The organism is Microbacterium sp. NPDC091662 (assembly GCF_044756705.1).
Classification (GTDB): Bacteria; Actinomycetota; Actinomycetes; order Actinomycetales; family Microbacteriaceae; genus Microbacterium.
Genome location: NZ_JBIVTM010000001.1, coordinates 2,164,938 through 2,222,167, shown reverse-complemented (window position 1 = coordinate 2,222,167; position 57,230 = coordinate 2,164,938). Strand labels below are relative to the sequence as shown.

Annotated in this window: 51 protein-coding genes (2 of these 51 cut by a window edge); 39 read left to right on the top strand and 12 right to left on the bottom strand. The window is 69.0% G+C overall.

From position 1 onward, the window contains the following. The 13 genes from ACIQLD_RS10840 to ACIQLD_RS10780 form a co-directional block, all read left to right on the top strand. Positions 1 to 1,445, top strand: partial view of a glycoside hydrolase family 13 protein gene (locus ACIQLD_RS10840; protein ID WP_402608010.1) — the 3' portion only. 244 nt of this gene lie to the left of the window's left edge; the window shows 1,445 of its 1,689 coding nt (coding positions 245–1,689); its start codon lies off the left edge, out of view; the stop codon is at positions 1,443 to 1,445. Positions 1,446 to 1,690: 245 nt separating this feature from the next. Continuing rightward, positions 1,691 to 2,725 (top strand): metal ABC transporter solute-binding protein, Zn/Mn family, encoded by a 1,035-nt coding sequence (locus ACIQLD_RS10835; RefSeq protein ID WP_402608009.1) that lies wholly within the window; start codon positions 1,691 to 1,693, stop codon positions 2,723 to 2,725. After that, positions 2,722 to 3,555 (top strand): metal ABC transporter ATP-binding protein, encoded by an 834-nt coding sequence (locus ACIQLD_RS10830; RefSeq protein ID WP_402608008.1) that lies wholly within the window; start codon positions 2,722 to 2,724, stop codon positions 3,553 to 3,555. Before ACIQLD_RS10835 ends, ACIQLD_RS10830 begins: the two co-directional genes overlap by 4 nt. 14 nt (positions 3,556 to 3,569) lie before the next feature. Continuing rightward, positions 3,570 to 4,430, top strand: a complete 861-nt coding sequence (locus tag ACIQLD_RS10825) for a metal ABC transporter permease (protein WP_402608531.1) — start codon at positions 3,570 to 3,572, stop codon at positions 4,428 to 4,430. A 46-nt stretch (positions 4,431 to 4,476) separates the two neighbouring features. Further along, positions 4,477 to 4,893, top strand: coding sequence for a Fur family transcriptional regulator (locus ACIQLD_RS10820; RefSeq protein ID WP_402608007.1), 417 nt, complete (start codon positions 4,477 to 4,479; stop codon positions 4,891 to 4,893). Then, complete coding sequence (locus ACIQLD_RS10815) at positions 4,890 to 5,930, top strand: permease (protein WP_402608006.1); 1,041 nt, start codon at positions 4,890 to 4,892, stop codon at positions 5,928 to 5,930. Before ACIQLD_RS10820 ends, ACIQLD_RS10815 begins: the two co-directional genes overlap by 4 nt. Before the next feature lie 4 nt (positions 5,931 to 5,934). Then, entirely contained in the window at positions 5,935 to 6,804 is an 870-nt protein-coding gene (locus tag ACIQLD_RS10810) for a TIGR03943 family putative permease subunit (protein ID WP_402608005.1), read from the top strand. Next, positions 6,794 to 8,716: a hypothetical protein gene (locus ACIQLD_RS10805; protein WP_402608004.1), complete on the top strand. Its 1,923-nt coding sequence runs from the start codon at positions 6,794 to 6,796 to the stop codon at positions 8,714 to 8,716. The genes ACIQLD_RS10810 and ACIQLD_RS10805 overlap by 11 nt, the downstream gene beginning before the upstream one ends. 1 nt (position 8,717) lies before the next feature. After that, positions 8,718 to 9,500, top strand: a complete 783-nt coding sequence (locus ACIQLD_RS10800) for a DNA-3-methyladenine glycosylase (protein ID WP_402608003.1) — start codon at positions 8,718 to 8,720, stop codon at positions 9,498 to 9,500. A gap of 139 nt (positions 9,501 to 9,639) precedes the next feature. Further along, a complete protein-coding gene (gene rpmB, locus ACIQLD_RS10795; protein WP_017203559.1) occupies positions 9,640 to 9,876 on the top strand; it encodes a 50S ribosomal protein L28 in 237 nt (78 codons plus the stop codon). Next, positions 9,876 to 10,046, top strand: coding sequence for a 50S ribosomal protein L33 (rpmG, locus tag ACIQLD_RS10790; RefSeq protein WP_017203558.1), 171 nt, complete (start codon positions 9,876 to 9,878; stop codon positions 10,044 to 10,046). The genes rpmB and rpmG overlap by 1 nt, the downstream gene beginning before the upstream one ends. Before the next feature lie 3 nt (positions 10,047 to 10,049). Then, positions 10,050 to 10,355 carry a 30S ribosomal protein S14 gene (gene rpsN, locus ACIQLD_RS10785; RefSeq protein WP_017829734.1) on the top strand — a complete coding sequence of 102 codons (306 nt, stop codon included), beginning with the start codon at positions 10,050 to 10,052 and terminating at the stop codon, positions 10,353 to 10,355. Positions 10,356 to 10,599: 244 nt separating this feature from the next. Further along, positions 10,600 to 11,424, top strand: coding sequence for an endonuclease domain-containing protein (locus ACIQLD_RS10780; RefSeq protein ID WP_402608002.1), 825 nt, complete (start codon positions 10,600 to 10,602; stop codon positions 11,422 to 11,424). Positions 11,425 to 11,562: 138 nt separating this feature from the next. On the opposite strand, the gene ACIQLD_RS10775 is transcribed toward ACIQLD_RS10780, so the two are convergent. Further along, complete coding sequence (locus ACIQLD_RS10775) at positions 11,563 to 12,390, bottom strand: alpha/beta hydrolase (protein ID WP_402608001.1); 828 nt, start codon at positions 12,388 to 12,390, stop codon at positions 11,563 to 11,565. A gap of 152 nt (positions 12,391 to 12,542) precedes the next feature. Between ACIQLD_RS10775 and ACIQLD_RS10770 the strand changes: the two genes are divergently transcribed. The 3 genes from ACIQLD_RS10770 (at position 12,543) to ACIQLD_RS10760 (ending at position 15,698) form a co-directional block, all read left to right on the top strand. Further along, the gene (locus tag ACIQLD_RS10770) at positions 12,543 to 13,124 is read left to right on the top strand and encodes a TetR/AcrR family transcriptional regulator (protein ID WP_402608000.1); all 582 of its coding nucleotides are present in this window, start codon (positions 12,543 to 12,545) and stop codon (positions 13,122 to 13,124) included. 182 nt (positions 13,125 to 13,306) lie between these two features. Continuing rightward, complete coding sequence (locus ACIQLD_RS10765) at positions 13,307 to 13,594, top strand: HU family DNA-binding protein (protein ID WP_017203554.1); 288 nt, start codon at positions 13,307 to 13,309, stop codon at positions 13,592 to 13,594. A gap of 166 nt (positions 13,595 to 13,760) precedes the next feature. Continuing rightward, positions 13,761 to 15,698: a cytochrome c oxidase assembly protein gene (locus ACIQLD_RS10760; RefSeq protein WP_402608529.1), complete on the top strand. Its 1,938-nt coding sequence runs from the start codon at positions 13,761 to 13,763 to the stop codon at positions 15,696 to 15,698. 12 nt (positions 15,699 to 15,710) lie between these two features. Here the strand turns inward: ACIQLD_RS10760 and ACIQLD_RS10755 are convergent, their stop codons facing one another. Then, a complete protein-coding gene (locus ACIQLD_RS10755; RefSeq protein ID WP_402607999.1) occupies positions 15,711 to 16,781 on the bottom strand; it encodes a hypothetical protein in 1,071 nt (356 codons plus the stop codon). Between the two features lie 113 nt (positions 16,782 to 16,894). On the opposite strand from ACIQLD_RS10755, the gene ACIQLD_RS10750 reads away from it, so the two are divergent. After that, positions 16,895 to 18,289: an ATP-dependent RecD-like DNA helicase gene (locus ACIQLD_RS10750; protein ID WP_402608527.1), complete on the top strand. Its 1,395-nt coding sequence runs from the start codon at positions 16,895 to 16,897 to the stop codon at positions 18,287 to 18,289. A 21-nt stretch (positions 18,290 to 18,310) separates the two neighbouring features. Here ACIQLD_RS10750 and ACIQLD_RS10745 read toward each other — a convergent pair whose 3' ends face one another. Further along, complete coding sequence (locus ACIQLD_RS10745) at positions 18,311 to 18,958, bottom strand: heme oxygenase (biliverdin-producing) (RefSeq protein WP_402607998.1); 648 nt, start codon at positions 18,956 to 18,958, stop codon at positions 18,311 to 18,313. A gap of 46 nt (positions 18,959 to 19,004) precedes the next feature. Then, entirely contained in the window at positions 19,005 to 19,325 is a 321-nt protein-coding gene (locus tag ACIQLD_RS10740) for a DUF2470 domain-containing protein (protein WP_402607997.1), read from the bottom strand. A gap of 90 nt (positions 19,326 to 19,415) precedes the next feature. On the opposite strand from ACIQLD_RS10740, the gene ACIQLD_RS10735 reads away from it, so the two are divergent. Then, on the top strand, positions 19,416 to 20,714 hold the full coding sequence (locus ACIQLD_RS10735; protein ID WP_402607996.1) for a serine hydrolase domain-containing protein: 1,299 nt from the start codon (positions 19,416 to 19,418) through the stop codon (positions 20,712 to 20,714). 36 nt (positions 20,715 to 20,750) lie between these two features. Next, entirely contained in the window at positions 20,751 to 21,767 is a 1,017-nt protein-coding gene (locus ACIQLD_RS10730) for a magnesium and cobalt transport protein CorA (RefSeq protein ID WP_402607995.1), read from the top strand. Positions 21,768 to 21,781: 14 nt separating this feature from the next. Here ACIQLD_RS10730 and ACIQLD_RS10725 read toward each other — a convergent pair whose 3' ends face one another. Together ACIQLD_RS10725 and ACIQLD_RS10720 are read right to left on the bottom strand one after the other, a co-directional pair. Beyond that, on the bottom strand, positions 21,782 to 22,009 hold the full coding sequence (locus ACIQLD_RS10725) for a multidrug transporter (RefSeq protein ID WP_402607994.1): 228 nt from the start codon (positions 22,007 to 22,009) through the stop codon (positions 21,782 to 21,784). Beyond that, positions 21,996 to 23,381 (bottom strand): APC family permease, encoded by a 1,386-nt coding sequence (locus ACIQLD_RS10720; protein ID WP_402607993.1) that lies wholly within the window; start codon positions 23,379 to 23,381, stop codon positions 21,996 to 21,998. Before ACIQLD_RS10720 ends, ACIQLD_RS10725 begins: the two co-directional genes overlap by 14 nt. Positions 23,382 to 23,504: 123 nt before the next feature. Here ACIQLD_RS10720 and ACIQLD_RS10715 point away from each other — a divergent pair, with 123 nt between their 5' ends. Next, positions 23,505 to 25,118, top strand: a complete 1,614-nt coding sequence (locus tag ACIQLD_RS10715; RefSeq protein ID WP_402607992.1) for an acyl-CoA dehydrogenase family protein — start codon at positions 23,505 to 23,507, stop codon at positions 25,116 to 25,118. A gap of 151 nt (positions 25,119 to 25,269) precedes the next feature. Then, positions 25,270 to 25,920, top strand: coding sequence for an MIP/aquaporin family protein (locus tag ACIQLD_RS10710; protein ID WP_402607991.1), 651 nt, complete (start codon positions 25,270 to 25,272; stop codon positions 25,918 to 25,920). A gap of 169 nt (positions 25,921 to 26,089) precedes the next feature. Here the strand turns inward: ACIQLD_RS10710 and ACIQLD_RS10705 are convergent, their stop codons facing one another. Next, on the bottom strand, positions 26,090 to 27,301 hold the full coding sequence (locus ACIQLD_RS10705) for an MFS transporter (protein WP_402607990.1): 1,212 nt from the start codon (positions 27,299 to 27,301) through the stop codon (positions 26,090 to 26,092). A 115-nt stretch (positions 27,302 to 27,416) separates the two neighbouring features. Between ACIQLD_RS10705 and ACIQLD_RS10700 the strand changes: the two genes are divergently transcribed. The 11 genes from ACIQLD_RS10700 (at position 27,417) to ACIQLD_RS10650 (ending at position 38,384) form a co-directional block, all read left to right on the top strand. Then, complete coding sequence (locus tag ACIQLD_RS10700; protein ID WP_105525993.1) at positions 27,417 to 27,878, top strand: MarR family winged helix-turn-helix transcriptional regulator; 462 nt, start codon at positions 27,417 to 27,419, stop codon at positions 27,876 to 27,878. A 9-nt stretch (positions 27,879 to 27,887) separates the two neighbouring features. Further along, entirely contained in the window at positions 27,888 to 28,709 is an 822-nt protein-coding gene (locus ACIQLD_RS10695; RefSeq protein WP_402607989.1) for a sugar nucleotide-binding protein, read from the top strand. 9 nt (positions 28,710 to 28,718) lie between these two features. Continuing rightward, positions 28,719 to 29,354, top strand: a complete 636-nt coding sequence (locus ACIQLD_RS10690) for a DUF1684 domain-containing protein (protein WP_402607988.1) — start codon at positions 28,719 to 28,721, stop codon at positions 29,352 to 29,354. 152 nt (positions 29,355 to 29,506) lie between these two features. Continuing rightward, positions 29,507 to 30,022, top strand: coding sequence for an Asp23/Gls24 family envelope stress response protein (locus ACIQLD_RS10685; RefSeq protein ID WP_402607987.1), 516 nt, complete (start codon positions 29,507 to 29,509; stop codon positions 30,020 to 30,022). After that, positions 30,019 to 30,207, top strand: a complete 189-nt coding sequence (locus ACIQLD_RS10680; RefSeq protein ID WP_402607986.1) for a DUF2273 domain-containing protein — start codon at positions 30,019 to 30,021, stop codon at positions 30,205 to 30,207. Before ACIQLD_RS10685 ends, ACIQLD_RS10680 begins: the two co-directional genes overlap by 4 nt. Further along, the gene (locus ACIQLD_RS10675; RefSeq protein ID WP_402607985.1) at positions 30,207 to 30,599 is read left to right on the top strand and encodes a hypothetical protein; all 393 of its coding nucleotides are present in this window, start codon (positions 30,207 to 30,209) and stop codon (positions 30,597 to 30,599) included. Before ACIQLD_RS10680 ends, ACIQLD_RS10675 begins: the two co-directional genes overlap by 1 nt. Further along, positions 30,596 to 31,180 (top strand): DUF6286 domain-containing protein, encoded by a 585-nt coding sequence (locus tag ACIQLD_RS10670; protein ID WP_402607984.1) that lies wholly within the window; start codon positions 30,596 to 30,598, stop codon positions 31,178 to 31,180. Before ACIQLD_RS10675 ends, ACIQLD_RS10670 begins: the two co-directional genes overlap by 4 nt. After that, the gene (locus ACIQLD_RS10665) at positions 31,177 to 31,791 is read left to right on the top strand and encodes a hypothetical protein (RefSeq protein WP_402607983.1); all 615 of its coding nucleotides are present in this window, start codon (positions 31,177 to 31,179) and stop codon (positions 31,789 to 31,791) included. The genes ACIQLD_RS10670 and ACIQLD_RS10665 overlap by 4 nt, the downstream gene beginning before the upstream one ends. A 31-nt stretch (positions 31,792 to 31,822) precedes the next feature. Further along, positions 31,823 to 32,026: a hypothetical protein gene (locus ACIQLD_RS10660; RefSeq protein WP_402607982.1), complete on the top strand. Its 204-nt coding sequence runs from the start codon at positions 31,823 to 31,825 to the stop codon at positions 32,024 to 32,026. Between the two features lie 165 nt (positions 32,027 to 32,191). After that, positions 32,192 to 33,217, top strand: a complete 1,026-nt coding sequence (locus ACIQLD_RS10655) for a LacI family DNA-binding transcriptional regulator (RefSeq protein ID WP_402607981.1) — start codon at positions 32,192 to 32,194, stop codon at positions 33,215 to 33,217. Between the two features lie 136 nt (positions 33,218 to 33,353). Next, the gene (locus ACIQLD_RS10650; RefSeq protein ID WP_402607980.1) at positions 33,354 to 38,384 is read left to right on the top strand and encodes a discoidin domain-containing protein; all 5,031 of its coding nucleotides are present in this window, start codon (positions 33,354 to 33,356) and stop codon (positions 38,382 to 38,384) included. Between the two features lie 66 nt (positions 38,385 to 38,450). Here ACIQLD_RS10650 and ACIQLD_RS10645 read toward each other — a convergent pair whose 3' ends face one another. After that, the gene (locus ACIQLD_RS10645; RefSeq protein WP_402607979.1) at positions 38,451 to 38,852 is read right to left on the bottom strand and encodes a GNAT family N-acetyltransferase; all 402 of its coding nucleotides are present in this window, start codon (positions 38,850 to 38,852) and stop codon (positions 38,451 to 38,453) included. A gap of 169 nt (positions 38,853 to 39,021) precedes the next feature. Here ACIQLD_RS10645 and ACIQLD_RS10640 point away from each other — a divergent pair, with 169 nt between their 5' ends. Beyond that, the gene (locus ACIQLD_RS10640) at positions 39,022 to 46,200 is read left to right on the top strand and encodes a family 78 glycoside hydrolase catalytic domain (protein ID WP_402607978.1); all 7,179 of its coding nucleotides are present in this window, start codon (positions 39,022 to 39,024) and stop codon (positions 46,198 to 46,200) included. Positions 46,201 to 46,266: 66 nt separating this feature from the next. Here ACIQLD_RS10640 and ACIQLD_RS10635 read toward each other — a convergent pair whose 3' ends face one another. Then, positions 46,267 to 47,271, bottom strand: a complete 1,005-nt coding sequence (locus ACIQLD_RS10635) for a LacI family DNA-binding transcriptional regulator (RefSeq protein WP_402607977.1) — start codon at positions 47,269 to 47,271, stop codon at positions 46,267 to 46,269. Positions 47,272 to 47,431: 160 nt separating this feature from the next. Between ACIQLD_RS10635 and ACIQLD_RS10630 the strand changes: the two genes are divergently transcribed. From ACIQLD_RS10630 to rhaI, 6 genes are read left to right on the top strand one after another with little or no spacing between them, the layout of a single operon-like run. Continuing rightward, positions 47,432 to 48,958: a sugar ABC transporter ATP-binding protein gene (locus tag ACIQLD_RS10630; protein WP_402607976.1), complete on the top strand. Its 1,527-nt coding sequence runs from the start codon at positions 47,432 to 47,434 to the stop codon at positions 48,956 to 48,958. A gap of 23 nt (positions 48,959 to 48,981) precedes the next feature. Then, positions 48,982 to 49,974 (top strand): ABC transporter permease, encoded by a 993-nt coding sequence (locus tag ACIQLD_RS10625; RefSeq protein WP_402608525.1) that lies wholly within the window; start codon positions 48,982 to 48,984, stop codon positions 49,972 to 49,974. Beyond that, positions 49,971 to 51,023 carry an ABC transporter permease gene (locus ACIQLD_RS10620; protein WP_402607975.1) on the top strand — a complete coding sequence of 351 codons (1,053 nt, stop codon included), beginning with the start codon at positions 49,971 to 49,973 and terminating at the stop codon, positions 51,021 to 51,023. Before ACIQLD_RS10625 ends, ACIQLD_RS10620 begins: the two co-directional genes overlap by 4 nt. A gap of 46 nt (positions 51,024 to 51,069) precedes the next feature. Beyond that, the gene (rhaS, locus tag ACIQLD_RS10615) at positions 51,070 to 52,101 is read left to right on the top strand and encodes a rhamnose ABC transporter substrate-binding protein (protein ID WP_402607974.1); all 1,032 of its coding nucleotides are present in this window, start codon (positions 51,070 to 51,072) and stop codon (positions 52,099 to 52,101) included. A gap of 59 nt (positions 52,102 to 52,160) precedes the next feature. Continuing rightward, entirely contained in the window at positions 52,161 to 52,523 is a 363-nt protein-coding gene (locus ACIQLD_RS10610; protein WP_402607973.1) for an L-rhamnose mutarotase, read from the top strand. Next, positions 52,520 to 53,686, top strand: a complete 1,167-nt coding sequence (gene rhaI / locus ACIQLD_RS10605; RefSeq protein WP_402607972.1) for an L-rhamnose isomerase — start codon at positions 52,520 to 52,522, stop codon at positions 53,684 to 53,686. Before ACIQLD_RS10610 ends, rhaI begins: the two co-directional genes overlap by 4 nt. A 36-nt stretch (positions 53,687 to 53,722) precedes the next feature. Here the strand turns inward: rhaI and xylB are convergent, their stop codons facing one another. The 3 genes from xylB to ACIQLD_RS10590 all read right to left on the bottom strand — a co-directional run. Beyond that, the gene (gene xylB / locus ACIQLD_RS10600) at positions 53,723 to 55,123 is read right to left on the bottom strand and encodes a xylulokinase (protein ID WP_402607971.1); all 1,401 of its coding nucleotides are present in this window, start codon (positions 55,121 to 55,123) and stop codon (positions 53,723 to 53,725) included. 73 nt (positions 55,124 to 55,196) lie between these two features. Then, on the bottom strand, positions 55,197 to 56,213 hold the full coding sequence (locus tag ACIQLD_RS10595; RefSeq protein ID WP_402608523.1) for a substrate-binding domain-containing protein: 1,017 nt from the start codon (positions 56,211 to 56,213) through the stop codon (positions 55,197 to 55,199). 113 nt (positions 56,214 to 56,326) lie between these two features. Beyond that, positions 56,327 to 57,230, bottom strand: partial view of an ABC transporter permease gene (locus ACIQLD_RS10590; RefSeq protein WP_402607970.1) — the 3' portion only. It continues 104 nt past the right edge of the window; 904 of the gene's 1,008 nt are visible here — the last part of the coding sequence; its start codon lies beyond the right edge, outside the window — the gene reads right to left on this strand; the stop codon is at positions 56,327 to 56,329.

The following is a 57,230-nucleotide window of genomic DNA, read 5'->3' as shown; positions in this document are numbered from 1 at the left end:
ACGTCGACCCGCGGCTCGGCACACTCGCCGACTTCGACGACATGGTCGAGGCGCTGCACGCCCGCAGTATCCGGGTGATCGTCGACATCGTCCCGAATCACTCCTCCGACCGGCACGAGTGGTTCCAAGAGGCGCTCACCGCCGGACGCGGCTCGTCCGCCCGCGAGCGCTACATCTTCCGCGAGGGCACCGGCCCCGACGGCTCCGAGCCGCCGACCGACTGGGATTCGGTGTTCGGCGGCAGCGCCTGGGAGCGAGTGGAAGACGGGCAGTGGTATCTGCACAACTTCGCGGTGGAGCAGCCCGACCTGAACTGGGACCACCCCGAGGTGCGCGCCGACTTCCTGAAGACGCTGCGCTTCTGGTCGGACCGCGGGGTCGACGGATTCCGCATCGACGTCGCACACATGCTCACGAAGGACCTCACCGAACCGCTGCCCTCACGCGCCGAGCTCGACGCGATGGACCGCACCTCGGGCACACACCCGATGGTCGACCGTGACGACGTGCACGAGATCTATGCCGAGTGGCGTGCGGTGTTCGACGAGTACGACCCGCCGCGCACCGCCGTCGCCGAGGCCTGGGTGGAGACACCGGAACGTCGTGCGAAATACGCCTCGGCCGACGGGCTCGGGCAGGCGTTCAACTTCGATCTGCTCGTGGCCGACTTCGACGCCGCGCAGTTCCGGAGCATCATCGCCGACAACCTGCAGCAGGCGCAGGCGACGGGATCATCCACCACCTGGGTGCTGTCGAACCACGACGTCACCCGGCACGCCACCCGCTACGGACTCCCGGCACTGAACGGCCGTCCGGTCAAGCAGGGCACCGAATGGGTCAAGGCAGGCGGACCGGCGGAGGGACTCGACCGCGAGGGAGGACTCCGCCGGGCGCACGCGGCGACCCTGCTGCTGCTCGGCCTTCCCGGCAGCACCTACCTCTACCAGGGGGAGGAGCTCGGTCTCCACGAGGTCGCGCAGATCACCCCCGACCAGCGCCAGGACCCGGGCTTCTTCCGTGGTGCCGAGTTCGACGGCCTCGGTCGGGATGGGTGCCGCGTGCCGTTGCCGTGGACCGCTGCGGGATCCTCGTACGGATTCGGAGCCGCGGGCGCGCACCTTCCGCAGCCGGAGTGGTTCGCGGAGTACGCGGTCGACGTCGAGGCGGCAGATCCGTCGTCTACGCTCTCGCTGTACCGGGAGACCCTGCGCCTGCGTCACCTGCTGCAGACCGGCGAGAACCTGCAGTGGATCGAGACCGGCCGCGACGATGTGTTGCGCTTCGCCCGCCCGAACGGTTGGCAGGTGGTGTCGAACTTCGGCACCGCGCCCTTCGACCTCGGTGCGGACGCCGCCGAGGTGGTGCTCGCGAGTGCTCCGCTCGATGCTTCGGCGCTTCCGGGCGAGGCCACGGCCTGGATCGCACCGTCCGGTCTGCTCGGCTGAGCCTGCGCAACTCCCTAACTCCCTAACTCCCTAACTCCCTAACTCCCTAACTCCCTAACTCCCTAACTCCCTAACTGCCTAACTGCGAAAACGGAGACGATCCGCGTCACGCGCGGAGTGTTGATCACAGACACCCCGCGCGAACGTCGGATCATCTCCGTTTCGGCAGGGCAGGGCAGGGCAGGGCAGGGGGCAGGGCAGAGCAGGATTTGATAATGGTTCTCATTAGCGTTTAGAGTGAGGGCATGAAGAAGCCCGTCGTCGCCCTCGCCCTCGCATCCGTCGCCGCTCTCACGCTGGCCGGATGCTCCACCCCCTCGGCGGGTGAGGGCGACGACGGCACCATCACGGTCGTCGCGAGCACCAACGTCTACGGCGACATCGCGGCGACGATCGGCGGAGACCGCGTCGACGTGCAGTCGATCATCACCTCCGCCTCGCAGGACCCGCACTCCTACGAAGCCAGCGCCCGCGACCGGCTGACCGTGCAGAAGGCCGACCTCGTGATCGAGAACGGCGGCGGCTACGACGCCTTCATCGACACGCTGCTGCAGGACGCGAAGGACCCGCACGTCGTCACGGCCGTCGAGTACTCGCACGACTTCCCCGGCAACGACGGCCACGACGACGAGGCCGGTCATGACCACGCGGATGAGTCGGCGAGCGCGGCCCCTGAGGAGAGCGATGCGCCCGAGGACGAGGCGCACGGTCACGCCGAAGACGAGGCCGGGCACGAGGGCCACGACCACATCGAGGGGTTCAACGAGCACGTCTGGTTCGATCCGCACACCATGATCCACGTCGTCGAGGCCATCGCCGACGAGCTGACCGAGCTCGACCCCGACGGTGCGAAGGAGTTCGCCGCCAACGCGGCCGACCTGACCGCCGACCTCGAGGGCTTCGAGACCGACCTCGAGACCCTCAAGTCGGATGCTCCCGGCGTCAACGTCTTCATCACCGAGCCGCTGCCCGGGTACCTCGCCGCAGCCGCCGGATTCACCGATGTCACCCCTGAAGGGTTCGCCGAGTCGGTCGAAGAGGGCACCGACGTCGCCCCGGCCGTGCTGCTGCAGGCGCTCGACGTGATCGGCAGTGGTCAGGTCACCGCGCTGCTGACCAACGCGCAGACCGGCGGGTCCGAGACCCAGCGCGTCGAGACCGCGGCGAAGGACGCCGGCATCCCCGTCGTCGCCTTCACGGAGCTGCTCGAGGACGGATCGTCGTACTCTGAGTGGATGAGTGACGCGATCCAGAGCCTCGCCGCCGCCGTCAAGTCGTGAGCGGCGCCGCGCAGCGCGAGACTCCGGTCCTCGAGATCTCCGACGCGTCCCTGCACCGCGGCGATCGCGAACTCTGGTCGGGCCTCGACCTCACGGTCGAGCCGGGGGAGTTCATCGCGGTGCTCGGCCCTTCCGGGTCGGGCAAGACCACCCTGCTGCGGAGCATCCTGGGCCTGCAACCCCTGTCTTCGGGCACGATCCGCGTCGCGGGTGAGCCCGTGCACCGTGGCAACTCCCGCATCGGGTACATTCCGCAGCAGCGCTCGCTCGCCCCCGACACGAGCATGCGGGCTCGCGATCTGGTCGCCCTCGGGGTGCAGGGGAGCCGCTTCGGCTTCCCGATCCCACACCGCGGAGACCGGGCCAAGGTCGACCGGCTGCTCGAGGCCGTCGGCGCCTCGCACTTCGCCGACCGCCGGGTCGGGTTGCTCTCGGGCGGAGAGCAGCAGCGGCTGCGGGTCGGCCAGGCTCTCGCCGATGAGCCCGCCCTGCTGCTGTGCGACGAGCCGCTGTCGAACCTCGACCTCGCCAACCAGGTCGCCGTGACCGACATCATCGACCGTCAGCGCCGTGAGCGCGAGGCCGCGGTGCTGTTCGTCACGCACGACATCAACCCGATCCTCGGCCGGGTCGACCGCATCCTCTACATCGCCGGCGGGCGGTTCCTGCTCGGAACCCCCGACGAGGTGCTGCAGACGCGCGTGCTCACCGACCTCTACGGAACCCCCGTCTTCGTGCTCCGGGCAGGAGACCGCCTCGTGGTCGTCGGCGTCCCGGATGCCGAGCCCCACCACGACCACGGTGACCACGAGCACGGAGGAGCGGCATGAGTGCCGTACTGGGCATGGTGCCCCTGGTCGACTGGAGCGACGTCTTCTCGTTCCAGGACTACGGCGAGCTCGTCGCCCTGCTCTCGAACTCGATCATCGCGGGTGCGGTGCTCGGCATCGTCGGCGGACTCATCGGGGTGTTCGTGATGCAGCGCGATCTCGCGTTCGCGGTGCACGGCGTGAGCGAGCTGTCGTTCGCCGGCGCGGCGGCCGCCCTGCTCTTCGGTGGCAGCGTCGTGGCCGGATCCCTCGGCGGTGCGCTCGTGGCCGCCATCCTGATCGGCATCCTCGGCGCCAAAGCCAGGGACCGCAACTCGATCGTCGGCGTGCTCATGCCGTTCGGCCTCGGCCTCGGCATCCTGTTCCTCTCGCTCTACGACGGCCGCAGTGCCAACCGCTTCAGCCTGCTCACCGGCCAGATCGTGTCGGTCTCGAGCCCCGACCTCGGCTGGCTGATCGGCATCAGCATGGTCGTGCTGATCGGGCTGCTGGTGATGTGGAACCCGCTGCGGTTCGACTCGCTCGACCCGGAATCTGCCGCCGCCCGCGGAGTGCCGACCCGTGCCGTCAGCCTGCTGTTCATGGTGCTGCTCGGCCTGATCGTCGCCGTGAGCGTGCACATCATCGGCGCCCTCCTGGTGATGGCGTTGCTGGTCACCCCCGCGGCCGCCGCGATGCGCGTCACCGCCGGTCCCATCGCCGTGCCGTTGCTGGCCGCGCTGTTTGGTTTCGTCTCCGCTGTCGGCGGCATCCTGCTCGCCCTCGCCGGCACGCTCCCGGTGAGTCCGTACATCACGACGCTGTCGTTCACGATCTACGTGGTGTGCTGGATCGTGCAGAAGGCACGAGCCCGGGTGCGCCGTGTGCGGGCCTGAGTTCCTCTCCCAGCCCTCGCCAACCCCCGCGGCCTAGACTCGTCGTATGGCTCAGCGGAACACCTGGCAGCGCGAGCGCGTGCGCGAAGCACTCGCCGACGCGCGCGGATTCGTGAGCGCGCAGAGCCTGCACGCCGCGCTGCGCGACGACAACACCGGCATCGGCCTCGCCACCGTGTACCGCGCGCTGGCAGGGCTCGCCGCCTCCGGAGACGCCGACTCGCTGCAGAGCCCCGAAGGCGAGGCCCTGTACCGCGCCTGCACCACGCAGGGTCATCACCACCACCTCATCTGCCGATCCTGCGGTCTGACCGTCGAGATCGAGGCGAAAGACGTCGAGCAGTGGGCGCACCGCACCGCTGCGCTGCACGGCTTCACCGAGGCCGCCCACGTGGTCGACATCTTCGGGCTGTGCACCCCGTGCGCGAACAAGCGCGACGCCGAGAGGTCCGCGTCCGCGTGAGCTCCTCGGCAGCAACGGCGACCCGTCACGGCCACTCCCATCGCCCGGCACCCTCGCCGCGATCGGCATGGATCGGTGTCGGCCTCGGCGCCGCCATCATCGCCGCGCTCTTCCTGATCGACGCCTTCCTGCCGAAGCTGTTCCCCGCCTCGTTGCCCACCCGCGCGCAGGACGGGCTCACTCTCGCGCTGAGTGTGCTGATCGAGGCCCTGCCGTTCGTGATCCTCGGCGTGCTGCTGTCGATCGTGGTGCAGGTGTGGCTCCCGGCCGATGTGATCCACCGCTGGTTGCCGAAGCGCGCCTGGGCCCGGCGGGCCGTGCTGTCGCTGCTGGGTATGCTGATCCCGGTGTGCGAGTGCGGCAACGTGCCCTTCGCCCGCGGGCTCATGATGCGCGGCCTGGCACCTGCCGAAGCGATGACGTTCCTGATCGCGGCGCCGATCGTGAACCCGATCGTGATCCTCACCACGCATGCGGCCTTCGGCTGGGACGGCGGCATCCTCGTCGCCCGCCTCGTCGGCGGCTACCTGATCGCGAACCTGATCGGCTGGATCTACAGTCGGCACCCTGATCCGGACGGCATGCTCACGCAGCGCTTCGTCGACACGTGCGACCGGGTCACCCACGAACCCGGCACCCCGGTGCGTCGCAGCCTCACCCAGTTCCTCATCGAGCTGCGCGCCGTGATGCCAGCGCTCGTGATCGGCTCGGCGCTCGCCGGAGCCGTGCAGGTGCTGATCCCGCGCGAGTGGCTGCTGGCGATCGGTTCGAACCCGGTGCTGTCGATCGTCGCGATGATGGCGCTCGCGATGACGGTGGCCATCTGCTCGAACGTCGATGCGTTCTTCGCGCTCTCGTTCGCGTCGACGTTCTCTTCCGGTGCGATCGTCGCGTTCCTGCTCGTCGGACCGCTGGTCGACATCAAGATGCTGGCGCTCATGCGCACCACTTTCACGGCGCGCACGCTCGTCGGGATCGTCGGCATCGTGCTCGCCTCGGCCTTCGCGATCGGGATCGGGGTGAACGTCCTTGTCTGAGCAGATGGCACCGTCAGACCAGACCGCCACCCGCATACGTGCGCTCGGCACGCGATGGTTGGGCGTGGGGCTCGCGGCCGTCATCTCGGTCGTCACCCTCGGCCTCGGGCTCACGGGACGCCTCAACCTCTACATCAGCCCCGAGTCGGTGTGGTTCGCCTGCACCGCCGCGGTGGTGACCCTGGCCGGAGCAATCTGGTCGTGCACCCTCCCGCTGGGGGAGGAGGGCGACCACGGTCACGATCACGGGCCCGTGCCCGCTCCTGTCGCTCACGTGGATCATGACGGATCGGATCATGACAGCGCTGATCATGACAGCGCTGGCCACGACGGCGCTGGTCACGACGGTTCCCCGGCTTCCTCCCGCCGCACGCTCGCCGGAGTCGCGGCCGTCGCCGGTGGGGTCATCGCCTCGGGCGTCGTCGTGGCGGGGCTTGTCTTGCCCCCGGCATCCCTCTCGGTCGAGCTCGCGATGTCGCGCGCGGGGGAGCAGAGCGCGTTGTTCGCCGGCGCCGACTCGGTCGCGCTCGGCGTGGCCGACACGTCGACGTTCGGCGTCGGCGACTGGGCGAGCGTCTTCACGGCGGCGACGAACACGGCCGCCTACGACGGCGCCGCGGTGAAGCTCACGGGCTTCGTGACGCCGGGTGCTTCGGGTGACGACGGTGTGAACCTGACTCGTCTGGTCATCACGCATTGCGTGATCGATGCGCAGACCGCGGTTCTGCCCGTGGACGTGAAGTCCGACGAGTACGCGACGGGTCAATGGGTCGAGATCACCGGCACCGTGCGAGCGGATGCCGACGGCAAGCTCCGCATCGAGCCGACCGATGTCGTCGCGATCGATGAGCCGGGAGACCCCTATGAGTACTGACGACGAGCGCCCCGAGGTGCCCGCCGTCCCGCGCACCCGCGCGGAGATGCGTGCAGCGCGGGAAGCTGCCGAAGCGGCGGAGGCCGAGCGGATCGACCGCGCGGTGGCGTCCGCCGATCATGTCGCACCGCCCGCCGACCAGCCCGCCCCGGCTGATCGGCCCGGCGATCAGCCGCCCGCCGACGCAGACGAGTCGGCGCTTCGTGAGGCCGCCGCCCCCGACGCCGCCGCTCGCGAGGCCGCCGCGCGTGAAGCCGCCGCGCGTGAAGCCGCGGTCCGTGAGGCAGGTGACCGTGAGGTCGCGGAGCAGGAGGCCGCCGCCCGCAAGATGGCCGCCTTCGAGGCTGCGGCGCGCGAGGATGCGGAGGCGACCGCGCTTCCGCCCGTCCCGCTCGCGACCGATCCCGTGTTCGTCGGCGCAGCCCCGGAACCTGTCGTCGAGACCTCGGCGCCAAGTGCCGTGGCGCAGGAAGCGACAGCGGAGCCGTACGTGCCGCCGGCCCCCCGCGCCACCGCCGAGCGCCGGGTCCCGCCCCCGCCGGGGAGCCGACGCCGGTTCGTGCTCACAGTTGCCGCCGTGCTCGGCGTCCTCGTCGTCGTCGGAACGGGATTGGGCATCGCCAGCCTCCTTCAGGGGCCGCGCATCAGCGATGTACAGGTGGACGCCGCGCAGGCGATCGAGTCGTCCGGCAGTCGCGTGATCCTCACCGCGAACCAGGCGCTCGCCGACATCGACCCCGCGCAGGTCAGTGTCGAGCCCGAGGTGCCGTTCACGGTCGATGCCTCGGGTCGCGGCGTCGGCGTGCGATTCACGGTTCCGCTCGACGACTCGACCGAGTACACGGTCCGCGTGTCCGATGTCGTCGGTGCCGGCGGTGGGCCGACGACGACCCTGACCGCGAGCTTCACGACTCCGCCGTCGAACATCTTCCTGCTGCGCCGCGATGTCGCGGGCAAGGACAAGATCTTCCTCACCGACCTGAGCGGCGAGAAGGCCGTCCCCGTCTTCGAGCATGACAAGATCAACGACTTCCGTGCCACCTCCACGCAACTCGTGGTGTCGGTGGAGGAAGACGACGGGTCTCGACTGCTCGTGATGGACCGCGACGGCAAGAACCCGCGCGAGCTGAAGCTCCCCGGCGAGGGCTACGTGGGCGCGATCCAGGTCTCCGAGCGCGGCGGTCTCGTCGGCTACAGCTACTCCGACAAGGAGCTCAGCGATACCGAGGGACGTGCGAGCGTGCTGGTCACCCAATCGCTGAGTGGCGATGACGACCCGCAGATCATCGAGGTCGCCGGCACCGAGGCGAGCGTCTTCGTCTGGCAGTTCGTGCCCGACAGCGCTGCCGTGCTGTTCATCGACTTCGACGGAGCTCTCTCGCTCGTCGACCGCTCCACCGACGCCGGCGTGCAGTCCCTCGGTCTCGCGGCCACCATCCAGGGGATCTCCCGCGGCACCTACACGGCGATCGTCGAACGGCTCGACGGGGCCGTGGTCGAGCTCAACCTCGCAGACGGCACGGAGCAGCCGCTCGCGGCATCCGATCCCGACTACGGAACGGCGAGCTCGATCACGCCGTATCCCGGTGGCACGCTGCGCCACGTGGTCGCTCGCGATGACGAGGGTCTCCCGATCGGACAGGTGGTCGTGCGCGTCGACGACGACGGCGCGGCGACCCCGTTGGTCGAGGTCGGATCCACGGACTCGATCCTGCAGGCGTGCGCGTCGCCGAGCGGCCAGTATGCCGCCGTGGTGGTCGCGCCCGACCTGGCGAACAACGCCTACGACGGGATGCTGCTGCCGCTGCCCGAGAACGTCGAGACCCACCTGATCGACATGGCCTCGGGCAAGGAGATCGTCGCCCTCACCGGCTTCGACGCCTCCTGGTGCCAGACGGCTCCGCGATTCTGAGATGTCCGGCGGTTCCGACCTCCTCCGCGGTGCTGACCTGCCGCACGACGGCCTGCGCCGCGCCGGCCGTTCGGACCTGAGCGCCTCCGCGGTCGCGGTCGCACCGCGTCTGCTCGGGGGCGAGCTGCGCACCTTCGTCACGACCGCCGGACCTGTCCCGGTCGAGGTGCGGCTGCGCATCACCGAGGTCGAGGCCTACCACGGGCAGGGCACGGGCGAGATCCCCGACCCGGGTTCGCACGCGCGCATGGGGCGCACGGCCCGCAACTCCACGATGTGGGGAGAGCCGGGGCACCTGTACGTGTACCTGAGCCACGGCATCCACTCGTGCGTCAACGTCGTGTGCGGCCCCGAGGGGCAGGGCGACGGCGTGCTGCTCCGGGCGGGCGAGATCGTGAGCGGCACCGAGGAGGCGGCCCTCCGCCGTGGCGTCGACCTTCCCCTCCGGCGCACCACGCTGCGCGACCTCGCCCGCGGTCCGGGCCGCCTCGGACAGGCCGTGGGGCTGCGGCATCCGCTGCACGACGGGATCGATGCGATCACGGGCGAGGAACGGCACGGCGCGCGAGCGGAGCTGTGGCTGGGTCCGCAGCGCGACGACGTGGTCAGCGGTCCGCGTGTCGGTGTCGCCGGCGTCGCCGGGACTGCGGCGTTCCCGTGGCGCTTCTGGATCGACGCCGACCCGACGGTGTCGCCGTTCCGGTGGGGGAGGGGTGCGGCTGAGGCCGCGGATCTCGCGCCGGGGCCGTCGGGATCGACCACCCCGGCGCCCGTGCTAAACTGACTCTTTGTCTGCGCACACTCCTGTGCGCAGTTCGCGTGCTTCCCCTTCTGCGGCCGAGTGATCGGCGGGGCGGGGTCGCGTGCAGACAAGGGATCTTGGGTGAGGCCGTCCGGTCTCACGGTATAGAAGGAGTCACATCATGGCAGCAGTGTGCCAGGTGACCGGAGCTGTTCCCGGCTTCGGACACAATGTCTCGCACTCGCACCGCCGGACGAAGCGCCGCTTCGACCCGAACGTGCAGAAGAAGACGTATTTCGTCCCCTCGCTCGGTCGTAAGATCACGCTCAACGTGTCCGCCAAGGGCATCAAGGTGATCGACGTCCGTGGCATCGAGAACGTCGTCAAGGACCTCCAGGCGAAGGGTGTGAAGCTCTAATGGCCAAGAAGGCTCAGGACGTACGTCCGATCATCAAGCTGCGTTCGACGGCAGGTACGGGTTACACGTACGTGACGAAGAAGAACCGCCGCAACACCCCCGACCGCCTCGTGCTCAAGAAGTACGACCCGGTCATCCGTCAGCACGTCGAATTCCGAGAGGAGCGTTGATCAATGGCTAAGAAGAGCAAGATCGCTCGCAACGAGCAGCGCAAGGTCATCGTCGAGCGTTACGCCGAGCGTCGCGCCGAGCTGAAGAAGACCCTGGTCGACCCGAACGCCACCGACGAGGCCCGTGAGGCCGCACGCGTCGGTCTGCAGAAGCTGCCGCGCAACGCGTCGCCGGCTCGCGTGCGTTCGCGCGACGTCATCGACGGCCGCCCCCGTGGTGTCCTCACGAAGTTCGGCATCTCGCGTGTCCGCTTCCGTGACATGGCGCACCGTGGCGAGCTGCCCGGCGTGACCAAGTCGAGCTGGTAAGTCTCAGCAGACAGTCGAAAGGGGCGAGGATCTTCGGATCCTCGCCCCTTTCGCATGCCCCGTCCCTTCTACGCGATGGGCGGACTTCTCCCCGTGGGGCGGACCCCTGTGATCGGGTTCGCCGCCCCACGGGGAGAAGTCCGCCCGAAGGGTGGTCCTGCACAATGGGTGGCCACTCCGAGTGAGTGCACAGAGAGCGGAAGTGGAGAGGGGCGGAGGCGTCGAGGGGCGGCAGGCTCGAGACATGGATGTCGTGCGCGCTCTCAATGCCAGGAACGGGATCGCGCGGGTCGCCACGCTGCGTCGGTCGGGGGTCACGGACCACACTCTGCGCCAGGCGGTGCGCGCGGGGGTGGTGATCTCGGTGTGCCGGGGGTGGGTGGGGCTCCCCGCGGCGGACCCGATGCTCCTCGCGGCCGCGAAGCGAGGGGTCGTGCTCAGTTGCGTGACCGTGGCCGCGCGGAAGGATCTGTGGGTGACGGCGGCATCGCAGCCCCATGTGGCTGCGCCCGCGAAGTCGGGTCATGCGAACGCGGCGCGTGGCGTCGTGCACTGGAGCAGACCGATCTTCCCGCGAGACCCTGAGCTGCTCGAGGACTCGATCGAGAACGCGCTCGTGCTCGTGGCGCGCTGCCAGCCGTATGAAGATGCGCTCGCGACGTGGGAGTCCGCGATGCGAGCGGGCGCGGTGGATCCCGACGTGCTCGACCGCGCGCCACTGCCGCCTGCGGCGAGGCGGCTCATGATCGACGCTCGGCCCTTTGCGGACGCGGGGACCGAGACCATCTTCCGGACGCGGCTGGCGTGGCTGGACGTGCCGATCACGCCGCAGGTATGGGTCATCGGGCATCGAGTCGACTTCCTGATCGGCGAACGACTCGTCGTCCAGATCGACGGCGGTCACCATGTCGGACCTCAGCGAGCGAGTGACATCGCTCACGACGCAGAACTGATGCTTCGCGGATACCACGTGATCCGCATCGGCTACGACCAGCTCATGAATCACTGGGCGTCCGTGCAGAGCCGGATCCTGGCCGCGATCGCGCAGCGCCTCCATCTCGCATCGTGAGTCGTGCGCTCGGGCACACCGCGATGGGCGGAGAAGTCTCCGTCGGGCGGGACTGCTCGTGTGGAGCCTCCGCCCATCGGCGAGATCTCCGCCCTCGGGGTGCGGCGATGGCGCGGATGCTGTGGGGAGTGCTGCTCCTCACGCGACGGGGGTGGTGCTGTGCGCGACGGCCCAGGCCAGGGCGTCGTCGGCGATCTCCTCCCAGCCGTCCTGGCTGACGAGGCGGTGCGTGCGCCCTGCGTACTCCTTGTAGTCGACGACGGAGGGACTGCCGGTGGAGCGGTACTTCTGCACGATCGCACGACCGATGGCGGGCGGCACGACGTGGTCGATCTCACCCGTGATGATGTAGAGCGGTGCGCGGTCGGTGCGGGCGTAGTCGACATGCGTGACTCCACCCTTCTCGTTGAACGCCGATGCCACGCCCTCGAAGAACACCCGGTTGTAGGAGTTCACCGCGGATTCCTCCCACAGGCGGTCGGAGGCGGCACGGCTCAGGTCGTTCCCGAACGTGAAGTGGAAGTGCCTCTTCGAGAGAGGCTTCGCGCCGTTGCGGCCGAACGGGTTCGACAGGATCGGGGTGCCGGTCCACAGCGTCGACAGCGGGAGCGTGGTGATGCCGGCCGTCTGTCCCGGCGCCACACCCACGTAGGCGGCTCCGACGCCGCGATCGGCGAGCATCTGGGTGATGACGCCTCCGAACGAGTGGCCCATGATGATCGGCTCGACGGGCAGCGCGCGGATGATGCTCTCGTAGCGGTCGACGATCTGCTTCAGTCCGACGCCTTTCAGCGCCGACGGGTCGCGACGGATGTCTTCCACGGAGCGGTCGTCGATGCCGGGCCAGCCGGGGACGATCACCTCGTGCCCCGCGGCGCGGAAGCGTTCGGCCCACGTGTTCCAACTCGCGGGGGTCATCCACAGGCCGTGGATGAGGACGATCGGGGTCTTCTCGGTGCTGTCCATGAACTTCCTCTCTCTGGTTCGGCTCCCGTCGGTCGGGAGTGCGTTACGCTGATAGTAGACCGAACGTTCTATCTACCGCAATGTATTCCCGAAAGTCGTGAAGTCGTCGACCGCAAGCTCCGGTTCGGATGCCACGATGAGGAAGGACAATCATGAACACCACCACGAAGCGCCCCAGCCCCGGCCGCGCCCGGTTGATCGACGCGGCCACCCGCCTCTTCTATGAGGAGGGCATCCACGCGGTCGGCGTCGACCGCGTGATCGAAGAGGCAGGCGTCACCCGCGCCACGCTCTACAAGCAGTTCGGCGGCAAGGAGAATCTCGTCCTCGCGTACCTCGCGCATGAAGACGAGATGCTGCGCGCGATGTTCGCGGAGGCGGGCGCCACCGTGACGGATCCCGATGTCCTGCTCGATGCGGTGGTGCAGGGCATCGCCGCCGACATCCGCGAGCGACACACGCGCGGGTGCCCCTTCATCAACGCGGCTGCGGAGTACCCGGACGCGGATGGCGCCGTGCGGCGGCTCATCGACGAGCACCGCGAGTGGTTCCGCTCGACGCTGCGGGCGGTCGCCGAGACCGCGGGGCTGGAACGGCCGGAAGAGGTCGCGGCGTCTCTCGTGCTGCTGCGGGATGCGGCTCTGGTGGGGGGCTATCTCGACGGAGAAGACCGCGTCGCGCCCGCGTTCGCGCGCACGTCTAGCGCCGTGATCGAGGCGCATCGCTCCCGCTGAGGGCCTTCGTTTCTGTGACTGGAGTGACAAAAGTGACGCGACACGCCCAGTAATTGCCCAAAACCCGCGAAATGACGCGGAAATGAGGGTGGTGGTTGGTACATTCGAGGCGGTCGCTAGACCAGGAGCATCCGCTCCGATACCCACAACGATGCGACGGGATCTCGTCGCTGGAGGATGACATGGCTGACAAGTCCATCACCAAGACCGAGCTCGTCGCGAGCATCGCAAGCGCCACGGGCCAGAGCCAGGCCACCGTCTCCGGTGTCCTCGACTCGCTGTTCGCCACGGTCTCCGACGCTGTTGCCAAGGGCAGCAAGGTCTCCATCCCGGGCTGGATCTCCTTCGAGCAGGTCGACACCGCTGCTCGCACGGGCCGCAACCCGCAGACCGGCGCCGAGATCAAGATCCCGGCCGGCAAGCGCGTCAAGGTGACCGCTGGTTCCAAGCTCAAGGCTGCCGTCAAGTAAGCAGACCGCACCTCTTCGAAGGCCGCTCCCGTTCCGACGGGGGCGGCCTTCGTGCTTTCTCACCGCCGGTCGCGCCTAGGCTGGAGGGGTGAGTTCCCGCAGCGTGTCGACGAGTCGGACTTCGGCGTATCGAATAGCGGGAATCGTCATCCTCATCGTCGCCGCGATGGTGGCCCTGGTGCTGGCTCTGCTCGTCGGCGGAGGCGCCAAGCCGCCGCTCCTGCAGGACCCGGGTCCGTTCGTGCTCTGGGGTACCCCGATCGCCAAGCTGGTCATGAACATCTCGGGTGCGCTCATGCTCGGCTCGCTCGTGCTCGCGCTGTTCGGTCTGCGCGCGGGGGAGAAGTCGTTCGACGCCGCCCTGAACATCGCCTCGGTGGGCGCGGTCGTGTTCACGGTCTCCGCGGGCCTGGCCGGTTTCCTCGCCTTCATGGCCGCGTTCAACCCGAAGCTCAGCATCGAACGCGAGTTCGGCACTCAACTCGGTCGATTCCTGCTGGAGCTGCCGTTGGGGCAGTCCTGGCTCATCACCACCATCTTCGGTGCCATCATCACCGTGCTCGCCTTCGCGTGGCGTTCGTGGACGCCCACTCTCATCACGGCTCTCCTCGCCGCCGCATCGTTCCTGCCGCTCGCGACGCAGGGTCACGCCGGCGACCTCGCCGGGCACAACATGGCCGTCAACTCGATCCTGCTGCACACGATCGGCGCCGCGGTCTGGCTGGGCGGGCTGCTGCTCCTGGTGCTGCTGCGGGGACGAGCCGACGTCGATACCGCGCGGCTCGTCGGGCGCTACTCGTCCCTCGCGATCGCCGCCTTCGCCGTGGTCGCCGTGTCGGGTGTGACCCGGTCGATCGTGGCCGTCGGAAGCTGGGATGCGCTGTGGGCGACGCCCTACGGCTGGATCGTGCTCGCCAAGATCGCTCTCCTGGGAGGGATGGGACTGCTGGGGGCCTGGTACCGCGCCCGCCTCATCCCGAAGCTCTCGGGACAGCGCGCGGCCGGCTGGTTCTGGCTGCTGGTGCTGTGCGAGGTGGCGCTGATGGGTCTGGCCTCCGGTGCCGCCGCGGCACTCGCGCGCACGCCTCCCCCGACCGGAGAGGTCGCCGCCTTCGCCCAGACCCCCGCGCAGATCCTCACCGGCTCGACGCTGCCTCCGGAGCTGACCCTCGAGCGCTGGTTCACCGCCTGGGACTTCGACGTGCTCTGGCTCGTCGCCGCCGGTTTCGGACTGTTCCTCTACCTGGCTGGAGTGCGACGGCTGCGTCTGCGCGGCGACCGCTGGCCGATCCATCGCACCGTGTTCTGGGTGCTCGGCATGCTGATGCTCGTCTGGGTGACCAGCGGGCCGCTCAACGCGTACCAGGAGTACCTGTTCAGCATCCACATGATGGGCCACATGATGCTGTCGATGGCGATCCCGCTGCTGCTGGTGTCTGGCGCCCCCATCACTCTCGCGTTGCGCGCGATCCACAAGCGCGACGACGGCACCCGCGGCGGCCGCGAGTGGATCATGTGGGCAGTGCACTCGCCCTTCGCCCGCGTCGTGACGCACCCGTTCGTCGCGGCGGCGATCTTCATCCTGTCGCTGTGGGCCTTCTACTTCACCGACCTCGTGCGATGGTCGATGTACGAGCACCTCGGTCACGAGTGGATGGTCATCCACTTCCTGATCTCGGGCTACCTCTTCGTGATGAGCCTGATCGGCGCCGACCCGGTGCCGTACCGTCTGCCGTACCCCGGTCGTCTGATCACGCTGATCGCCGTCATGGCGATGCACGCCTTCTTCGGCATCGCGATCATGATGCAGGAGGGCCTGATGGTCGCCGACTGGTTCGGGTCGATGGGTCGCGACTGGGGCGTGGACCCGATGCAGGACCAGTACGTCGGCGGCGGCATCGCCTGGTCGATCGGCGAGATCCCGACGCTGATCCTCGCGATCACGGTCGCGATCCAATGGAGCCGCAGCGACACCAAGCTGCAGCGGCGCGCAGATCGGCACGCCGATCGCACGGGAGACGCCGAGCTCGAGGAGTACAACGCCAAGCTCGCCGCTCTCGCCGAGCGCGACGAACGGGACCAGCGCGCGGGCCGTCGAGGCTGACGGCCGCTGCGGTCAGTCGCCCGGGGGCTCGTCGGGGGAGCCGATCCTGATCGACGCGGTGCCGTCGGGCAGGATCGCGATCTTCCCGGTGAGCTGGAAGGGCACGTCTTCCGACAGCGGCTGGGTCTTGCCGTCGAACAGCGACTTGATGTCGACGTCGAGGTGGGCGACCGCATCCGTCGTCGGAATCTGCCACTCCCCGCCGTCGGGAGTGACCGTGACCTGGGGCTGCGTCGTGATCGACCACTTCGGCGTCGAGGCGAGACGGTTCGTGACCCGCAGACCGAACGGGCAGGCCGTCGGCTGCAGCACCTCTTGCGTCGTGCACTCGGTGAGGAAGGTCTCGACCCGCTCCTGCACGACGTCGATGAACTCGTCTGTGGGCTCGGTCTGCACGTCGAGCGGCGTGACGGCGAGGGGGGTGTCGGCGAGGATCCCGTGTCCCGAAGCCGTCGAGATGGGCGTGTCCACCGAGACGGCATACAGGCCGGGCGTGAACACCAGCAGCGGCAGCGGGTCGAGCGGAACGGCGTCGGCGCCGTCGATCGACACCTGACGCCGGTCGACCTCGAACCCGTTCACGGCGAACTTGTCCGCCCCGCGCACCGTGAGGTCGACGACGGCGAGAGGGCTCGTGGTGAATCGCCAGTTCGGGGTGACGCCCGCCCATCCGTCCTGCTCGATCAGGAACGTGCTGGTGCCGGGGTGGCCGCTCGCCTGGTAGCTGACGGTGACGGCGGTGCCGCCGTCTGCGGGCTTCTCCGACGTCACCTTCACATCGGTCAGCGGCGCGAGTGCGGCGCGGCGGAGCATCGCCTCGGACGCCGCGGGGTCGATTCCTGCCGAGTCGAGGGTCTCGCGATCGATCGCGACCCCGGGCACGCGCAGCGCATCGGCGGCTCGGCCGGAGGAGAGCAGATCGAGGTAGCGGACCACGAAGGCCGACGGCCCGTAGAACTGCTGGTACAGCGTGACACCGCCGGCTCCGAGTGCGGCGACGAGCACGAGGCCGATGACGGCGAGCATCGCCAGATCGACCCCCAGGCGCGCACGCCGGGGCGCGCTCGCACGTGCCCGGTCCATGGCGTCAGTCTAGGAGGGCGTCCTGGGGGGACGCCGAGCGTCGGCGGCCGTGTGCGGATGCCGGGCCGTAGCATGGACGAGCGTCCTGTCCGTCCGCTGCCCCTGTGAGAACCGTGTCCCTTCCCGCCCTGTCCGAGGAGCAGCAAGAGCTGTTCCGACTCATCGAGGACACCGGCGAGCACGTCTTCATCACCGGGCGGGCCGGGACGGGCAAGTCGACGCTTCTGCAGCACTTCGCGTGGAACACGAAGAAGCAGATCGCCATCTGTGCACCCACCGGCGTTGCGGCGCTCAACGTCGAGGGCCAGACGATCCATTCGCTCTTCCGGTTGCCGATCGGCCTGATCGGTGACGCCGACATCGATCAGAACGACGCGACCCGACGCATCCTGAACGCCATCGAGACACTCGTGATCGATGAGATCTCGATGGTCAACGCCGACCTGATGGATGCGATCGACCGGTCGCTGCGCCAGGCCAGGGGACGCAGGGGCGAGCCGTTCGGCGGCGTGCAGGTCGTCATGTTCGGAGACCCGTACCAGCTGGCGCCCGTGCCGCCGCGCGGTGACGAGGCCCGCTACGTGCAGGACCACTATCGCTCGTTCTGGTTCTTCGATGCGAAGGTGTGGGCCGGGACCGGCGGGGGCACCGGCGAATCCGACCAGGACGGGCTCTTCGCCGTCGACACGCGTGCCGAGCTGCACGTGCGCGAGCTCGTGCAGATCCACCGCCAGTCCGACGACGGATTCAAGGCCATGCTGAACGCCGTCCGCTACGGACGGGTCACGGCCGAGATCGCCGGAGTGCTGAATGCCCAGGGCGCGCGGACGCCACCCGAGCCGGAGCCCGGCGAGGTTCCCATGATCACCTTGGCGACGCGCAACGACATCGTGAACAGCATCAACAGCCGCCACCTGGCCGCGCTGCCCGGCAAGGAGCAGACCGCGCGTGCCGAGGTGAGCGGAGACTTCGGGCGGGGGGAGGCCGCGCTCCCCGCCGAGTCGGAGCTGAAGCTGAAGGTCGGGGCCCAGGTCATGTTCCTGCGCAACGACACCGCGATGTCGGGCGAGCCGCCGCGGTGGGTCAACGGCACGATCGGCACGGTCGTGCGCATCCTCGGCAGCGCCGTGCGCGTCGACATCGACGGCGACGAGGTCGATGTCGAGCCCGCCGTGTGGGAACGGTTCCGCTACGCGTACGACCAGAACACCAAGAAGCTCTCGCGCGACGTGGTCGCCGAGTTCACGCAGTTCCCGTTGCGTCTGGCGTGGGCGGTCACGATCCACAAGTCGCAGGGCAAGACCTACGAGCGCGCGATCATCGACCTCGGCTCCGGGGCGTTCGCGCCCGGGCAGACCTACGTCGCTCTCAGTCGGCTGACCTCGCTCGACGGCCTCTACCTGTCGCGCGCGCTGCGACCCCGTGACATCCGGGTGGACGAAGACGTGCGTCGATTCATGCGTGACGCCTGGCTCGCGGCGTCGACCCCGGAGTTGCCGAAGGGCTGAGCCCCCGGCTCGGGGGCAGACTCAGGCGGCGGCGCGTGCGCGGTCGAGGTCTTCGAAAAGCTCGGTGTTGAAGCGGTAGGCGAGGAGCACCTCGTCGATCACGCGCTCGCGCTCGGCGTCATCCCAGGGGGCGGCGTCGAGCTGCTCGCGGTACACGTCCTTGAAGGCGGCGGGGTCGGCGATGTCGTCGAACAGGTAGAAGCCGATGCCGTTGGTCTCGAAGCCGAAGCGCCGCGCCATCACGCGACCGATGAAGATGCCGCCGGAGAGATCGCCGAGGTAGCGGGTGTAGTGGTGGGCGACGAACCCGCCGGCCCACGTGGCGCCGACCTGGCGGATGCGGTCGACGTAGCGCTGCGTGGTGGGCAGCGCGACGATCCGCTCGCGCCAGTCGGCGCCGAGCAGGAACTCGAGGTCTGACTCGAGCGCGGGCAGGCGTGTGAGCTTGTCGGTGATGAAGACCGAGGCGACCGGATCCTGACGCATGCGCTCGCCGGCGCTCTCGAGGGCCTCGTAGATGAAGTAGTGCTGCGCGACGAGGGAGATGTAGTCCTCGCGCGACCCTTCGCCCTTCAGGAGGTCGGACATGAAGCCGGCGGTCTCGCTGCGGGAGTGCGATCCGGACGAACGCTCGCGCAGGGCGGCGGAGAAGGAGACGATCTCGGGCATGAGGCAAGTGTAAGGGTTGCCTAACCCCCGAGGGAAGTCGGAGTCGTCAGGCGTGCGGCCGAGGCTCGACGCCGAGGCGGGCGCAGGCGTCGTCGTAGAGGGCCACGACCTCGCGGCGGACGGAGGGGCGGTCGGCGATCGGGCCACCCGGCCACGGCACATGCAGCTCGGCGATTGAGCCGTCGCGCGTGATCTCCCACACCCCGCCGTCGCCGTCGAACCCGGTCATGACGGAATCGGTGATCTCCGCATCCGACGGCTCGGCGAAAGCACGGGCGATGAGGATGTTGTCATCGGTGTGGTCGCCGTTCATGTGGCGCAGGACGGCGGTGATCACGTCGGAATCGAAGGTGTGGGGCACGCCCATAACCTTACGCGCGGCTCGGCGGTCACTACCGGGCCGACTTTCAGCATCGGCGCTCTAGACTCGGGAGACACGTCTTCGGGGGTTCTTTCCATGCAGCTTCTCTCGTCGCGCCGGTGGCGCGCCGCAACGGCCACAGCGGCCGTGCTCGCTCTCGTTCTCACCGGATGCTCCTCCGAGGAGTCCTTCTCCTACACGCCCCCCACGCAGGTCGACGGATCGCTCCCCGATGACACGGTCGCCGCGATGCAGGCTGCGGTCGACAACGCGCTCGTCGCGTCTGGTGCGTCAGGCGCGATCGTCGGTGTATGGGCGCCCTGGAGCGGAAGCTGGGTGGCCGGCGTCGGCACGCAGGACCGCGAAGGCGGCGCGGCGGTGTCCACCGACATGTCGTTCCGCATCGCGGACGTGACCCGTCTGATGACCTGCGACGTGCTCTACGCCCTCGCCGACCGGGACGTGGTCGAGCTCGACGCGAACGTCGCGGACTACGTCTCGGGTGTCGCGGACATGCGGGACGAAGGCATCACCCTGCTCGACCTCTGCAACGGCACGAGCGGGGCAGGATCCTCCGAGGGAACGGTCACCTCTGCCTGGCTGAACACCCCGGACCGGGTGTGGTCTCCCCTGGAGCTGGCCGGATTCGGGCTGGCGCGCGAGCGGGTCGCGCCGCACACGACCTTCCGCGATTCGGACGCGGGCTACCTCCTGCTCGGTCTCGCCCTCGAACGCGCGTCGGGGATGACGGCCTCCGAACTGATCGCCGAATACGTCACCGAACCCCTCGGGCTCGCGGACACCTCGTTGCCGGGGCCGACCCCTGCGGTGCCGGGAACCGGTGCGGTCCTGAACGGTCACTTCCTCAACCCCGTCGAGGGCGGATACGACTGCGCGGCACCGGTCGACATCACGAAGCTGTCGTCCAGCACGGGCTTCACCGATTCCGGCGTCGTCTCGACCATCACCGACCTCGGCCGCTACGTGCAGGCGGAGGCCGCACAAGCGCTGCGCAAGGACAAGAAGGACAAGCCGGCTCGCTTCGGTGATCCACTTCCTGCGGCCGACGGCGCCGCCTCCTGGTACCAGGCCACCGGCGGCGGCTACCTCGTGGGATCGATGATCGGTCAGCACGGCTGGACGCCCGGGTACGCGACCGCGGCATACTCCGACCCGACCACCGGGTTCACCGTGGCCGTCGTGCTCAACGACTCGACGGCCGGGGCGCAGTTCGCCCAGCAGCTCTCGTGGGAGCTCGCCGCCATCGCCTCGAAGGCGCCTGCGGCCGCGGGCCAGACGGCGCCCGAGTTCGGCCTTCCGTTCACGGCCGAGCAGTACCACCAGGCGACGATCGATGCCGCGATCCCCTGCGTGGCTCCGCCCGCTGCGGAGTGAATCCGGTCTGACCGACAGGAACGCGAAGGGGCGACGATGGCGATCATCGACAATGCGATCTACGTGGATGGCGTCCGCACCGAGAATCCGGTGACCCTCAGCGAGACCTTCGAGCGCATGCGCGAGCGAGGCGGCATGGGGTGGATCGGCCTCTATCGGCCGAGCGAAGACGAGATCCGCGAGGTCGCCGATGAGTTCGGCATCCACGTGCTCGTCGTGGAGGACGCCCTCTCGGGTCACCAGCGCGCCAAGCTCGAACGCTACGGAGATGTGCTGTTCATGGTGCTGCGGCCCGCGCGCTACCTCGACGACGTCGAGGAGGTCGAGTTCGGCGAGGTGCACGTGCTCGTCGGTCCCGACTTCGTGGTGACGATCAGGCACGCCGAGTCTCCGGACCTCGGGCGCGTCCGGCGGCGGCTGGAGGCCGACCCCGCGCTCCTCGCCCACGGCCCCGAAGCCGTGCTGTACGCCATCCTCGACGAGGTCGTCGACGAGTACACGCCCGTGCTCGCCGGACTCGAGAACGACATCGATGAGATCGAGAGCCAGCTGTTCGAAGAGGACACCGACGCCACGCAGCGCATCTACGACCTGGGCCGCGAGGTCATCGACTTCCAGCGCGCCACGCAGCCGTTGTCGGGGATGCTGGAGGCGCTGCTGCGTGGGTCGGAAAAGTACGAGGTGAGCGAAGAGCTGCGACGCTACCTTCGCGACGTGCTGGATCACACTCTGCGCGTGAGTGACCGTGCGACGACGTTCCGCACCGTGCTCGACAACGCGCTCACGGTCGAGTCGACCATCGTCGCTCGCCGTCAGAACGAGGAGATGCGGCGGATGACCGAGCTCAGCATCCGTCAGAACGACGAGGTCAAGAAGATCTCGGGATGGGCGGCCATCCTGTTCGCCCCGACGCTCGTCGGCACGATCTACGGCATGAACTTCGACCACATGCCGGAGCTGCACTGGCTGCTCGGCTACCCCATGGCGGTCGGCATGATGATCGCGTTGGGCTTCGGGCTCTACGCGGCCTTCAAGCGCAAGGGCTGGCTCTAGATTCGGGCCCCGCGTCAGTCCTCGGAATCGGCCTCGGAGTCGGCCTCGGGCATTCCCGGACCGGGACCGGGGCGCACCGGAGCCTCCGGGGCGATGTCGATGCGGGTGTTGCCGTCGTGTTCGCTGACCTCGATGCGGGGTGCGGCGTCGGCCTCGGTCGCGTCCGGTGCGGAGGTCAGTTGATCGTGCCGCTTCTCGGCGCTCGTCATCTCGTCGTCAGACGTGTGCTCAGGCGTGCTCATGGTTCTCCTTCTGGTTGTCGACGGGTGCGCCGTCGGGACGGGCGTTCTTCTTCGCGGTGTGCTTCCGGCTCCAGCGCGCGAGCACGTACAGCACGCCCCCGACGGCGAGCAGGATCGCCCCGAAGAGCCAGACGGCAGGACGCTGCTGGGTGAGCAGGAGGATGCAGGAGGCGACGCCGAGCACGGGCACGAAGGTCCACACGCGGAAGTGATCGTTGTCGACGTGGTCGCGACGCAGCACCAGCACCGAGACGTTGACGCTGAGGAACACGACGAGAAGCAGCAGCACGACCGTCTCTGCGAGCGTCGCGAGGTCGCCGACGAGCGTCAGGCCCATCGCCACGAGGGTGGTGGTGAGGATCGCGACCCAGGGGGTCTTCCGCTTCGGGAGCACGCGGCCGAGTACGGCGGGCAGCAGCCCCTGCTCGGCCATGCCGTAGGTGAGACGGCTGACCATGATCATCGTCAGCAGCGCGCCGTTGGCGACGGCGACGAGGGCGATGAGGCTGAACAGCCAGGAGGGGATGCTGACGCCGGTGGCCTCGACCACGGCGAGCAGAGGGCCGCTCGATTCCTGCAGTTCTGCGGGAGGAAGAGCGATCGAGCTGGCCAGGCCCACCAGGACGTAGACCGCCCCGGCGGTGATGAGCGCGCCGAACAACGCACGGGGATACGTGCGGCGCGGATCCTTCACCTCTTCGATCATGTTCGCGGAGGTCTCGAACCCGACGAACGAGTAGTAGGCGATGACCGCACCGGACAGCACCGCGACCGCGACCCCGGTTCCCTCCGGTGCCTCGGCGACGCGGGAGACATCGCCGCCGCCACCGCCGACGAAGATCGCGACCGCGGCGACGACGATGACCAGGCCGCTGAGCTCGATAGCCGTCATCACGAGGTTCGCCCCCATGGATTCGCGGATCCCTCGGGCGTTCAGCAGGCCGACGAGGGCGAGGAAGGCGATCGCGACCGGGATGGTCGGCAGATCGAGGAAGGTGCCCAGGTAGTCGCCGGCGAAGGCGATGGCGAGTCCGGCCGCGCTGGTCACGCCCGCCGCCAGCATGCTGAAGCCCACCAGGAACGAGACCAGCGGGCTGTGGAATGCCCGCTCGGCGAAGACGGCGGCCCCTCCGGCGCGGGGGTACTTCGTGACGAGCTCCGCGTACGAGCCCGCCGTGAGCATGGCGAGGAGCAGCGCCAGGAGCAGGGGTGCCCACAGCATCCCGCCCACCTTGGCGGACAGCACGCCCATGAGGGCGTAGATGCCCGCGCCCAGCACATCTCCGAGGATGAACGCGAACAGGAGGGGTCCGGTGATCGCCCTCCGCAGCCGGGTCGAGGTCTCGGCGGCGGGCGCGGTCTCGGTGGTCATCCTCGAAAGGTACGGGGGCGGGGACAGGGTGGCCACGGGGTTGACATCGGCGTGCGCGAACACGACGGGGCGCGGCGCGGGGCATTGCCCGGTGGCGGCATCCGTGGTTTGATCCGGAGCATCGTGAGCACGCACACCGTCTTCAATCAGGCCCCGCCCCGCGTCGACGTCGACGAGTTCGGGGCGAACATCGCGCTGATCGAGGCTGTGCGACAGCAGGGGGCCGACTGGGCGGTCGACGGCCTGCACGCCACGGGTCGGCGCGTCGGATCGGCAGACTTCCAGGACGACGCCCGGCGGGCGAACCGGAACGAGCCCGTCCTGCACACGCATGACCGGTGGGGCGAGCGCTGGGATGAGGTCGAGTATGACCCTGCCTACCATCGGGTGATCGGGGCGGCCGTCGCCGATGGGGCGCACACCTCCGCCTTCGCCGATCCCCGCCCCGGTGCGAGTGCCGCCAGGGCGGCCGCCTTCATGCTCTACGCGCAGATCGAGCCGGGGCATGCGTGCCCGGTGTCGATGACGCATTCCGCCGTACCCGTGATCGCTCAGCATCCGCAGCTCGCGGAGGAGTGGATGCCGCGACTGCTGTCGCGCCAGTATGAGCCGGAGCTGCGTCCGGGTAAGCCCGGCGCGCTGTTCGGCATGGCGATGACCGAGAAGCAGGGCGGATCGGACGTCCGTGCGAACACCACGAAAGCCGAGCCGCTGGGCGGCGGCCGCTACGCGCTGACCGGCCACAAGTGGTTCTGCTCCGCACCGATGTCGGATGCCTTCCTGGTGCTCGCGCAGGCGCCGGGTGGGTTGTCGTGCTTCCTGATGCCGCGGCTGCTCGATGACGGCACCCGCAACGGGCTGCGCTTCCAGCGGCTCAAGGACAAGCTCGGCAACCGGTCGAACGCCTCGAGCGAGGTGGAGTACGAGCAGGCGGAGGCGACGCTCGTGGGCGAGGAGGGGCGCGGGGTGCGCACCATCATCGAGATGGTCACCCGCACGCGGCTCGACTCGATGCTCGGGTCGCTCGCCGGGATGCGGCAGGGCGTCGCAGAGGCCGCCTGGCACGCTCGGCATCGATCGGCGTTCGGGCGCACTCTCATCGATCAGACGGCGATGACAGCGGTGATCGCCGATCTGCAACTCGAGGTCGAGGCCGGGACGGCGGTCGCGATGCGGCTCGCGCGCGCGTACGACGACGATGCTTCGGCGCAGGATCGGGCGTTCCGCCGACTGGCGACCGCGGTCATGAAGTACTGGGTGTGCAAACGGGCGCCCGGCCACGCCGCGGAGGCGCTGGAGTGCCTCGGCGGCAACGGCATCACGACGGACTGGCCCCTCGAGATGCGCTACCGCGAGCAGCCCGTGATGGCGATCTGGGAGGGGTCGGGCAACGTGATCGCCCTCGATGTGCTGCGTGCGATCGGGCGAGAGCCCGAGTCGCTCGAGGCGTTCGACGCCGAGGTGTCGAGCGCCTGGGGCGCGGACGCGCGCTTCGACGTGCACCTGATGCACACGCGGACGATGATCGAAGAACTCGACGAAGACCCTGTGCCCGAGCTCTCGGCGCGGAGACTCGTCGAAGCGCTCGCGCTCACGCTGTCGGCGTCACAGTTGCTGCGCACCGCTCCGACCGTGGTCGCGGAAGGCTTCATCGCGGCCCGCCTCGGACGAGTGCCCGGCCTGTTCGGAGCGCTGCCCAGGGGCGTGGACATCACGGCGATCGCGGCGCGCGCGTAGCGCTCAGCGAATTCACAGTATTTCCGCGCGGCATCCCGCCGTTCGCGTGGGCGTGCCGATAGCCTCGGTGCCGCAAGGCGGGTCGTCGGCCGGAGCGGGTGGGCGGACGGGGTGGTCGCCTTTCGAAACCCAGAAAGAAAAGGGCACTCTCATGACCGGTACAGCACGTAAGGCGCTCGCGGAAGCGATTGCGACCTTCCTCTTCGTCCTCGCGATCATCGCGGCGGTGAACAGCGGCAGCCCGCTGACGCCTCTCGCGATCGGCTTCACCCTGATGGTGCTCGTGTACTCGACGGGCCACATCTCGGGTGCACACCTGAACCCGGCCGTCTCGGTCGGTGTGTTCCTGCGCGGCGGCCTCAGCGTCGCCGACTTCATCGCCTACCTCATCGCCCAGTTCGTCGGTGGTGCCGTGGCCGCGCTCGTCGCGCTCGCCGTATGGCCCGCCGGTGCGAAGGCCATGGTCATCGAGGTCGGCCCGGCGTTCCTCGTCGAGGCGCTGTTCACGCTGATCCTGGTGTGGGTCGTGCTCAACACCGCCACGTCGAAGGACACCGCGGGCAACTCCTTCTACGGTCTCGCGATCGGTGCCACGGTGTTCGTCGGTGCGGCCACGGTCGGCTCGATCTCGGGCGGCGGGTTCAACCCGGCCGTCGCGCTCGGCCTCGCGGTCAGCGGACATTTCGCCTGGGGCTCGCTGTGGCTGTACATCGTCGCACCGGTCGTGGGTGCGCTGATCGCCGCGATCCTGTTCCGTGTGCTCAACACGGACGACGCCAAGAAGATCGCGGCCGCGGAGTAACTCTCCCCGGTCTGCCGGAAGCGCCGCATCCTCGTCGGAGGGTGCGGCGCTTCTGCGTGCGGCGATCGTCGCCGGGTGCACATGCCGGGAGAACGCGCGGAGGTCGACAAGAAGAGTGTCGAGTCGTCCTGCATCCGTGAATCCGTCCGACGGGTGACCGAGTGTCGCGTCAGCCGACCGGGACAGAGGCGACGGTGGTCGGACCCGTGCCCGACGACAGCGCATCGCGCGACCGGGCGCTGCGGGCACGGGCCGCCGCCACGACCATCACGACGAGCGCGATGCCGGTGAGGATCGCTCCCATCCAGATCGGTGAGGTGTAGCCGAGGCCTGCCGAGATGCCCACTCCGCCCGCCCAGGCGCCGAGGGCGTTACCGATGTTGAAGGCGCCGATGTTGGCCCCGGAGGCGAGGGTGGGTGCACCGCCGGCGTACTGCATGACGCGGCTCTGCAGGCCCGGGACCGTGCCGAATCCGAAGCCGCCCATCAGGAACAGGGCGATGATCGTGGCGATGCCCGACTGCGCCGATACCGAGAACAGGGCGAGGACCACCACGAGGGCGGCGATGAAGATGACCAGGGTACGGTCGATCGCGCGGTCGGCGAGGCGTCCGCCCAACCAGTTGCCGAGCACGAGGCCGGCCCCGAAGAGCACGAGCAGCCACGGCACGGTCGAGGTCGCGAAACCGCTCACCTCGGTGAGCGTGTAGGCGATGTAGGTGAAGGCGCCGAACATGCCGCCGAAGGCGAGGATCGTCACGACGAGCGAGAACCACACCTGACCGGAGCGGAAGGCGGACAGCTCGCTGCGGAGGCTGACCTGCTCGGTCGGGCCGGGGAGGCGGGGGACCAGGAGCGCGATGCCGATGAAGGCCAGCACGCCGATGCCGGAGATCGCCCAGAACGTCGAACGCCAGCCCAGCTCCTGGCCGAGGAAGGTGCCGAAGGGCACGCCGAAGACGTTCGCGGCGGTGAGGCCGGTGAACATGATGGCGATCGCGCCGGCCTTCTTCTCGGGGGCGACGAGGCCGGCGGCGACGACCGATCCGATGCCGAAGAATGCGCCGTGGCAGAGGGCGGCGATGATGCGGCCGAGCATGGCGACCCCGTAGTCGTCGGCGAGGGCGGTGAGCACATTGCCGATGATGAAGAGCACGATGAGGCCGAGCAGCACCGGCTTCTTGGGCAGCCGGGTGGCGGCAGCGGTGAGCACGAGGGCGCCGACGACGACGGCCAGGGCGTAGCCGGAGATGAGCCAGCCGGCGGCGGACTCGGTGACGCCGAAGTCATGGGCGACTTCGGGCAGCAGGCCCATGATGACGAACTCGGTGAGTCCGATGCCGAACGCCCCGATGGCGAGGGCGATCAGTCCTAGAGGCATGACGATTCTCCTGGTACATTGGTGGGGATACTTGCAGACGCGGCATATTGCGTGTCGAAGAATAATGATTGCACACGCAAGTATCCGGCGCAAGCAACTATCTCGGAGGTTGGCCATGGGTATCGGTGACGACGCGGTCGAGGTGCGTGCCCAGGGGTGGCGAACCCTCGCCGCACTGCACGGCCTGATCGAGACCGCGTTGGAGCGCAGTCTGGCCGAGGCCGTCGAGCTGTCGGTGGTCGAGTACACCGTGCTCGATGCGCTCGACCGTCAGGACGGATGGCACATGCGCATGCAGCAGCTGGCCCGCGCCGCGGCCCTGAGTCCCAGCGCCACGACACGCCTGGTCAACCGCCTGGAAGACCGGGGTCTCCTCACGCGCATCCTCTGCGCCGACGATCGCCGCGGCATCTACACCGAGCTCACCCCGGCGGGGCGTGAGCTCTATGAGCGCGCCCGCCCGATCCACGACGCCGCGCTCGAGCAGGTGCTCGAAGATGCGGCGGCGCAGCCGGAACTCGCCCCCGTCGTCGACGCTCTGCACGGCGTCGCGCTGCCCGCGCTCGCCGCGGGCTGATCGAGACGCATGCACGAATCCGCTGCGACGGCCCCGTCCCGCACCCTCCTCGTCGGTTCAGGCAAGATCGCCGCGCGTCTGGCGCCGCAACTCCTCGAACACGGTGAGGTGTTCGCGCTGCGTCGGAGCGACGGCGACCTGCTCCCGGGGGTGACGGGCATCCGCGCGGACCTCGCGGCGCCGCTGCCAGCACGGCTCCCTGACGTCGACCGCATGCTCGTCACGCTCCCTCCCGGTGACACCCCCACTGCGTATCGCACCGCGCTGACGCACCTCGCGGAAGCTCTGCCGACGATCCCCGCGCGCACGGTGTTCGTGTCGTCGACCGGTGTCTTCGACGGTGCGGGATCCGCGCTGCCGACCACCGAGCGGGACCAGCCCGAGCCTGCGAGTGCACGCTCGCGCGGACTTCTCGACGGTGAGCGGGCGGCGATCGAGTTCTTCGATGCGGTCATCGTGCGGCCGGCGGGAATCTACGGTCCCGGCCGCGAGTTCCTCGTGCGGAAGGTGCGCGAAGGAGCGGCGGTGGAGCACGCGCGACGTACGAACAGGATCCACGAGGTCGATCTCGTCCGCACTCTCGAATTGCTGCTGCGGATTCCGGAGCCGCCTCCACTGGTGCACGCCGTCGACGAGAGCCCGGCTCCGCTCGGGGAGGTCGTCACGTTCATCGCGCACGGGCTCGGCGTCGAGGTGCCGCCGGATGTCGCTTCTGCGGACCCGGGCGGGTTCGTGTACGACGGAACACTGCTGCGGTCTGTGCTCGGCAGCCTCGACTATCCGACCTATCGCGAGGGATACGCCGAGATGATCGCAGGCGCGGCCGCGTAGCCTGGGGCCATGACGAGCACAGCTGCACGCACGGCCGTGGAGGTCGTCGACTGGCGGCGTCGGGTCTTCGCCCTGTATGACGCCGTGCGGATCGCCGACTCCCCGGAGGACGCGCACGAACTCTGGCGGATCGAGCGGGACGATCTGATGCTCCGGCATCCGGCGACCCCGTTGCTGGTGGAGGATCGGGCGCTCTTCGAAGGACTCCCGATCGCCTCGTACGACCCGCAGTGGCGCTTCGAGCTGCCGATCCTCGCCACCGATGAGGGCGGCTTCGAGTTCGCGACCGGCACTGACGGCATCGTGCCCTTCGAGCGGATCGGCCGCGTGGACGTGCCGGACGTCGGGTCGCTCGATGTCTGGCGGCTGGCGTCCTATGGCGGCGGTCTCTTCATCCCGGTGCGCGATGCACTTGCCGGTCGTCCCGGCGGAACCTACGGCGGTGGGCGCTACCTGATCGACACGGTCAAGGGCGCCGACCTCGGATCCGACGCGGAACGCGGAACGGTCGTGCTCGACTTCAACTTCGCCTACAACCCCTCCTGCGCGTACGACCCGGCGTGGGCGTGCCCGCTCGCGCAGCCGGGCAACGTGCTCCCGGTGCCGGTTCCGGTGGGCGAGATGTACGGCGCGGCGGCCGCCTGAGCGTCCCGTTCCGCAGGCGCTGGGCGGGATCCGGAACATCTTTGTGACGTTTCGGCCCTCCCGCTCGTCCTATCTCCGAGCGAGCGTTTCGCTCCCGGCGGGAGTCTCACACGGGACCCGCGACCGGTCTTCAGATCGAGATGGGACACCTCATGGCAAACCAGGACCAGACCACCCCCGCTCCGGCAGAGAAGGAGCTCGCCCAGGCCGCTCCGAAGGCCGCCGCCGGCGCATCGCGCGTCGACCGGTCGAGCGGATTCTCCGCATCGCGCGTCCCCACGGACGCCAACGCCGCGGGCAAGACGACCATCGCCGACGGCGTGGTCGCCAAGGTCGCCGGCATCGCCGCGCGTGAGGTCGCCGGCGTCTACGCGCTCGGCGGCGGCGGCGCACGCGCCTTCGGTGCGATCCGCGACGTCATCAACGCCACCGACCTCGCTCAGGGCGTCAAGGTCGAGGTCGGCGACACGCAGGCCGCGGCCGACCTGACGATCGTCGTCGAGTACCCGGCGCCGATCCAGGACGTCGCGAACAACGTCCGTGCCGCTGTCGCGGGTGCGATCAGCCGCCTGGTCGGCCTCGAGGTCGTCGAGGTCAACGTCGAGGTCAACGACGTGCATGTGCCCGGCGACGACAGCGACGAGAGCGAAGAGTCGCGCGTCTCATGAGCGCCACGACGGTCGGCGCCCTGATCGGCGCTCTCCTCGCCCTCGCCGCCCTGCTTTTCGGGTTCTGGGGATTCCTCCTCATGGCCGTGTTCGCGGGAATCGGGGCGCTCATCGGCCGGATCGCCTCCGGCAAGCTCGACGTCCGCGGTCTCGCAGACGTCTTCACCGGGCGGCGCACCTCCTGATGCGCGCCGACCAGCACATCGCCGGCGGCGCTCCCTCGGGAGCCGCCGCCGGCGGGGCCACCGTCCGCGGACGCGTCGAGGTGAAGGATCGCGTCTACCGTACGGTCACCGAGAAGGCGTCCGCGACGTTGATCGGGGTGCCTCGCAGCGACGTGAAGGTCGATGTCGCCGAGCACCCCAGGGGGATCACGGTACGGATCGCCGCTCCTCTTCCCGTTCCGCGCCTGGATGACACGGCCGCGATCTCGCAGACCGCGCCTGTCCTCGAACGTGCGCGAGATCTGCAGGAGCAGCTGCAGCAGAGCCTGAGCACGATCCTCGGACGCAACGTCATCCGCATCAATCTCACCGTCACCGGTGCCGCCATCCCGGAAAGGAGACGAGTGCAATGAGCACCCCGGTCCTGCGCCGCGTCATCCGACGTGAGACGCACTCGCCGCGCACCGTCGCGATGTTCGTCGCGGTCATCCTGCTCATCCTGGCCCTCGCCTACATCGGTCTCGAGATCGTGCTGAGCCTCGCCGCGCAGCCCGCGCTCCTGGTCGGTCCCGCCGAGGCCGCAGGGTGGCTGATCGGGCTTCCCACCGCGCAGCCCGCCGGGCTCGTGATCGCCGGCAGCGTCGTGCTCGCCCTGATCGGACTGGTCTTCATCGTGCTGGCCGTCACCCCGGGGCGACTGTCGAAGCACGTGCTGGACGCGGGTGGACGCGCCGTCGTCGTCGACAACGGCGTGATCGCCAGCGCACTGGCCCAGCACCTCACGGAGGAGACCGGGCTCACCCGCGACAGCATCACCGTCGGTGTCGGACACCGCACCGTCGACGTGACCGTGCGCCCCGGCGTCGGCGTTCCCCTCGACAAGTCCGACGTGCAGGCGGCCGCCGAGGCGGAGCTGCAGACGTACCGGCTGGCCGACAGGGTGCGCACCCGGGTGCGCATCGAGCGCCCCACCGAGAAGGAAGACGACCTGTGAACAACACCAACCGTGCGTTGAATCGCACTCTGCTCCTGATCATCGGGCTGCTGTTCCTCGCGCTCGGAGCCCTCGGCATCGCCATCATGAGCTGGCCGACGCTGTCGGACATCTGGGCCGCCGGCGGCACGGATGCACGATCCTGGCTCGACCAGGCGATCGCCGCGACCGCGCTCGCCGGGGGAGGCCTGTCGTGGATCGGCATCGGTGCTGTCGTCGCGATCGTGGTCGTGATCGTGCTGCTGATCCTCGCGCTCACGAGCATCGCGGGCCGCCGCTCGAAGACCGTGCTCCGCTCGACGGGAGCGCAGAACCCTCTGGGCCGCGTGACCGTCGACGAAGCGTTCGTCTCCGATGCCGTGAAGAACTCCCTCACGACGCGTGACGAGGTTCTCTCCGCACAGGTGACGGCGAACGATGTGCGTCGCAGCCCTGTGCTGCACGTCTCCGTGACGCCGCGGCAGAACACCGACCCGCGAGAGCTGGTCGACCACGTCGATCGCCTGCTCGCCAACCTCGCCGTGCTGACCGGGCGCGAGACCGCGACCTTCGTCTCGGTCCACACGAGCCTCCGGGCCCGCCTCGCGCACGACCAGCGCCGTCTCTCCTGAGCACACCGCACTCCCGCAGAAAGCAGGCATCATGCGCAACAAGATCCTTCTCATCGTCGGCGTCGCCTTCGTCGCCTACGTCCTCGGCAGTCGGGCGGCGACGGTGCAGGTCAACAAGGGCGAGTCGGTCCGCCATCAGCTGGTGCGGATGTGGAACGACCCCCAGGCGCGGAAGCGACGCAAGAAGGCCGTCGAGAAGGCGTCGAAGAAGGCGCGGAAGGCCCTCGGCCGCTGACGCCGGGGCAGGCGGATCCTCCGGTCTTGCGGGTCGGGGCCCATGGTCGATTCTCGACTGACGAACTGCCGAGCAGTCGGTGCGCCACAGGTGCCGTCCGAACTCGCTATATGCTCAGGCGTGCTCGTCGCGGCGTCGTCGCGGGGGCCCGAAGGAGGAGAGTTCGTGCAGGAGAAGTCGGATGGCCGGAACCGGAGCGGCGTCACGCTCCTGGAAGTCGCCGACCTCGCCGGCGTCAGCCTGAAGACGGCCTCTCGTGCGCTGAACGATGAGAAGTACGTCAGCGTTCCGACCAAGGCCCGTGTGGTCGCGGCCGCGCAGGAGTTGGGCTATCACCTCAACAGCACGGCCAGTCAGTTGCGCCGGGGGATCAGCTCCGGGTTCGTCGCTTTCATCGCGGGTGACCTCGCGAACCCGTTCTATTCCTCGCTGGCGAAGGGCATCGAATCCGAGGCGCGACTGCAGGGTATGCAGATGACGCTGGCGAGTTCGGACGAGGATCCGGAGACCGAGGCGACGCTGCTGCAGGAGTTCCTGTCGCGGAACGTCGAGGCGATCATCCTCGTCCCGACCGACACCTCGCATGAGCGCGCCGAGGCTCTGCAGCGTGAACGTGTGCCGATCGTCTTCGTCGACCGGGTGCCGCGCGGAGTGACCGCCGATTCGATCGTGCTCGACAACCAGGCCGGTGCCAGGGCGGCGGTCGAGCACCTGATCGACGTCGGGCATGAGCGCATCGCATTCATCGGCGACTATCCCCGGCTTCAGACCCACGAGGAGCGGCTGGCGGGGTATCGCGATGCCGTGCAGAGGGTACCGGAACGCTTTCGTGAGGTGTACGTGAGGTCGGGTCTGCACGATGTGCCGGGTGCCCGCGATGCGGTGCGCCTGCTCATGGAACTCGATGAGCCCCCCACTGCCTATTTCACGAGCAACAACCGGGTGACGGTCGGGGCGACGCTCGCCTTCCGCGGCGTCACGTCTCCGCCCGCGCTCGTGGGGTTCGACGACCTCGACGTGTTCGAGCACCTCGGCATCACTGTGATGGCCCATGACCCCGTGGAGATGGGGCGAGCGGCGGCGCGAATGGCCATCGAGCGCAGCGTGGCGCTCGCGGGAGGTCGGCACTCGGTCGTGGTCGAGACCAGACTCGTCGCGCGTGGTTCCGGGGAGATCCCGCCGCGCGATTGACGCTGCCTTCGAGGGCGGGTGCGCGCGGGGGAGGCGCCGCCGAGTTTTGTATTGACGTGGCGACCGGTCCTGTCGTACTGTGCAATTCTGACAAGGTTGTCATACGCGGCAGTCCTGTCCCACCCGAAGGATTCCCGTGCGCACCATCTCCCGCGCGATCACCGCGCTCACTCTTGCCCTCGCCCTTGCTCTCGGAACGACCGTTCCGGCCTCCGCTGCTGCGGAGCAGGCAGCCCCACAGCTCGGCGCATCCGACGCCGTCTCCGACATCTACTACCAGGTGCTGCTGAAGCACACGGTCTGGGTCGAGCAGCAGTGGTCGCCCGCGATCAACGCGTATGCCCTCGCCGACTTCCGGTTCGCCGTCGTCCTCGGCAACGCGGTGCTCCTGAGCGAGCCGGATCGCTACGACGCCGCGGTCGCCGGGGTCGACCAGGCGACGCTGCTCGATCACACCGTGAAGACGATCACGCGGTACGCAGCGACGAACCGTCTGACCGGTGGCACCGAGTGGGGCAAGCAGCTCTTCTGGGACACGACCTACGAGAGCTACTTCGTGCTCGCGGCCCGCCTGTTGTGGGACCGGCTGGACGAAACGACGAAGAAGAACGTGGAGACCATCGCGACCGGTCAGGCCGAGTACACGGTCTCGCTCGGCAGCAAGAACGACCCGATGTCGGGCGGCTGGACGCCGAACGGCATGAACGGCGGCTACTCGGGCGACACCAAGGCTGAGGAGATGGGTGTCTACGCCCAGTCGATCGCCCCGGGCGCCGCGTGGTACCCCGAGCACACGAACAACGCCGCGTGGAAGCAGAGCCTCAGCCTGTGGAGCCGCAACATGACCGGCCTTCCCGCAGCCGACGCCGCCAACCCGGCGAGCCTCGACGGCGTGCCGATCTCGGACAACACGGCCCACAACGTGTGGGACACATTCCTCGTCGAGAACCACGACTCCTTCGGGCCGCACTACCAGTCCGAGGTCTGGCGGACCTCGGCGCGGAACGCGATCCACTTCCTGCTCGCCGGGCAGCCGCTGCCGGAGGTGCTCGAGGCGCAGCCCAACGGCGAAGAGCTTCTCGCGACGATCCTCGGCACGATGAGCGACGCAGGTGAGCCGCTCATGCCGATGGTCGATGACCGAGAGTTCCTCTATGGACGTGACGTCCTCCCTCTCGCCTATCTCGCGCAGGTGCAGGGGAACCCGTACGCGGCGCGCGCCGAGCAGAACCTCGCCGAACGACTGCTCCCCTACCAGGACTACGGCGCGGCACCCCGGATCGCGAAGTTCTCCGGGGAACCGAAGTACGAGCCCGAGGCGCGGGCCGAGGTGGCGATCAGCTACCTGCTCCACAAGCTGCGCAACGGCAGCCCCGAGGGACCTGTCGCTCCGGCGAGCAACGACGAACTCTTCGCGTATGCGAGCGGCGTCGTCGACTACGGCAAGAGTCGTCCTGGTCTCCTCGCGCAGCAGAGCCCGAACGCCTGGGCGGGCACGGTCGATCGCGCGAACATGGTGAAGTTCGTGTGGCAGCCCGAGCATGATGACTGGCTCTTCGACATCAGCGGGAATACTCCGTCGATGCTGCCGCAGAGCAGTCTGGTCGTGAAGGGTCGATTCGGCGACGTCTACTCGCTCGAGAAGGACGGCTTCGACGGCTCTGCCAGCATGCTCGATCTGGGGGCCGGATATGCCGGGATGACGACGCTACCCACGGGGTCGATCGTCTACGCCTCGACGGGCAACGGCTCCGGCGAAGGCGCGCTCACCGTCCGCAAGCTCACGATGCCCGGAGTGCCCGGCCTCGATGGGAGCCGTGACTACGACACCGCGGAGGGGCGCTACACCTCGGTCGACACGACACCTCCCGCTGCGCCGACCAAGCCCGCGAACGTCGCCCGGCTCGACCCGGTGACCTTCCCCGCAACGAACGCCCGCTACGTGCGCATCCAGGGAGTGCAGCCCGCTGCCGCGAACGCCGGCTACTCGTTGTTCGAGCTGATGGTGCGCAGTGGGAACTCTGCCGAGAATCTCGCGAGCGGTGGCAAGGTGACGGCGTCCTCTTCGGACCCCGCCCATCCCGCCGGCAACCTCACCGACGGCAAGACCGACACCCGGTGGGCGATCGATCCTGCCGCGGCGTCGGCCGTCGACGGCTGGGTGCAGGTGGATCTCGGGTCGGTGCGCAGCATCGACTCGGCGTACCTCTTCTGGGATACGGCCGCCGCCAAGCAGTACGTCGTGCAGACATCGGTGGACGGATCGACGTGGACCGACGCGGGCTACAAGGCCGCGATCGCCGGCGTCGCGCGCGGCGACCAGGTGAACTTCGCTCCGACCACGACGCGCTACCTGCGGATGCAGGGGGCGGCGACCACCACGGCCTTCGGATACTCGCTGTTCGAGTTCGAAGCCCGCAGGGGGACCAACGGGCCGAACCTGGCCACCGCGCCCGGCGCCGTCGCGACAGCTTCGTCGCAGGACCCGGCGCGGCCCGCCGCCCGAGTCAACGACGGTGACCCGGCGAGTCGGTGGGCGGTGGCTTCAGCCGACCGAGCCAAGGCCGACAGCTGGGTGCAGCTCGACCTGGGGGCCGAAGTGACGGTCGACAACGTGCGACTGCTGTGGGAGTCGGCGATGGCCGGCGCGTTCAGCATCCAGTCCTCGACGGACGGCGTGACCTGGACGGAGCTCGCGTTCCGGGCGCCGATCGTCTCCCGGATGGACGAGCTGTCGTTCCCGACGGAGCAGGCCCGTTACGTGCGGATGCAGGGAGCTCTCGGCAACCCGAGCTTCGGGTACTCGCTCTTCGAGTTCGGCGTGCTCAACGGCACCGACCCGAAGAACCTCGCGATCGGTGCGACCGCGACCGCCTCCAGCGAGGACGCCGGCTCCAGCCGTCAGGCCGCGAAGGTCAATGACGGGAACTTCGGGACGCGGTGGGCCGTCGCCCAGCCTCTGCGCACCGCACCGGACACCTGGATCCAGCTCGACCTCGGTGCTGTCGCTCCGGTGGATCGCGTGCGTCTGAGCTGGGAGTCGGCCGCCGGTCAGGTCTACAGCATCCAGACCTCCGTCGACGGCACGACCTGGAAAGACGTGGCGCAGTACTCAGCCGCATCAGGCGCGAGCCAGTCCCAGGGCGACTGGCTCGGAATCGAGGACCGCGTCGGCCTGGTCGTACGCGATTCGGAGCGTCCGATCACCGTCGTCTCCGGCACCACCACCGACCGGGTCATCCTCGCGAACGGCGCCTCGACCGACCTGCTCGTCGAGGGCTACGCCAAGACGGATGCGGCGACGACCGCTCAGCTCGCCGCACGGGCAACGGTGAAAACCAGCGACCCCGGGCTCAAGGCGAGCGATGCGGACGGCTACCTCAGCATCTTCAACCTCTCCGGTGCAGCGATCGATGGCACGATCACGGTGCCGGCGCCCGCTGCGCAGGTCTCGCTCTTCGACGGGAGCCAGCAGCTCGGTGCCGACACGGTGAGTATCCAGCGCTCTGTCGCCGCTGCGAGCTCGCAGCTGCTCGCGGCGCGCTTCACGGTCATCGACGTCGACGGCTCCAGGGTGCAGGCCGGCGTGACCGCCGACGTCCGCGACGGCAGGACCCTTGTGCTGAGCGGAGGCGAAGGAACGGTCCGGGTCACGCACGCCGCATCCGGAGCCACGAAGGACGTGCAGCTGTCCGGAGGAAAGCCGGTGACGGTCTCGTTCGCCGGGGCCGCCTATCCGCTCGCCGACCAGGCCGTCGGGGTCACGACCTTCCCGACGAGCCCGCTGCCGCAGGGCATGACCGACCCGGACTTCGCCACCGACGCGAACCCCTGCACGGCGTGGGAGCCGGGCGCGGACGGCGGGCGCATGGTCGTCGACCTCGGGTCGCCGCAGGCTCTGGGCTCAGTCCGCACCGTGTGGACCGATGGCGCGGTACCCGGCGTCTCGCTCTCGGCGAGCACCGATGGCAAGACCTACACGGATATCGGTGCCGTGGCGGGAGAGCGTTCCGCGGTCACACCGGTCTCCGGCACGGCGCGATACGTCGCCGTCACCGTCGACAAGTGGGCGTCGAAGACCTCGGCATCGCTGCAGACCTTCGGCGTCTATGCCGCGGGGACGGATGCGGCCGTCATCGAGCGGGAGTTCGCGCTCTGCGCGGACGACGTCCCCGACCTCGACCTGGCCGTCGCGATTCGAGGGTCGAAGCCGGGAGCCCCCTGGGTCGACCCCGTCGCGACGCCGAATGCCTCGATCGAGAGCGCGGGAGAGGTGCGGGTGCGATACACGATCACGAACGCGGGAACAGTTCCGCTGTCGCTCGTGTCGCCCACCATCGACGGTGTCGCCGTGGCCTCCTGCGTGCAGGGTGCACTGGCCCCCGCAGCGAGCATCGAGTGCGAGTTCGGGATCGATCGCGCCGAAGGGGCCGCGCAGTTCACGGCCGCGGTGGCGGGGGACGATCCATGGAAGCGGATCGCGAGCGATGAGCTCGCGGCGACCTTCGTCATCACGAAGCCCGCGCCCCCGACGACGAACCCCCCGACGAACCCGCCGGGCACGAACCCTCCGGGCACGACGCCTCCGGGAACGAAGCCATCGGGTCCGACCACGGGGAATCCGAAGCCGCCGCGCACCGGCGCAGGACAGCCGGGCAACGGCGGATCGCCCGATGGCGGCGAAGCGCTCCCCGCGCCGCCGGTCGACACGAAGCCGACTCCCACCGCTGCTCCCGAGAAGCCGGGCGCCATCGAGCTCGTGATCGGCAGCGCCCGCATCAAGGCCGGAGAGACGCAGTCCGCGACGGCGGGCGGGTTCACCCCGGGGGAGAGCATCGAGGTGACACTCGACGGCGTCGACACGCCTCTGGGGCGGTTCGTCGCCGACCAAGAGGGCTTCGTCACCGTCCGGTTCCTCGTTCCCGAAGACCTCGAACCGGGCGAGTACACGCTCCAGGTCCGAGGGGCGCAGTCGGATCGCTCGCTGACCGGCGTGTTCTCGGTCGTCGCCGCGGGAGAGGCTGTCGGTGCTCCGGCCGAGACGGCCGACGAGGCATCGTCGATCTGGTGGTGGGCGATTCCAGTCGAGGTCGTGGTGCTCGCGCTGCTCGGCGTCCTGACACTCGCCCTCGTCCGCAGGTTCCGCACACCCGCCCCACTCGACTGAGCCGTTCGACGTACAGAGCCCCGGCCCGCCTCCACCCCACCTTCGACGGGAGGCGGGTCGGTCGACTCAGCCGCGGGCCACCACGTCCATACCCGGCGCGTCGTGCGGGCGCCGCGCAAAACCGTGCTGCTCGTAGAACGAGGACTTCCCGCGGGCGGCGAAGAGCTGGATGTCATCCACGCCCCGTGCCCGCGACTCGGCGACGAGTCGTTCGAGGATGCGTGCGCCGATCCCGCGGCCCCGTGACCGTTCGGTCACGATCAACTCCGTCACGAACGCGTGCAGGCCGCCATCTCCGATGAGGCGGCCGATGCCGAGCAGCGTTCCGTCCGCTTCACGCGCAGAACACACGATCCACGAACCGGCGAGCGCTCGTTCGAACGTCTCAATCGGATGGTCAGCCCAGCCGGTCTCGTCATACAGAGTCTTGACGTCGATGGGCGAGGGCGGCGTGAGGGTGATGTCCACCTCACTACGGTAGCGGTTCACCGTCGCTCTTCATCGGGCGGTGATTGCGTCGGCATCGGTGGGGATGCTACTCTCGCCGACGAGGCGTTGAATCGATTCATTCAATTCGATGTGCACACCTCGCAATGCCCGAAGAACTGGTTTCCATCAACGACGATCGGAACGCTCCGTGACATATCCGACTGCTCCTTCCGCGCGCCCCCGGCGCTGGTCCCGCTCGGCTCGCGTCCTGCTGGTGGGGGTGCTGACGGTCGCTCTCGCCTTCACCACCGCCCTCGTGAGCGGGGCGTCCGTACCCGCCGCCGGCGCGACGCCGACGCTCGCGCTCACCACCCTGCAGGTGGAGAAGAAGACCGAGCCGGTCGGGATCGACGTCGACCGTCCGCGGTTCTCGTGGGTCATCGAGACCGGCGAACGCGCGGTCGTGCAGGAGTCCTACCGGTTGCGGATCGCGGCCTCTGCCGGAGCCCTCGCCGGGGGAGACCTCGCGTGGGACAGCGGCGTCGTCTCCTCCGATGCGTCATCGAGCGTCGAGTACACCGGCCCGGCCCTCGCCTCGGCCACCGAGTACTTCTGGAGCGTCGACGTCGTGACCTCCGCGGGATCGGCGCAGGCCGCCTCCTCCTTCCACACCGGTCTGTACGGCGAGGCCGACTGGCAGGGCAGCGCCTGGATCGGGAACGACCGGCCGCAGGAGTCGGGCCCGATCGAGATGACCCTGACCGGGGCGAGCTGGATCCACCCGCAGTACGCGGGAGGCAACACGCCATCGGGCTACTTCCGCAAGACGTTCACGGTCGACCCCGCGAAGACGATCGCCGGTGCGCAGCTGGTGATGACCGGGGACCGCGGGTACTCCGTGCTCTTGAACGAGGTGCAGGTGGCGTCCGGTCGCTCGGTCGACGACGCGTGGAAGACCGCATCGCGAGTGGCAGTGTCGCCGAAGTCGGGCGAGAACGTGCTCGCCGTGCGCCTGGACAACACCGCGAAGGCTTACGGAGGCTTCGTCGGGAAGCTCACCGTGCTCTACTCCGACGGCACGACGCAGGACATCGTGACCGACACCAGCTGGCTGTCGACGCGCACGGCGCCGAGCGGATGGCACCGCAGCGACTTCGTCGCGGACGGCTGGGAGGCCGCCGCCGCGCGCACGATCTACGGCGGATCGCCCTGGGGACCGGTCACGATCCCCGTCGAGACCACGCCCGATACGCGGATGACCTTCGACACCGCGTCGTGGATCCTCCCCGCGATCGGCGCGCCGTCTCCCGGCAACCCGATCCCGGACACGCTGTTCCGTCGGACGATCGAGGTCCCCGCCTCGAAGACCGTCGCGTGGGCGCAGCTCGCCGTGACCGGTGACCAGATCTTCACCGCCTACTGGAACGGTGAGAAGGTCGCGTTCAACACCGGCGCCGACAACGAATGGCAGCAGGCGCGCGCCGTCGCCCTCACCGCGGCCCCCGGATCCAACGTCCTCGCACTCGCTCTCGACACCCCGGGAAACGCCCAGTACGGGGGAGTGATCGCCCGCGTGCGCATCGGCTACACCGACGGCACGTCGACCGACGTGGTGAGCGACGGGCGCACGAAGGCGCTGGTCTCTTCCGAGAGCGCCGCACCGAGTGGCTGGAAGACCGTGGAGTTCGATGACTCCGGGTGGCAGGCCGCCCGCGAGCAGGCCCTCTACCGGGGCTGGGTCTACGGCGGTCAGGTCACGATTCCCGAGCTGAACCTCGGAACCGAGAAGCTCACGCTGGCCGGTTCGACGTGGATCTGGACGCCGGAGGCCGCTGCACCCGTCGCGCCGGGGGAGCCGCGGGCCTTCCGCCGCACGTGGGAATCCCCGGACGACAAGATCGCCACCCGGGCGGAGATCGTGATCACCGCCGACGACTCCTTCCGCCTGTCGGTGAACGGCACCCTGCTCGGGGCCACCGAGGGGGCGACGAACGAGTGGCAGCAGTCGCATCGGTTCTTCGCCGACCTCGATGCCCGCCGGAACACCGTTGCCGTGCAGACCACCAACGGCGCGGGATCTCCCGCCGGGCTGGTCGCCGCGATCAGGGTCACCTACTCCGACGGCTCGACCGAGATCGTGCGCACCGACACGGAGTGGAAGGCCAGCAAGACCGTCGATGCCGGGTTCGAGGCCCCGGGCTTCGACGACTCCGGGTGGGGTCGTGCGGCGGCACAGGCGGCGTTCGGCAGCGGACCCTGGGGCGGCGGTGTGCGCGAACCGGTCGCGAAGCCGAACCCCGCTCCGCTCCTGCGCAAGGAGTTCGCCGTGGACGCGGATGTGCGGGCGGCGACGCTGTTCGTTGCCGCCGGTGGGTACGCGAACGTGTCGCTCAACGGCAAGCCGATCAGTGACGATGTGCTGTCGCCCGGCTTCACGGACTACGACGACACGGTCCAGTACGTCGCGAACGACGTCACCGAGCTCGTGAAGTCGGGCTCCAACGCGATCGGCCTGGAACTCGGCCGCGGCTTCTTCGGCATGACCGGCGGAAACGTCTGGAACTGGCAGCGCCCGCCGTGGCACGATGAGCCCGTCGCGCGCCTGCTGCTGCGGCTCGAGCTGGCCGACGGCACGGTGCAGACCGTGGTGACGGACGACAGCTGGACCATCCACGACGGACCCACGCAGTTCGACGACCTCTACGGTGGCGAGCTGTTCGATGCGAGCAAGGTGCAGACCGGATTCGATACCGCCGGCTTCGACGACTCGGGCTGGGAGCCCGCGTTCGAGGCGAAGGGTCCGAAGGGCGTGCTGGTGAATCAGCGCCAGCAGCCCATCCGCATCACCGAGGAGCTTCCGGCCGTCGAGATCACCGAGCCGGTGGCCGACACGTACGTGGTCAAGTTCCCCCGGGTCATCGCCGGGTGGGTGCAGTACACGGCGCAGGGTCCGGCGGGCACGACCATCCGCTCGCAGGCCGCAGAGAAGCTGCTGCCGAGCGGCCTTCCGAACTTCTCGAACAACGGCGGCTTCGCCTCGGGGTTCCAGACCGACAGGTTCGTCCTCGCGGGCACCGGTGCTCCGGAGACGTGGGAGCCGCAGTTCTCGTACAAGGGGTTCCAGTACATCCAGGTCACCGGCTGGCCGGGCGACCAGCCGCCACGGCTCGAGGACTTCACCGCGAAGGTCGTGCACACCGACGCACGCGAGTGGGGTTCGTTCGAGAGCTCCGAGCCCATCATGAACCAGGTGCATCGAGCGGTCGTCGACACCCTGAAGAACAACATCCACGGCATCCCGACCGACACCCCGATGTTCGAGAAGAACGGCTGGACCGGTGACGCCGCGGTCGGTGCCGAGATGTTCATGACGAACCTCGACACGCACGAGCTGTTCGCGAAGTGGATGCGCGACGTGCACGAGACCCGCGGTGCCGACGGCGCGCCGGAGGTGATCGCCCCCTCCTCGAACAACTGGGGCGACACCGGCAACTGGGGCATCAATCCGCCCTGGCACTCCGCCTACGTCATGATCCCGTGGTGGCTCTACCAGTACGGCAACGACGACCGTGTGCTCGCCGAGCAGTACGACGGCATGAAGGGCTACCTCGACCTGGAGTACGGCCGCTCGACGAACGGCCTCGTCGCGAATCCGCGGCTGGGCGACTGGGTCAGCCCCGAAGCGAGCCCGGCCGGCAGCAATGCTCCGGAGGACACGCGGGTGTCGGCGACGGCATACCTCTACGCGATGCTCACCTCCATGCAGCAGTCGGCCACGCACCTGGGCAAGACCGCCGATGCGGCGATGTTCGCCGAACGTGCCGCGGTCGTGAAGGACACCTTCAACGCCACGTTCCTGGACCGGGACCGCGGACTGTACCGGGGCAACGGCTCCGACCGCGGCTACCGACAGACGCACAACGTGCTCGCGCTCGCATTCGGCCTCGCACCGGACGCGGCGATGGAGCAGCGAGTGGCGGCCAGCATCGCCGCCGACGTCGCGGCGAAGGGCGGTGCGCTGAACACCGGGGTGCTCGGCACGAAGTACCTGCTGCCCGTGCTCACGAAATACGGCTACGAAGACGTCGCCTTCCAGCTCGCCACCTCGACGGCGTACCCGAGCTGGGGTTTCATGGTCGCCAACGGCGGCACCACGATGTGGGAGCACTGGTCGCTCGAAGCGCGGTCGCTGGGCCACTACTTCCTCGGGACCGTCGACGACTGGTTCTACAAGGGCGTCGCGGGCATCGCGGCCTCCGAATCCGAGGGATACCGGAAGATCGAGATCGCTCCGGCGGTCACCGGACAGATGGACTGGGCGAAGGCCGAGACGCAGACCCCGTTCGGCCCCGTGAGCGTCGACTGGAAGCGTCAGGATGGCGCGCTCACGCTCGACACCCACGTGCCCGTCGGCTCCACGGCGACCGTTCGACTCCCCGCCCCGAACGCCTGGGCGGTCAGCGAGAGCGGATCAGCGCTCGACAGGGCGAAGGGCGTGCTGGGCGTCGCGATCGACGGCGACGACGTCGTCGTGACGGTGGCCTCCGGTGACTACTCCTTCACGGTCGATGCCGATGCCGGCGCCGTCGGCGACATCCTCGACCGACTGGCCGAGTTCGACGCCGAGGTGGAGGCCCGCCACATCGGTGGTGCGTTCGACGATGCGGCCAGGACGGCGCTCCTCGCCGGCAGCGATCGCGTGCGGGACGACGTGAAGGCTGCGCTCGCCGCGATCGGCGATCCCTCGGGGGCGGCCGAGCGGCTCGCCACGGCGATCCTCGCCCTCGACGAGCTCGACCGCGCGGTGGCCGCCGTCGCCACCGATGATGCGACCCGCGCCGCGCTCGCGGCGAAGGCCGAGGCCGTGCGCACTGCGCTCGGGCGCACGATCTCCGGACTCCTCGACATCGAGGCGGCGCTCACTCCGCCGCCCGGCGTCAAGCCAGGGGAGACCGGGCAGGTGGGCGTCCGCGTCGACAACGGCGGTGATCGCGACATCTCCCGGGTGAAGGCAGCCCTCACCGGTCTCTCGGCGGAGTGGGCCACGGCTCCGGAGCCGACTCCGGTCGCCGAGACGATCAAGAGCGGCACCGATGCCGCGGTCGACCTCGGGTTCACCGTGCCGCTCGGCGCACCCCCGGGACCCGTCGCGGTCGGGGGAGTGATCGAGTACGGCTTCGGCGGAGCGACGGTGCGGCTCGCCGCCGATGCGCAGATCGTGGTCGACACCCCGGTGCAGATCACGTCCGTCACGCTGGACCCCGCGACCGTGCGCCCCGGTGGGGTCACGACGCTGGTCGCGCAGATCGCCAACGTCGGCGCCCAGCCGACGAGCGGACACCTCACGGTCGTCGTCCCCTCGGAATGGCAGACGCCGCTGAGCACGGGTGACGTGGTGATCCCCGCCGGACAGACGGTGTCGCTGTCGGTTCCTGTGATGGCGCCGCTCGACGCGAAGGCCGGCTCGACCACGGCGACTCTGACCGCCGCGTTCGAGAGGGGCGGAGTGCGCTTCGCCGCGCGGGATGCAGCGCTCACGGTGCAGCTCGCCCCGATCGATGCCCCCGCGCCCGGCTACAATCACATCGATCTCGGAGATGCCACATCGGAGACCGCGCACGCCCTGACCGCGTCGCCGTCTTCCGGCACGAACACCGAGGCGGGTCTCACCCGGCGTTACGCCGGGCACCTCGTCGACTTCTCGCAGTTCGAGTTCGACATGGCCGTCGTCCCCGGTGAGCCCTTCGTGATCCGCTCGGTCGAGACCTACGACCGGGCGCAGACCAAGAGGTACAAGGTCTACGTCGACGGTGTCGAGGTGCACACGCGTCAGTTCGCGCACACGGGCGGCGTGGGTACCGAGACCTACGAGTTCGTGGTGCCGGCCGAGCGGGCGACCGACGCATCGGTGCGGGTGAGGTTCGAGACGCAGACCGACCACAGCTTCTACGATCCCTCGATCGCGGATGTGTGGACGGCTCCGGTCCCGCGAGACACCGTGGTGCCGCAGATCGTGTCGCGTACGACCCCGGCATCGCCCGACCCGAGAACCGGATGGTTCACCAGCGCCCCCGTGGGCGTGGAGCTGCAGGCCCAGGATGATCGTCCCGGCGACGTGCGCATCGACTACCGGGTCGATGGCGGCACATCCGCGGAGTACACCTCCCCGCTCACGCTCGATCGTGAGGGCGAGCACACCGTGGTGGCCACCGCGACCGACGGGGCGGGCAACCACTCGCAGCCGCTCGAGGTGCCGGTGCGCATCGATACGAAGGCGCCGACGACCACGGCCGAGTTCAGCGACGACTTCGACGACGACCACGTCGCGAAGGACCGTGGGGTGATCGAGCTCGTGCCGACGGATGCGACCTCGGGCGTCGGTGCGACCCGATACCGGATCGACGGCGGCGACTGGACCGACGGCACCACCGTCGAACTCGCGACCCGGGGTGTGCACACGGTCGAGTTCTTCTCGCTCGACGTCGCCGGCAACGCCGAGGCCGTGCAGTCCGTGACCGGCGAGATCGTCATCCCCGACCGGGTCCCGCCGACGGTGGCGCACACGGTGTCGAACCCCGGCTCGAACGGTTGGTACCTCGGTGGCGCAGCCGTGACGGTCAGCGCGACCGACACGGAGAGCGGCGTGGCCTCGGTCGAGTACCGGGTCACCGGGGGTGGATGGCAGCTGTACCGCGACCCCGTCGTCCTTCCCGAGGGGGAGACGCTCTTCGAGTACCGTGCGACAGATGTCGCCGGCAACGTGAGCGGCATCCTGTCGGAGCGGATCAAGGTCGATGGCACCCGACCCGGAGTGTGGGCGTGGCTCTCCTCGGCAGGCCGTGTCAGCGCGGTCGCGACCGACTCGGCCTCGGGCGTGCAGCGCCTGGAGTACTCGCTCGACGGGAACACCTGGAGCGACCTCTCCGCAGTGGTCACAGCCACTCCGAAGCCCGAGAGCCTCTCGGTGCGCGCGGTCGATCGGGCGGGGAACGCCAGCGCAACGCTGGAGGTCGTGCCAAGTGCCCGCCCGCCGGCCCTCTCGATCGAACCAGGCTCATCGATCCTGGTCGAGGGCAGCGGCTTCGCACGGGGAGTGAAGGTGCGGGTGGAACTGCACTCCGATCCGCTGCTGCTGGCGACCGCGACGGCGAACGGGGTGGGGGTGATCTCCGCGCTGGCCACGGTGCCCGCCGACTTCCCCGGCGGTGCGCACTCGCTCGTGCTCGTCGAGCAGGGCGGCGCGGCGGTCACGCTCCCCGCGCAGATCGCCGCGACCGGATTCGCTGCGGACGTCTGGGTACCCGTCGGCGCCGGCGTGCTGCTGGCGGTAGGGGCCGTGCTCCTCGTGTTCGCACGGCGGCGACGGTCTGCGTCGGTGCGGCGGTAGGTGACGGTGCGGCGGTAGGCGTCGGTGGTGCCCCGGGTGCGCTCGGGGCGCCACCCGCCGGGGAGGTCAGACCTGCCGCGCCGTCGAATCCCGCACGACGAGCTCCGGCTGGAACACCACGCGCTCGCGTGCGGATTGCCCTCCGGCCTCTCGCAGCATCAGATCGACGGCCGTGTACCCGATGAGTTCGGCCGGCTGGCGGATCGACGAGAGCGGGACGACCGCCGCGGCGGCGAAGTCGATGTCGTCGTAGCCGATGAGGGCGATCTCGTCGGGGACCCGGATGCTGCCCCGCATCATGAGCGCCTGCAAGACGCCCATCGCGAGCAGATCGTTCGCGGCGAAGATGGCGTCGGGACGATCTTCGGGTGCACGCGCGCTGAGAGTCTCGCCCGCGGCGCGGCCGGCGAGCACGCTCAGCGAGTCGGTCAGGATGACTTCGAGCGAGACCCCCGCTTCGTTCGCGGCCTTGCTGGCGCCCTCGAGGCGGTCGACCACCTGGCGGATGCCCATCGGCCCGCCGACGAACGCGATGCGCCGTCGCCCCTGGCTCGCGAGGTGCTGCACGGCGAGGTAGCCGCCGCCGACGTCGTCGACCGAGACCGACGAGAAGCTCTCGTCGGCGACCTCGCGATCGACGAGCACGACCGTCGTGCCCCGGTCGCGCAGCCGGCGCAGTCGCGGGAGGTCGTCGGCGAGGGGGGAGATGAGCAGCCCGGCGATGCGCTGCTCCTCGAACAGGTCGATGTAGGCGCGCTCGCGCTCGACCTTCTCGTCGCTGTTGCCGAGGGTGACCGTCATCCGGGCTTCGGCCGCGCGTTCCTCCGCCCCGCGGGCGATGTCGGTGAAGAAGGGGTTGCGCACGTCGAGCACGACGAGGCCGATCGAGCGGCTGTGGCCGGCTCTGAGCTGTCTGGCCGCATCGTTGCGCACGAAGCCGAGCTTCTCGATGGCAGCGGTGACACGTTCCACCGTGGCGGGGGAGACCTTGTCCGGATGGTTCAGGACGTTCGAGACGGTCCCGACGGAGACGGAGGCGGCGAGAGCGACATCTCGAACACTGACGACCAAGGCGTTTTCCTTTCCGCGGGATCCGCGAAACCTTTCCCTGAAACGTACCACTGCTCATTCCGTGACTTGACAAGCGACTGCGGGCGTCGTAATTTACAGATGCTCCACCTTTTAAAACGATTCAATCCGCAGGGATGATCCTGCAGTTTAGGTCCGATCAATGACGATTCCCTCTGGGGCTCCCGGCTCTCCGCCGGCGCTCGAACTCCGCGACATCCGAAAGTCTTTCGGTGCGGTGGTCGCTCTCCGTTCCGGAACCCTGTCGGTCGACGGCGGATCCATCCACGCCCTGGTGGGCGAGAACGGGGCGGGCAAGTCGACCCTCGTGAAGATCGTCGCCGGTCTCTACCAGCGCGACGACGGGATCTTCCGTTTCCACGGCGAAGACGTGGACTTCTCCTCGACGGCGCAGTCCAAGAGCGCGGGCGTCGCCGTGATCTACCAGGAGCCGACGCTCTTCCCCGACCTGTCGGTCACCGAGAACATCTTCATGGGCCGCCAGCCCACGGGGCGTTTCGGCCGCATCGACCGCAAGGCCATGCGGCACGAGGTCGAGCGGCTGTTCACCCGGCTCGGCGTGACCATCGATCCCGACCGTCCGGCGGAGGGTCTGTCGATCGCCGACCAGCAGGTCATCGAGATCGCGAAGGCCGTCTCGCTCGACGCGAGTCTGCTGGTCATGGATGAGCCCACCGCCGCGCTGTCCGGCGTCGAGGTCGAGCGTCTGTTCACCATCGCGCGCAGCCTCCGCGACGAGGGCCGCGCACTCATCTTCATCTCGCACCGCTTCGACGAGGTGTTCGCCCTCTGCGACACCGTCACGGTCATGCGGGACGGCGCGTACATCGCCACCAGCGCGATCGCCGACACCTCGGTCGAGGAGATCGTGCACCAGATGGTCGGCCGCGAGGTGACCGAGTTGTTCCCGAAGCAGGAGACCACGGTCGGCGCTCCGCTGCTCGAGGTCGAGAATCTCACGAGCCCCGGCATCTTCCACGACATCTCCTTCACCGTGCGATCGGGTGAGATCGTGGGCCTCGCCGGTCTCGTCGGCGCCGGCCGCAGCGAAGTGGCCCGCGCCGTGTTCGGCGTCGACCCCTACCGCGAGGGGACCGTCACGATGCAGGGAGTCCGCATCCCGCGCGGTCGCCCCACCGACGCCATGCGCGCCGGTCTCGCCCTCGTCCCCGAAGACCGCCGCAAGCAGGGGCTCGTGATCGAATCCGGCGTCGGCGGCAACATCACCCTCTCGATCCGCCGCCAGCTCGCGAAACTCGGCTTCCTCACCACCGGGATCGAGAACCGCGCCGCCCGCGAATGGGCCACCAGGCTCGAGGTCAAGACGCACGCTCTCGACACGGTCGCGGCGACGCTCTCCGGCGGCAACCAGCAGAAGGTCGTCCTCGCCAAATGGCTCGCGACGCAGCCGAAGGTCCTCATCATCGACGAGCCGACCCGAGGCATCGACGTCGGCACCAAGTCCGAGGTGCACCGGCTGCTCTCCGAGCTCGCGGGGCAGGGCATGGGAATCCTCATGATCTCGTCCGAACTGCCGGAGGTGCTCGGCATGGCCGACCGCGTCCTCGTCATGCGCGAAGGCCGGATCACCGCCGAGATCGCCCGCTCGGAGGCCACTTCCGAGAATGTCATGTACGCCGCGACGCACGCATCGGAGCTCTCCTCGTGACCACCGCCATCCCCGTCTCCTCGATGACGAAGAGGCTCGCAGCCCTCGGCAGGGCGCGAGAGTTCGGCATCCTCCTCGCGCTGGCGCTCGTGATCATCGCCGCCACGACGAACAACTCCAACTTCCTGTTCAGCCCCGACGGCTGGCGCGACCTGCTCCTCACGCCGTCGATCCTCGTGCTCGTCGCCGTCGGGCAGGCCATCGTCCTCATCACCCGCAACGTAGACCTCTCGGTCGGCTCGGTCATGGGGCTCACCGCCTACCTCACCGGTCGCCTGTTCATCGACGTCCCCGGCATCCCGATCATGGTCGTGGTGGTGGCCGCCGTCGTCTTCGGAGCCCTGCTCGGACTCATCAACGGCGCCCTGGTCGCCTTCGCGAAGGTTCCCGCCATGGTGATCACCCTCGGCACGCTGTACGCCTACCGCGGCATCAACGTGCTGTGGACCGGCAGCGACCGGGTGAACGCCTCCGACATGCCGAAGGACTTCCTCGCTCTCGGCACCGGGCAGCTCGTCGGCATCCCGATCCTCACGATCGTGGCTCTCATCGTCCTCGCCGCGGCCGCCTGGTACATGAAGAACACGCGCGGTGGACGCGAGTACTACGCGATCGGATCCGATCCCGCCGCCGCCGAGCTGTACGGCCTGCGCGTCACCCGCCGCGTGCTGACGGCCTTCGTCGTCTCCGGTGCTCTCGCCGGTCTCGCCGGGGTGTTCTACGCGGCCCGCTACGGCACCATCAACTCGCAGGCCGGAGCCGGGTGGGAACTCGATGCGGTGGGCGCGGCCGTGATCGGCGGCGTCGCGATCACCGGCGGCATCGGCTCGGTGTGGGGCGCGGCGATCGGCGCGGTGCTGCTGCTCACGATCAACCGGGCACTCCCCATCCTCGGCATCCCCGACTTCTGGCAGCGCGCCGTCGTCGGCCTCCTGATCATCGGCGCGATCGTGCTCGACCGCGTCCTCGCCGTCCGCCAGAAACGACGGCTCATCGAAGCGAGGGACAAGTCATGACCACCGCGACAGCGACCGCGACCACGCGAGTCATCCGCGACTTCGACAAGCCGCTCTGGCGTCGTGTGCTCCTCACCAGGGAGATGGCGATCGTCGCCCTGCTCCTCGTCGTCGTCATCGTCTCCGCGAGCACGGTGCGCGGGTTCGGCCAGCCGATCACCCTGAACTATCTGCTCCTCGACATCGCACCGATCCTCCTGATCGCCCTGCCGATGACACTCGTGATGATCACCGGGGAGATCGACCTGTCGGTGGGCAGCATGGTGGGTCTCTCCAGCGTCGTCACCGGAGCACTGGTGCAGGGCGGGATCCCCTTCGAGGTCGCCGCTCTCGCCGCCCTGCTCGTCGGCCTGGTCGGCGGAGCCTTCAACGGATTCCTCGTCACCGTCGTCGGCCTGCCGTCGCTCGCGGTGACCATCGGAACCCTCGCGCTGTTCCGCGGCCTCGCGGTCGGCCTGCTCGGCACGGCGGCGGTCACCGAGTTCCCGGAGTTCTGGACAGACCTCGCCAAGGCGAAGATCGCCGGTACGACGATCCCCGTCGTGATGATCCCGTTCCTGATCCTGCTCGTCGCGTTCATCCTCCTGCTGCACTACACCCCGTTCGGGCGTGGCGTGTACGCGATCGGGCTGTCGAAGGACGCCGCACGGTTCTCGGGAGTGCACGTGGAGCGGACGAAGTTCATCCTCTTCGTGCTCTCCGGTGTCGTCGCCGCGTTCGCCGGAGTTTTCTACACGCTCCGTTACGGCAGCGCCCGCGGAGACAACGCCACCGGCCTCGAACTGCAGGTGATCGCGGCCGTCGTGCTCGGAGGCGTCTCGGTGTTCGGCGGGCGGGGAAAGATCTACGGCGTCGTGGCCGCGGCGCTGCTCATCGGCTCGCTCGCCAGCGCGCTGCGCCTGATGAACGTGACCTCGGATGTGATCAACATCATCACCGGTGCCCTCCTGGTCGTGTCGGTGGTGGCCGCAAGCTTCCTCGCCTGGCTGCAGAAGGCTCGGCGCAGACCCGCACGATCGACCACCGGCGCCACACCCACAGCTTCATGACGCCGACGCCGCAGCAGCGGCACCCCCTCACGAAAGGAACAGAACAATGATGTTTGCACGCAAGCGTGTGACCGCGTTCGCCGCCCTCGCGGTGGCCGCAGCGGTCGCCCTGTCCGGATGCGCGAGCACCGGCGGCGACGACGGCGGCGACAACGGCGGCGACGGCAACCTCGCCATCACCTTCCTGCCGAAGAACCTCGGAAACCCCTACTTCGACACCTCGAGCAAGGGCGGCAAGGCGGCCGTCGAGGAGTTCGGCGGCACGTTCGCCGAGGTCGGGCCGGCCGAGGCCACGCCCGACGCGCAGGTCAGCTACATCAACACCGCCACGCAGCAGGGCGTCGGAGCGCTCGTCGTCTCGGCGAACGACCCGAAGGCGATCTGCGACGCGCTGAACGAGGCGCGCGACGGCGGCGTGAAGGTCGTCACCTTCGACTCCGACACCAACCCGGAATGCCGCGACGTCTTCATCAACCAGGCGGATTCCGAGGGCATCGCGAAGGTGCAGGTCGACCAGATCGCCGAGCAGATCGGCGGCGCCGGAGAGATCGCGATCCTCTCGGCCTCGGCCAACGCGACAAACCAGAACGCCTGGATCGACCTGATGAAGGAGTACCTCGCCAGCGACTACCCCGACATCACGCTCGTCGAGACCGTCTACGGCGACGATGACGACCAGACCTCGTTCGACAAGACCGCGGCCCTGCTGCAGACCCACCCGAACCTGAAGGGCATCATCTCGCCCACGACGGTCGGTATCGCCGCAGCGGCCCGCTACCTGTCCACGTCGGACTACAAGGGCAAGGTCTCGCTCACCGGCCTCGGCACCCCGAACCAGATGCGCGAGTACGTCGAGGACGGCACCGTCACGTCGTTCGCGCTGTGGAACCCGGAAGACCTCGGCTACCTCGCCGCGTTCGCGGCCCAGGCGCTCATCGAGGGCGACATCACCGGCAAGAAGGGTGACGCCTTCACCGCCGGCGACCTCGGCGAGTACACGGTCGGAGACGACGGTGTCGTGCTGCTCGGCGACCCGTTCGTGTTCAACGCCGACAACATCGGCGAGTTCGACTTCTGATGAACACCGAGCGCCCGGCCGGCACGGGGTGTCGGCCGGGCGCTCACAGAAAGGCCCCCATGATGCGCGTATGCGTGAAGCTCCAGGTGCGACCCGAGCTTCTTGACGAGTACCGCGAACGTCACGACCCCGTGTGGCCGGAGATGCTCGCCGAGATCGCGGCGGCCGGACGCCGCAACTACTCGCTCTTCCTCGCGCCCGACGGCGAGCTCATCGGGTACTACGAGACCGATGACGACGCCGCGGCACAGGCGTATCTCGCCGCGTCGCCCGTCGCCGCTCGCTGGGAGGCCGAGATGGGTCGCTTCTTCGTCGGGATCGACGGCCGACCGGACCAGGCCGCCCCCACACTTCCCGAGGTGTTCAACCTCGAAGACCAGCTCTCCTCCTCCGGTCTCCAGAACGAAAGCAGTGCATCGTGAGCATCCTCACCCCTCTGAACCTCGCCGTCCTCGAGCGGCAGAGCATCGAGCTCCCCAGCTGGGCCTTCGGCAACTCCGGCACACGTTTCAAGGTGTTCGGAACCCCGGGCACCCCGCGGGACGCGTGGGAGAAGATCGCCGATGCCGCCCAGGTCAACCGCTACACGGCACTCGCTCCCGCGGTGGCGCTGCACATCCCGTGGGACGTGGTGGACTCGTACTCCGACCTGCGAAAGCACGCTGAGGACCACGGCGTGACCCTCGGCACGGTCAACTCCAACACGTTCCAGGACGACGACTACAAGTTCGGCGCCCTCACGCACGAGGATGAGGCCATCCGCCGTAAGGCGATCGACCACCATCTCACCTGCATCGACGTGATGGATGCAACCGGAAGCCGTGACTTGAAGATCTGGCTGGCCGAGGGGTCGAACTATCCCGGCCAGGCCGACATGCGCGGGCGCCAGGACCGCCTGCAGGATTCGCTGCAGAAGATCTACGACCGCCTCGGCGACGACCAGCGGCTCGTGCTCGAGTACAAGTTCTTCGAGCCGGCGTTCTATCACACCGATGTTCCCGACTGGGGCACCTCGTACGCGCAGGTCAGCGCTCTCGGCGACAAGGCGATGGTGTGCCTCGACACCGGTCACCACGCCCCGGGCACGAACATCGAGTTCATCGTGATGCAGTTGCTGCGCCTCGGCAAGCTCGGCTCGTTCGACTTCAACTCGCGCTTCTATGCCGACGACGACCTGATCGTGGGGGCGGCCGATCCGTTCCAGTTGTTCCGCATCCTGTTCGAGGTGATCCGCGGCGAAGGTCTGAACAACCCCGACGTCGCATTCATGCTCGACCAGTGCCACAACGTCGAGGACAAGATCCCCGGCCAGATCCGCTCGGTGCTGAACGTGCAGGAGATGACGGCTCGCGCGCTGCTCGTCGACCGCGACGCGCTCACCGTCGCCCAGAAGTCGGGCGACGTGCTCGCCGCGAACGCCCTCTTCATGGACGCGTTCTACACCGACGTGCGGCCGGCGCTCGCCGAATGGCGCGAGTCGCGCGGTCTCGCCGCCGACCCCATGGCCGCCTACCTCGCCTCCGGCTACCAGGAGAGGATCGCCGCCGAGCGCGTGGGCGGAGTCCAGGCAGGCTGGGGCGCCTGACCGCGCAGGCGCTGGTGATCGGTGCGCCGCCCGCGCTCAGGCCCGGGCGGCGTACTGCTGCCGGATGAGGGGGCGGTGGTCGACTGCGAAGTCTCGCGCGTCGCCGTCGTCCCACGACGGGCGCTCGCCGGTGAGGGCCCAGGCCGCCTGGACCGCGGCTCCGCGAGCGACAGCCTCGTCGATGCCCGGCACGACGATCGGCACGTCGAACACCTGAGCCGCGATCCGCGAGACGGCGGGATTGCGCGCGGCCCCGCCGATGAGCAGGATACGGGTGGCCGGCACCCCGCACCGACGGATCGCATCGAGGCCGTCGGCGAGACCGCACAGCAGTCCCTCCACCGCAGCGCGGGCCAGGGTCTCGCGCCGTGTCGAGGCGAGCGACATGCCGAACAGGGTGGCCGTGCCATCCGGGCGGTTCGGGGTGCGCTCGCCCTCGAAGTAGGGCTGCAGGACCAGGCCGTCCGCTCCGGGTTCGGCCGCCAGCGCCAGACGGGCGAGTTCGTCGTGATCGACGCCGAGCAGTCCGGCGACCGCATCGAGCACGCGCGCAGCGTTGAGCGTGGCGACGAGGGGCAGGTGATGGCCGCTGCCGTCGGCGAAGCCCGCCACGACTCCTGTCGGATCGGCGATGGCGTGTTCGGACACGGCGAAGACCGTGCCGCTCGTGCCGATCGAGATCACCGCGTCGCCGGGTCGCGCACCGAGTCCGAGTGCACCGCCGGCGTTGTCTCCCAGACCTGCTCCGACCACGGTGCCGCCGGGCATGGTCCCCATCCGCTCGGCGGGCCCGATTACGCGGGGGAGGGTCGGGACGTGACCGAACGCGCGCTCGAGCAGGTCGAGGTCGTACGTGCCGCTGGAGGCGCTCCAGTACGCGGTGCCGCTCGCGTCGGAGCGGTCGGTGGCGAGGGCGTCGAGGGCGGGACCGAGCGCGGACGCACCGGCGGGTCCGTACCCGCGAAGTCGCCAGGAGAGCCAGTCGTGGGGCAGAGCGACCGCGGCGACCCTGGTCGCGTTCGCGGGCTCGTGATCACGCAGCCACCGCAGCTTGGCTCCGGTGAACGACGCCACGGGCACGACTCCGACCCGACGCGCATACTCCTGCGCGCCGACCTCCGCCACGAGCGCCGCCGCGGCGTCCGCACTGCGCACGTCGTTCCAGAGCAGCGCGTCGCGGACGACGTGGCCGTGTGTGTCGAGTGCCACGAGCCCGTGCTGCTGCGCGGCGATAGAGATGGCGGCGACGTCGTCCAGACCACCGGCGTCGACGATCGCGTGCTGCAGGGCCGACCACCAGGCCTCGGGGTCGACCTCCGTGCCGGACGGATGCGATGCCCGTCCGGTGCGCACCACTTCCCCGGTCGCCAGGTCGTGAACGGTCACCTTGCAGCTCTGCGTGGACGAATCCACGCCGGCGACGTATGTCGACGGCATCTGCCTCTCCCTCATCCGTGAACGACCCGAGCCGCGAAGACGCCGAAGCATCCTCGCGGCTCGGGTTCGGCCGTCACTCCGACTGGCCGGTGAGACCCTCGTAAGCGATGTTGCCGCTCTTGAGGTTCTTGTTGGTCATCTCGCTGAGGTTCTTCAGGAACGCGTCGCGCTCGGTGACCACGTGGCCGATCGCTTCGTCGACGTTGTCCTTCGTGATCGCGGGCATCAGGTAGATCGGGTTCTCCTTGACATCCTCTCCGCGCACGATGGCCGCGGCGTAGGCGACGCCGGCCGACAGCTCGACCGTGCCGTTCTGCAGCGAGGTGCCGATGAAGTCACCGTTCTTGACGGCTTCGAGGCCGTCGGCGATGCCGTCGATGCCGACGATCGGCACATCCGTCATCCCGGCTTCCTTGAGCGCCTGCAGAGCGCCGAGACCCATGTCGTCGTTCTGGGCGATCACGCCGTCGATGTCGTCGCCGAAGGCCGAGATCCAGTTGCTGACCTTGTTGACGGCCTCATCGCGCTTCCAGTTCGCGGTGTCCTTGGCGAGCACCTTCACGTCGGGGTTCTCGGCGAGCACGTTGTCGATGCCCTTGCCGCGGTTGATCTCGCCCGAGCCCCCGAGCGGACCCTGCAGGATGATGACGTTGCCCTTCCCGCCGAGGGCGTCCATCATCATCTGCGCCTCCTGCTCGCCCGCGGCCACATCGTCGGGCTGCACAGAACCGGTGAGGTCTTCGCTGTTGAGCGACGCGTTGACGTCGAAGAACGGGATGTCGGCGGCTTTCGCGGCGGCGATCTGCGGCTGCAGCGAGTCGGCCTGCACCGGGATGACGACGATCGCGTCGACGCCGGCGGTGACGTACTGGTCGACCTGGCTCGCCTGGGTGTTGACGTCGAGGCCTGCGGAGTTCCACAGGATCTCGATGTTGTTCTCCTCGGCGTAGCGCTCGATGCCCTCCTTGCCCTCGGTGACGAACGACGACATGTCGTAGACGCTCACACCGATCGTGATGCGCTCCTGACCGCTGTCGTCTCCGCCGCCGGCGTTCGCGTTCGGGTCGCCGGCGCCGCAGCCGGCGAGCATCAGCGCTGCGACGGAGGTGACGGCGAAAGCCGCGGCGATGCGGCTCTTCTTGGTGAACATGGGGTTCCTCTCGTTGGATGGTGCGATGAAGCAGGGTTCTTCGTCGTGAGCGGTCAGCGGCTTCGTCGTCGGGTCGCCCACACGTCCACGGCGACTGCCGCGACGATGAGCACGCCCTTGATGACCTTCTGCCAGTAGGCGGGGACGGTCAGGATGTCGAGGCCGTTGTTGAGGGTCTGGATGAGGAGCAGGCCGAGCGCCGTTCCCCAGATCGAGCCGCGGCCGCCGAGCAGGCTCGCGCCGCCGATCACGACAGCCGCGATCGCGTCGAGCTCGTAGCCGACTCCGAGGTTCGGAGCGCCGAGCGTGACACGGCTGGCCAGCATGACGCCCGAGATGCCGGCGAGCATGCCGGAGATGGCATAGACGCTGAAGATGGTGCGGCCGACGTTGATGCCCGCGATGCCGGCGGCGATCGGGTTGCCGCCGATCGCATAGACGCGCATGCCCCAGGTGGTGCGGCGCATCACGACCGCGAGCCCCAGGATGCCGACGATCATCAGGATGACCGGCAGGGTGAGTCCGCCGAACTGGGCGTTCGCGATGCGGGAGAAGTCGGCAGGCAGCCCGGTGATGGGGGCGCCGTTTCCCGCGACGTAGGCGACACCCGAGGCGAGGGTGAGCATCCCGAGCGTCGCGATGAAGGGCGGCACCTTGATCACCGACACCACGAAGCCGTTGATGGCCCCGGCGATGAAGCCCACCACGACGCCGGCGACGATCGCGAGCCAGATCTGATCCGGGAACGCCTTGGCGGTGAGGCTGCCGAACACGGCCGCTGCGGCGATCACGCTGCCGACCGAGAGGTCGATGCCGCCGGTGAGGATCACGAGCGTCTGACCGAGCGCGATCAGGGCGAACGGCGCCGCGGCGACCAGGATCGTCTGCAGGTTGTCGACCGTGCCGAAGCGTGCGCTGCGGTAGAGGAAGAACGCGATGATGAGCACCATCACGATC

Coding starts and splice junctions, on each gene's coding strand:
- ACIQLD_RS10835 (WP_402608009.1), top strand. CDS start 1,691: ATGAAGAAGCCCGTCGTCGCCCTCGCCCTCGCATCCGTCGCCGCTCTC.
- ACIQLD_RS10825 (WP_402608531.1), top strand. CDS start 3,570: ATGGTGCCCCTGGTCGACTGGAGCGACGTCTTCTCGTTCCAGGACTAC.
- ACIQLD_RS10820 (WP_402608007.1), top strand. CDS start 4,477: ATGGCTCAGCGGAACACCTGGCAGCGCGAGCGCGTGCGCGAAGCACTC.
- ACIQLD_RS10810 (WP_402608005.1), top strand. CDS start 5,935: ATGGCACCGTCAGACCAGACCGCCACCCGCATACGTGCGCTCGGCACG.
- ACIQLD_RS10805 (WP_402608004.1), top strand. CDS start 6,794: ATGAGTACTGACGACGAGCGCCCCGAGGTGCCCGCCGTCCCGCGCACC.
- ACIQLD_RS10800 (WP_402608003.1), top strand. CDS start 8,718: ATGTCCGGCGGTTCCGACCTCCTCCGCGGTGCTGACCTGCCGCACGAC.
- rpmB (WP_017203559.1), top strand. CDS start 9,640: ATGGCAGCAGTGTGCCAGGTGACCGGAGCTGTTCCCGGCTTCGGACAC.
- rpmG (WP_017203558.1), top strand. CDS start 9,876: ATGGCCAAGAAGGCTCAGGACGTACGTCCGATCATCAAGCTGCGTTCG.
- rpsN (WP_017829734.1), top strand. CDS start 10,050: ATGGCTAAGAAGAGCAAGATCGCTCGCAACGAGCAGCGCAAGGTCATC.
- ACIQLD_RS10780 (WP_402608002.1), top strand. CDS start 10,600: ATGGATGTCGTGCGCGCTCTCAATGCCAGGAACGGGATCGCGCGGGTC.
- ACIQLD_RS10775 (WP_402608001.1), bottom strand. CDS start 12,390: ATGGACAGCACCGAGAAGACCCCGATCGTCCTCATCCACGGCCTGTGG.
- ACIQLD_RS10770 (WP_402608000.1), top strand. CDS start 12,543: ATGAACACCACCACGAAGCGCCCCAGCCCCGGCCGCGCCCGGTTGATC.
- ACIQLD_RS10765 (WP_017203554.1), top strand. CDS start 13,307: ATGGCTGACAAGTCCATCACCAAGACCGAGCTCGTCGCGAGCATCGCA.
- ACIQLD_RS10760 (WP_402608529.1), top strand. CDS start 13,761: ATGGTGGCCCTGGTGCTGGCTCTGCTCGTCGGCGGAGGCGCCAAGCCG.
- ACIQLD_RS10755 (WP_402607999.1), bottom strand. CDS start 16,781: ATGGACCGGGCACGTGCGAGCGCGCCCCGGCGTGCGCGCCTGGGGGTC.
- ACIQLD_RS10745 (WP_402607998.1), bottom strand. CDS start 18,958: ATGCCCGAGATCGTCTCCTTCTCCGCCGCCCTGCGCGAGCGTTCGTCC.
- ACIQLD_RS10740 (WP_402607997.1), bottom strand. CDS start 19,325: ATGGGCGTGCCCCACACCTTCGATTCCGACGTGATCACCGCCGTCCTG.
- ACIQLD_RS10735 (WP_402607996.1), top strand. CDS start 19,416: ATGCAGCTTCTCTCGTCGCGCCGGTGGCGCGCCGCAACGGCCACAGCG.
- ACIQLD_RS10730 (WP_402607995.1), top strand. CDS start 20,751: ATGGCGATCATCGACAATGCGATCTACGTGGATGGCGTCCGCACCGAG.
- ACIQLD_RS10725 (WP_402607994.1), bottom strand. CDS start 22,009: ATGAGCACGCCTGAGCACACGTCTGACGACGAGATGACGAGCGCCGAG.
- ACIQLD_RS10720 (WP_402607993.1), bottom strand. CDS start 23,381: ATGACCACCGAGACCGCGCCCGCCGCCGAGACCTCGACCCGGCTGCGG.
- ACIQLD_RS10710 (WP_402607991.1), top strand. CDS start 25,270: ATGACCGGTACAGCACGTAAGGCGCTCGCGGAAGCGATTGCGACCTTC.
- ACIQLD_RS10705 (WP_402607990.1), bottom strand. CDS start 27,301: ATGCCTCTAGGACTGATCGCCCTCGCCATCGGGGCGTTCGGCATCGGA.
- ACIQLD_RS10700 (WP_105525993.1), top strand. CDS start 27,417: ATGGGTATCGGTGACGACGCGGTCGAGGTGCGTGCCCAGGGGTGGCGA.
- ACIQLD_RS10695 (WP_402607989.1), top strand. CDS start 27,888: ATGCACGAATCCGCTGCGACGGCCCCGTCCCGCACCCTCCTCGTCGGT.
- ACIQLD_RS10690 (WP_402607988.1), top strand. CDS start 28,719: ATGACGAGCACAGCTGCACGCACGGCCGTGGAGGTCGTCGACTGGCGG.
- ACIQLD_RS10685 (WP_402607987.1), top strand. CDS start 29,507: ATGGCAAACCAGGACCAGACCACCCCCGCTCCGGCAGAGAAGGAGCTC.
- ACIQLD_RS10680 (WP_402607986.1), top strand. CDS start 30,019: ATGAGCGCCACGACGGTCGGCGCCCTGATCGGCGCTCTCCTCGCCCTC.
- ACIQLD_RS10675 (WP_402607985.1), top strand. CDS start 30,207: ATGCGCGCCGACCAGCACATCGCCGGCGGCGCTCCCTCGGGAGCCGCC.
- ACIQLD_RS10670 (WP_402607984.1), top strand. CDS start 30,596: ATGAGCACCCCGGTCCTGCGCCGCGTCATCCGACGTGAGACGCACTCG.
- ACIQLD_RS10660 (WP_402607982.1), top strand. CDS start 31,823: ATGCGCAACAAGATCCTTCTCATCGTCGGCGTCGCCTTCGTCGCCTAC.
- ACIQLD_RS10630 (WP_402607976.1), top strand. CDS start 47,432: ATGACGATTCCCTCTGGGGCTCCCGGCTCTCCGCCGGCGCTCGAACTC.
- ACIQLD_RS10625 (WP_402608525.1), top strand. CDS start 48,982: ATGACGAAGAGGCTCGCAGCCCTCGGCAGGGCGCGAGAGTTCGGCATC.
- ACIQLD_RS10620 (WP_402607975.1), top strand. CDS start 49,971: ATGACCACCGCGACAGCGACCGCGACCACGCGAGTCATCCGCGACTTC.
- rhaS (WP_402607974.1), top strand. CDS start 51,070: ATGATGTTTGCACGCAAGCGTGTGACCGCGTTCGCCGCCCTCGCGGTG.
- ACIQLD_RS10610 (WP_402607973.1), top strand. CDS start 52,161: ATGATGCGCGTATGCGTGAAGCTCCAGGTGCGACCCGAGCTTCTTGAC.
- xylB (WP_402607971.1), bottom strand. CDS start 55,123: ATGCCGTCGACATACGTCGCCGGCGTGGATTCGTCCACGCAGAGCTGC.
- ACIQLD_RS10595 (WP_402608523.1), bottom strand. CDS start 56,213: ATGCTCGCCGGCTGCGGCGCCGGCGACCCGAACGCGAACGCCGGCGGC.